The sequence below is a fragment of the Pseudomonas sp. HN2 genome (assembly GCF_020736465.1).
GTDB lineage: Bacteria > Pseudomonadota > Gammaproteobacteria > Pseudomonadales > Pseudomonadaceae > Aquipseudomonas > Aquipseudomonas moraviensis_A.
On sequence record NZ_CP085885.1, the window covers coordinates 5108965 to 5166155 of the forward strand.

General features: G+C 60.7%; 52 protein-coding genes and 4 tRNA genes (2 of these 56 only partly in view). 33 read left to right on the plus strand and 23 right to left on the minus strand.

Translation table 11 applies throughout. From position 1 onward, the window contains the following. Positions 1–297: the 3' portion of a DUF4124 domain-containing protein gene (locus tag LIS66_RS22605; RefSeq protein ID WP_042610450.1), read on the plus strand. The gene continues 120 nt to the left of window position 1, outside the view; 297 of the gene's 417 nt are visible here — the last part of the coding sequence; its start codon lies off the left edge, out of view; its stop codon occupies positions 295–297. A 130-nt stretch (positions 298–427) separates the two neighbouring features. On the opposite strand, the gene LIS66_RS22610 is transcribed toward LIS66_RS22605, so the two are convergent. From LIS66_RS22610 to mrcB, 3 genes are read right to left on the minus strand one after another with little or no spacing between them, the layout of a single operon-like run. Next, entirely contained in the window at positions 428–763 is a 336-nt protein-coding gene (locus LIS66_RS22610) for a YqcC family protein (RefSeq protein ID WP_042610451.1), read from the minus strand. After that, positions 763–1512 carry a hypothetical protein gene (locus tag LIS66_RS22615; RefSeq protein ID WP_227973075.1) on the minus strand — a complete coding sequence of 250 codons (750 nt, stop codon included), beginning with the start codon at positions 1510–1512 and terminating at the stop codon, positions 763–765. The genes LIS66_RS22610 and LIS66_RS22615 overlap by 1 nt, the downstream gene beginning before the upstream one ends. Positions 1513–1528: 16 nt before the next feature. Continuing rightward, the gene (gene mrcB, locus LIS66_RS22620) at positions 1529–3853 is read right to left on the minus strand and encodes a penicillin-binding protein 1B (protein WP_064364143.1); all 2325 of its coding nucleotides are present in this window, start codon (positions 3851–3853) and stop codon (positions 1529–1531) included. A 116-nt stretch (positions 3854–3969) separates the two neighbouring features. On the opposite strand from mrcB, the gene LIS66_RS22625 reads away from it, so the two are divergent. The 4 genes from LIS66_RS22625 to LIS66_RS22640 all read left to right on the plus strand — a co-directional run bounded on the left by LIS66_RS22625 (position 3970) and on the right by LIS66_RS22640 (position 7333). Then, positions 3970–5526, plus strand: coding sequence for an AAA family ATPase (locus LIS66_RS22625; RefSeq protein ID WP_042610454.1), 1557 nt, complete (start codon positions 3970–3972; stop codon positions 5524–5526). Positions 5527–5617: 91 nt separating this feature from the next. Beyond that, positions 5618–5962 carry a pentapeptide repeat-containing protein gene (locus tag LIS66_RS22630; protein WP_064364141.1) on the plus strand — a complete coding sequence of 115 codons (345 nt, stop codon included), beginning with the start codon at positions 5618–5620 and terminating at the stop codon, positions 5960–5962. Between the two features lie 288 nt (positions 5963–6250). Beyond that, entirely contained in the window at positions 6251–6523 is a 273-nt protein-coding gene (locus LIS66_RS22635) for a TfoX/Sxy family protein (protein WP_016773175.1), read from the plus strand. 15 nt (positions 6524–6538) lie between these two features. Beyond that, entirely contained in the window at positions 6539–7333 is a 795-nt protein-coding gene (locus LIS66_RS22640; protein ID WP_227973076.1) for a Crp/Fnr family transcriptional regulator, read from the plus strand. A 232-nt stretch (positions 7334–7565) separates the two neighbouring features. On the opposite strand, the gene LIS66_RS22645 is transcribed toward LIS66_RS22640, so the two are convergent. The 4 genes from LIS66_RS22645 to LIS66_RS22660 are packed head-to-tail and all read right to left on the minus strand — an operon-like array spanning position 7566 to position 11107. Continuing rightward, positions 7566–8414 carry a ChaN family lipoprotein gene (locus LIS66_RS22645; RefSeq protein ID WP_227973077.1) on the minus strand — a complete coding sequence of 283 codons (849 nt, stop codon included), beginning with the start codon at positions 8412–8414 and terminating at the stop codon, positions 7566–7568. A 19-nt stretch (positions 8415–8433) separates the two neighbouring features. Continuing rightward, on the minus strand, positions 8434–9201 hold the full coding sequence (locus tag LIS66_RS22650; RefSeq protein ID WP_042610458.1) for a heme ABC transporter ATP-binding protein: 768 nt from the start codon (positions 9199–9201) through the stop codon (positions 8434–8436). Next, positions 9201–10184: a FecCD family ABC transporter permease gene (locus tag LIS66_RS22655; protein ID WP_172667936.1), complete on the minus strand. Its 984-nt coding sequence runs from the start codon at positions 10182–10184 to the stop codon at positions 9201–9203. Before LIS66_RS22655 ends, LIS66_RS22650 begins: the two co-directional genes overlap by 1 nt. A gap of 50 nt (positions 10185–10234) precedes the next feature. Further along, positions 10235–11107: a heme/hemin ABC transporter substrate-binding protein gene (locus tag LIS66_RS22660; protein WP_227973078.1), complete on the minus strand. Its 873-nt coding sequence runs from the start codon at positions 11105–11107 to the stop codon at positions 10235–10237. Between the two features lie 164 nt (positions 11108–11271). Here LIS66_RS22660 and LIS66_RS22665 point away from each other — a divergent pair, with 164 nt between their 5' ends. Next, positions 11272–11589: a Rieske (2Fe-2S) protein gene (locus LIS66_RS22665; RefSeq protein ID WP_064364136.1), complete on the plus strand. Its 318-nt coding sequence runs from the start codon at positions 11272–11274 to the stop codon at positions 11587–11589. On the opposite strand, the gene sfsA is transcribed toward LIS66_RS22665, so the two are convergent. Both sfsA and LIS66_RS22675 read right to left on the minus strand, forming a co-directional pair. Continuing rightward, positions 11586–12299 carry a DNA/RNA nuclease SfsA gene (gene sfsA, locus LIS66_RS22670; protein WP_227973079.1) on the minus strand — a complete coding sequence of 238 codons (714 nt, stop codon included), beginning with the start codon at positions 12297–12299 and terminating at the stop codon, positions 11586–11588. The two genes, LIS66_RS22665 and sfsA, sit on opposite strands and share 4 nt — an antisense overlap. Further along, a complete protein-coding gene (locus tag LIS66_RS22675; RefSeq protein WP_042610463.1) occupies positions 12299–13468 on the minus strand; it encodes a pyridoxal phosphate-dependent aminotransferase in 1170 nt (389 codons plus the stop codon). The genes sfsA and LIS66_RS22675 overlap by 1 nt, the downstream gene beginning before the upstream one ends. 333 nt (positions 13469–13801) lie before the next feature. Between LIS66_RS22675 and dksA the strand changes: the two genes are divergently transcribed. From dksA to LIS66_RS22745, 14 genes are all read left to right on the plus strand, one after another. Further along, on the plus strand, positions 13802–14245 hold the full coding sequence (gene dksA / locus LIS66_RS22680) for an RNA polymerase-binding protein DksA (RefSeq protein ID WP_042610464.1): 444 nt from the start codon (positions 13802–13804) through the stop codon (positions 14243–14245). A 204-nt stretch (positions 14246–14449) separates the two neighbouring features. Then, entirely contained in the window at positions 14450–15346 is an 897-nt protein-coding gene (gene gluQRS / locus LIS66_RS22685) for a tRNA glutamyl-Q(34) synthetase GluQRS (RefSeq protein ID WP_064364134.1), read from the plus strand. A 77-nt stretch (positions 15347–15423) separates the two neighbouring features. Beyond that, a complete protein-coding gene (locus tag LIS66_RS22690) occupies positions 15424–15600 on the plus strand; it encodes a hypothetical protein (RefSeq protein ID WP_003176118.1) in 177 nt (58 codons plus the stop codon). Next, the gene (locus LIS66_RS22695) at positions 15584–18538 is read left to right on the plus strand and encodes a sensor histidine kinase (protein ID WP_161806084.1); all 2955 of its coding nucleotides are present in this window, start codon (positions 15584–15586) and stop codon (positions 18536–18538) included. The genes LIS66_RS22690 and LIS66_RS22695 overlap by 17 nt, the downstream gene beginning before the upstream one ends. A 22-nt stretch (positions 18539–18560) precedes the next feature. Continuing rightward, complete coding sequence (locus LIS66_RS22700; RefSeq protein WP_065615675.1) at positions 18561–19997, plus strand: sigma-54-dependent transcriptional regulator; 1437 nt, start codon at positions 18561–18563, stop codon at positions 19995–19997. Between the two features lie 734 nt (positions 19998–20731). Next, on the plus strand, positions 20732–22132 hold the full coding sequence (locus LIS66_RS22705; protein WP_227973080.1) for a polynucleotide adenylyltransferase PcnB: 1401 nt from the start codon (positions 20732–20734) through the stop codon (positions 22130–22132). A 3-nt stretch (positions 22133–22135) separates the two neighbouring features. Continuing rightward, on the plus strand, positions 22136–22621 hold the full coding sequence (gene folK, locus LIS66_RS22710) for a 2-amino-4-hydroxy-6-hydroxymethyldihydropteridine diphosphokinase (RefSeq protein ID WP_116658201.1): 486 nt from the start codon (positions 22136–22138) through the stop codon (positions 22619–22621). 398 nt (positions 22622–23019) lie between these two features. Continuing rightward, entirely contained in the window at positions 23020–23820 is an 801-nt protein-coding gene (gene panB, locus LIS66_RS22715) for a 3-methyl-2-oxobutanoate hydroxymethyltransferase (protein ID WP_042610469.1), read from the plus strand. Next, positions 23817–24677, plus strand: coding sequence for a pantoate--beta-alanine ligase (gene panC / locus LIS66_RS22720; protein WP_065615671.1), 861 nt, complete (start codon positions 23817–23819; stop codon positions 24675–24677). The genes panB and panC overlap by 4 nt, the downstream gene beginning before the upstream one ends. A gap of 369 nt (positions 24678–25046) precedes the next feature. Continuing rightward, positions 25047–26711: a glucose-6-phosphate isomerase gene (gene pgi / locus LIS66_RS22725; protein ID WP_042610471.1), complete on the plus strand. Its 1665-nt coding sequence runs from the start codon at positions 25047–25049 to the stop codon at positions 26709–26711. 200 nt (positions 26712–26911) lie between these two features. Next, positions 26912–28849, plus strand: a complete 1938-nt coding sequence (gene acs / locus LIS66_RS22730) for an acetate--CoA ligase (RefSeq protein ID WP_227973081.1) — start codon at positions 26912–26914, stop codon at positions 28847–28849. A gap of 135 nt (positions 28850–28984) precedes the next feature. Beyond that, positions 28985–30001: a class I SAM-dependent rRNA methyltransferase gene (locus tag LIS66_RS22735; RefSeq protein WP_227973082.1), complete on the plus strand. Its 1017-nt coding sequence runs from the start codon at positions 28985–28987 to the stop codon at positions 29999–30001. Positions 30002–30221: 220 nt separating this feature from the next. Continuing rightward, entirely contained in the window at positions 30222–33173 is a 2952-nt protein-coding gene (locus LIS66_RS22740; RefSeq protein WP_227973083.1) for a DUF748 domain-containing protein, read from the plus strand. Further along, entirely contained in the window at positions 33170–33469 is a 300-nt protein-coding gene (locus LIS66_RS22745; protein ID WP_227973084.1) for a DUF2845 domain-containing protein, read from the plus strand. The genes LIS66_RS22740 and LIS66_RS22745 overlap by 4 nt, the downstream gene beginning before the upstream one ends. Positions 33470–33736: 267 nt before the next feature. On the opposite strand, the gene LIS66_RS22750 is transcribed toward LIS66_RS22745, so the two are convergent. After that, positions 33737–34090 (minus strand): BON domain-containing protein, encoded by a 354-nt coding sequence (locus LIS66_RS22750; RefSeq protein ID WP_064364127.1) that lies wholly within the window; start codon positions 34088–34090, stop codon positions 33737–33739. 299 nt (positions 34091–34389) lie between these two features. Beyond that, positions 34390–34827: a pilin gene (locus LIS66_RS22755; protein WP_227973085.1), complete on the minus strand. Its 438-nt coding sequence runs from the start codon at positions 34825–34827 to the stop codon at positions 34390–34392. Between the two features lie 226 nt (positions 34828–35053). Here LIS66_RS22755 and pilB point away from each other — a divergent pair, with 226 nt between their 5' ends. From pilB to yacG, 5 genes are read left to right on the plus strand one after another with little or no spacing between them, the layout of a single operon-like run. Further along, on the plus strand, positions 35054–36754 hold the full coding sequence (gene pilB / locus LIS66_RS22760) for a type IV-A pilus assembly ATPase PilB (RefSeq protein ID WP_042610478.1): 1701 nt from the start codon (positions 35054–35056) through the stop codon (positions 36752–36754). A gap of 2 nt (positions 36755–36756) precedes the next feature. Next, the gene (locus LIS66_RS22765; RefSeq protein ID WP_065615667.1) at positions 36757–37974 is read left to right on the plus strand and encodes a type II secretion system F family protein; all 1218 of its coding nucleotides are present in this window, start codon (positions 36757–36759) and stop codon (positions 37972–37974) included. 1 nt (position 37975) lies between these two features. After that, positions 37976–38848, plus strand: a complete 873-nt coding sequence (locus LIS66_RS22770) for a prepilin peptidase (RefSeq protein ID WP_227973086.1) — start codon at positions 37976–37978, stop codon at positions 38846–38848. After that, positions 38845–39468, plus strand: coding sequence for a dephospho-CoA kinase (gene coaE, locus LIS66_RS22775; RefSeq protein WP_227973087.1), 624 nt, complete (start codon positions 38845–38847; stop codon positions 39466–39468). Before LIS66_RS22770 ends, coaE begins: the two co-directional genes overlap by 4 nt. Then, complete coding sequence (yacG, locus tag LIS66_RS22780) at positions 39465–39665, plus strand: DNA gyrase inhibitor YacG (protein ID WP_016773149.1); 201 nt, start codon at positions 39465–39467, stop codon at positions 39663–39665. Before coaE ends, yacG begins: the two co-directional genes overlap by 4 nt. A 49-nt stretch (positions 39666–39714) precedes the next feature. On the opposite strand, the gene LIS66_RS22785 is transcribed toward yacG, so the two are convergent. After that, positions 39715–40404, minus strand: a complete 690-nt coding sequence (locus tag LIS66_RS22785; protein WP_083353590.1) for an energy-coupling factor ABC transporter permease — start codon at positions 40402–40404, stop codon at positions 39715–39717. Positions 40405–40593: 189 nt separating this feature from the next. Here LIS66_RS22785 and LIS66_RS22790 point away from each other — a divergent pair, with 189 nt between their 5' ends. The 4 genes from LIS66_RS22790 to LIS66_RS22805 all read left to right on the plus strand — a co-directional run bounded on the left by LIS66_RS22790 (position 40594) and on the right by LIS66_RS22805 (position 43331). Next, entirely contained in the window at positions 40594–41220 is a 627-nt protein-coding gene (locus LIS66_RS22790; protein WP_007909887.1) for a DUF1780 domain-containing protein, read from the plus strand. Further along, entirely contained in the window at positions 41217–41744 is a 528-nt protein-coding gene (locus LIS66_RS22795; RefSeq protein WP_042610484.1) for an MOSC domain-containing protein, read from the plus strand. Before LIS66_RS22790 ends, LIS66_RS22795 begins: the two co-directional genes overlap by 4 nt. A 51-nt stretch (positions 41745–41795) precedes the next feature. Beyond that, complete coding sequence (locus LIS66_RS22800) at positions 41796–41969, plus strand: DUF3094 domain-containing protein (RefSeq protein WP_007909875.1); 174 nt, start codon at positions 41796–41798, stop codon at positions 41967–41969. A gap of 63 nt (positions 41970–42032) precedes the next feature. Beyond that, positions 42033–43331: an NAD(P)/FAD-dependent oxidoreductase gene (locus tag LIS66_RS22805; RefSeq protein WP_227973088.1), complete on the plus strand. Its 1299-nt coding sequence runs from the start codon at positions 42033–42035 to the stop codon at positions 43329–43331. Positions 43332–43577: 246 nt separating this feature from the next. Here the strand turns inward: LIS66_RS22805 and LIS66_RS22810 are convergent, their stop codons facing one another. The 8 genes from LIS66_RS22810 to rluD form a co-directional block, all read right to left on the minus strand. Then, positions 43578–45203 carry a methyl-accepting chemotaxis protein gene (locus tag LIS66_RS22810; protein ID WP_227973089.1) on the minus strand — a complete coding sequence of 542 codons (1626 nt, stop codon included), beginning with the start codon at positions 45201–45203 and terminating at the stop codon, positions 43578–43580. A gap of 162 nt (positions 45204–45365) precedes the next feature. Then, a tRNA-Pro gene (locus LIS66_RS22815) sits at positions 45366–45442 on the minus strand. A gap of 97 nt (positions 45443–45539) precedes the next feature. Then, positions 45540–45615, minus strand: a tRNA-Lys gene (locus LIS66_RS22820). Positions 45616–45620: 5 nt separating this feature from the next. Next, positions 45621–45697 (minus strand) — tRNA-Pro (locus LIS66_RS22825). 9 nt (positions 45698–45706) lie between these two features. After that, a tRNA-Asn gene (locus LIS66_RS22830) sits at positions 45707–45782 on the minus strand. A gap of 297 nt (positions 45783–46079) precedes the next feature. Next, entirely contained in the window at positions 46080–48644 is a 2565-nt protein-coding gene (clpB, locus tag LIS66_RS22835) for an ATP-dependent chaperone ClpB (RefSeq protein ID WP_016773142.1), read from the minus strand. Positions 48645–48775: 131 nt separating this feature from the next. Continuing rightward, a complete protein-coding gene (gene pgeF, locus LIS66_RS22840) occupies positions 48776–49498 on the minus strand; it encodes a peptidoglycan editing factor PgeF (protein WP_227973090.1) in 723 nt (240 codons plus the stop codon). Beyond that, positions 49495–50457 carry a 23S rRNA pseudouridine(1911/1915/1917) synthase RluD gene (rluD, locus tag LIS66_RS22845; RefSeq protein ID WP_042610487.1) on the minus strand — a complete coding sequence of 321 codons (963 nt, stop codon included), beginning with the start codon at positions 50455–50457 and terminating at the stop codon, positions 49495–49497. Before rluD ends, pgeF begins: the two co-directional genes overlap by 4 nt. A gap of 151 nt (positions 50458–50608) precedes the next feature. Between rluD and LIS66_RS22850 the strand changes: the two genes are divergently transcribed. The 4 genes from LIS66_RS22850 to LIS66_RS22865 all read left to right on the plus strand — a co-directional run bounded on the left by LIS66_RS22850 (position 50609) and on the right by LIS66_RS22865 (position 54907). Further along, positions 50609–51625 (plus strand): outer membrane protein assembly factor BamD, encoded by a 1017-nt coding sequence (locus LIS66_RS22850; protein ID WP_064364119.1) that lies wholly within the window; start codon positions 50609–50611, stop codon positions 51623–51625. Between the two features lie 126 nt (positions 51626–51751). Next, on the plus strand, positions 51752–51985 hold the full coding sequence (locus LIS66_RS22855; RefSeq protein ID WP_039761661.1) for a PP0621 family protein: 234 nt from the start codon (positions 51752–51754) through the stop codon (positions 51983–51985). Continuing rightward, positions 51975–53564 (plus strand): sensor histidine kinase, encoded by a 1590-nt coding sequence (locus LIS66_RS22860; RefSeq protein WP_042610490.1) that lies wholly within the window; start codon positions 51975–51977, stop codon positions 53562–53564. Before LIS66_RS22855 ends, LIS66_RS22860 begins: the two co-directional genes overlap by 11 nt. Beyond that, positions 53561–54907, plus strand: coding sequence for a sigma-54-dependent transcriptional regulator (locus LIS66_RS22865; RefSeq protein WP_227973091.1), 1347 nt, complete (start codon positions 53561–53563; stop codon positions 54905–54907). The genes LIS66_RS22860 and LIS66_RS22865 overlap by 4 nt, the downstream gene beginning before the upstream one ends. 93 nt (positions 54908–55000) lie before the next feature. On the opposite strand, the gene thiO is transcribed toward LIS66_RS22865, so the two are convergent. The 3 genes in view from thiO to LIS66_RS22880 are tightly spaced (at most 57 nt apart) and all read right to left on the minus strand, a layout consistent with a single transcriptional unit that may run on beyond the window. After that, the gene (thiO, locus tag LIS66_RS22870) at positions 55001–56101 is read right to left on the minus strand and encodes a glycine oxidase ThiO (RefSeq protein ID WP_227973092.1); all 1101 of its coding nucleotides are present in this window, start codon (positions 56099–56101) and stop codon (positions 55001–55003) included. 57 nt (positions 56102–56158) lie between these two features. Further along, entirely contained in the window at positions 56159–56560 is a 402-nt protein-coding gene (locus LIS66_RS22875; protein ID WP_227973093.1) for a type IV pilin protein, read from the minus strand. 15 nt (positions 56561–56575) lie between these two features. After that, on the minus strand, positions 56576–57191 hold the end of the coding sequence (locus LIS66_RS22880) for a pilus assembly protein (RefSeq protein WP_227973094.1). The gene runs 2474 nt beyond the window's last position; only the last 616 of its 3090 coding nucleotides appear in the window; its start codon lies off the right edge, out of view; its stop codon occupies positions 56576–56578.

The window sequence follows — 57191 nt, forward strand, 5'->3', positions numbered from 1 at the left end:
CAATCGTCGACGACCGTACAGACGCCCTCCTCGCCCACGCCGAAAGCTGCGCCGATGCCGGGGGGTGGCGTGCTCGGCGATCAGAAGGCGATTGATACCAAGGTGAAGAAACAGGTCGCCGAGCAGCAGGCGCAACTCAAGGCGTTCTGCGAGCAGGCACGCACGAATCTCGCGCAATTGCAGAACAATCCGCGCTTGCGTGAGGAAGTCGAGGGGGATGTGCGGCGGCTCGACGACGCGCAGCGTCAGGAGCGCATCGTCGAAGCGCAGAAGCAGATTGCCGAGAACTGTTCGTAGGCACTCTGCCGGATCTGTGTGAGAGCTGTGTAGGAGCTGACGAGTGGAACGAGGCTGCGATCTTTTGATCTTGCACTTCAACAGCAAAATCAAAAGATCGCAGCCTGCGGCAGCTCCTACATAACCGTATTCAGCGCGAAGCGGTGATCAGCAGGTCGAACTCTTTGAGCAGCACCTGCAACTGACGATCCTTGCCGCCAAGGTTGCGCTGGGCGAAGACCATTTCCGCCATTTCCTGAATGCCCGAGGCGTTCGGCAGCGGCAGGTCCTGTTCGAGGATCATCTTCATGCGCGGCAGGAAGATCCATTGCAGCCACTGCTCGAAGTCCAGTGTGTCGACCGAAAACGGCTCGACACTGCTCAGGGCTTCGACCGACGGCTCGACCTCATCCCACCAGCCCAAAGCGCGCAGTTCTCGCTCGATCAGCAACAGATGATCGGCGATTTTCGGGAAGCGCGCGTCCATCACAGGGAAACCTTGGCCTTCTGACGGGCCTGAGCAGCGCCGGCGGCATCGCCTTGTTTCTCACGAGACTGAGCGATGATTTCCCACAGGCTGGCTTGCAGATCCGGACGACCATTGGCCATGGTCAGCGCGCGACGGGCGAACTGCTCGGCTTGCGGCGCATCGCCCTGGGCCATGCGCACCTGCGCCAAACGGTACAGTACTTGCGGCTCTCGCGGGGCGACACGTTGCGCCCGCTCCAGGCTGGAAGAGGCACCGTTGAGGTCGCCGCCGGCCTGCTGTTGTTGCGCGGTAGTCAGCAAGGCAAGCACCGGGCCGTCCAGTTGCTCATCCGCCGACAGGCCGCCGCCACTGCTGGCCGAAGGAACGCCACTTGGCGTGGAAGGCATGCTGTAGCTGCCGGAATTGATCGGTGCCGACTCAACCGCCGACGGGTTATACGGCCCCGATGTGATACCGCCCGAGGCCGGGCCCGGGACGATCGGCGAAGAGCTGATCGGTGTCGACACCGCAGCACCGCCGCCCGGCACCATCACCACCACGCCGGTATCGCCCTGCGGAATCGCCTGAGTCTGGCCCTGCGCCGGGCGCTTGACCGTGGTCTGGCGGAAACCGCCATTGGCGCCGATGTGTTCACTGTTGGACACGGCTGTGCCCGAATCCACCACGGGAATCGAACCACGCTGTACGGTGGAGCAGCCGCTGAGCAAAGCCACGGCGGTCACCGCTGGAATCAACCACTTGTTCACTTGAAACCCTCTTTGCTTAATTCATCCAGCCCTTGACCCAGTCCATCACCGATTCCGGCGAGGCAGGTGTTTCGCTTGCACACGCGGCGCCGGGTGGCGGCTCGCTGCCGCGAATATACGGCATCTGCACCGCGCCGGGGCAGTTGGCATCGGAACCCTGGCCGGTGCGCGAATCGACCCAGGCCTGCACGACGTTGTCCGGCTGCGGCATGTCCAGCGGCAGCGGATCGGCCTTGCGCATGAAACTGGTCCAGACCTGCAGCGCACCGGTGGCACCGGTGAACGGCGTCTTGCCATTGTCATCGCGACCGAGCCAGACCACCGCCAGCAGATCCTGACTGAAACCGGCAAACCAGCTGTCGCGCGAATCGTTACTGGTACCGGTCTTGCCCGCCAGCGTCAGGGTCTTGGGCAGCACGTTATAAACCGAACTGCCGGTACCTTCACGCATCACCCTCTGCATGGCGTTCTGGATCAGGTAGATCGAGGCCGGATCGAAACGCTGTTCGATCTGGAACGGATAACGCTTGAGCGGCTCGCCCTCGGCGGTCAGCACGCTGCGAATACCGCGCATCGGCGTGTTGAAACCACCGTTGGCCAGCGTCTGATACATGGTCGCCACTTCGATCGGCGTCATGCCGCCGGCACCCAGCAGCATCGACGGGAACGCCGGGAATTCACGGGTGACGCCCAGGCGACCGAGGGTCTTGAGCACGTTCGGCACGCCGACTTCCAGGCCCAGACGCGAGGTCGAGAGGTTGTAGGAATGCGCCAGACCCTGATAGAGGAACACCGTGCCGTGGGAGCGGCGATCGTAGTTTTGCGGCTTCCACACCTGACCGTTGGCGCCTTTGACCGACAACGGATCGTCCGACAGCCAACTGGTCAGCGTGTACTGGCTCGGTTTCTCCAGCGCGGTGAGGTACACCGCCGGTTTGATCAGCGAGCCGATCGGACGCACCGCATCGAGTGCCCGGTTGAAACCGGCGTAACTGGCCTGACGGCTGCCGATCATTGCCTGGACTTCGCCGGTTTCCGGGTTGGTCACGACCATCGCCGCCTCGACGTCATCGGAGCCCTTGCGCCCGGCGAGACGTTTGAACGTGTCGTTGACCGAAGCTTCGGCTTTCATCTGCAGGATCGGATCGAAACTGGTGAAGATGCGCAGGCCTTCTTCGGTCAAGTCTTCGTCGCGATAGTCTTCGCGCAACTGACGTTTGACCAAGTCGATGAAGCCCGGGAACGAGCTGTCGGCGAGCTTGCCGCGGGTGGTTACACCCAGTGGCATTTTCTTCGCTGCTTCGACCTGTTCGGCAGTTGCCACGCCTTGCTGCGCCAGCACATCGAGGACCAGATTACGCCGCTCCAGCGCACGCTCCGGGTTACGCCGCGGGTTGTAGTAGGACGGCCCCTTGACCATGCCGACCAGCAAGGCCACCTGATGCAGTTTCAGCTCGGACAATGGCTGGCCGAAGAAGAACTGGCTGGCCAGACCGAAACCGTGCACCGCCCGCTGACCGTCCTGGCCGACAAAAACTTCGTTGAGGTAGGCCTCAAGGATTTCCTGCTTGTTGTAATGCAGTTCGAGCAGCAACGCCATCATCGCTTCGGTGAGCTTGCGGGTCAGGCTGCGTTCGCTGGTCAGGTAGAAGTTCTTCACCAACTGCTGCGTCAGCGTACTGCCGCCCTGGGTCATCTTGCCGCCGGAGGTGTTGATCCACACCGCGCGCGCGATCGATTTCGGCGACACGCCCCAATGGCTATAGAAATCGCGGTCTTCGACGGCGATCAGGGTTTCCAGCAGGTACGGCGGCACCTGATCGAGCTTGATCAGGATGCGGTCTTCAAGATTTTTCGGGTAAATGCCGCCGATCATCAGCGGTTCGAGGCGCACCACCGACAGCTTCGAACCGTTGGTCGCGGACAGCTCGGCGACGTAATCGCCGGAGAAACGCACGCGCACCGGCTGCGGTTTCTCCAGCCCCTCATAAAACTGGAAGCCACGGGTGTTCAGGTCGACCGTATTGCCGCTGACGGCGGCGGCACCGGGGCCATTGCTCACGGCTTCGCGGCGATAGCCGAGGGCATCGAGTTCGGTGAGGAAATCGTCCTTGCTGAGCTTCTGTCCGACGAACAGCTCGAGCGGGCGCGCATACACCTTGGCCGGGATGGTCCAGCGCTTGCCGGAGAATTTCTCCTGCACCACGGCATCGAGGTAAACGGCGAAGCCGGCCAGCACCACAAGGCCGACCAGACTGAGTTTAATGGCCCAGCTCAACCATGGGCTGAGGCCCTTGGCTGGTGGTTTTTTCTTGGTACGGGGGGATCGGGATCGAGTCATGGCGGCGGATTATACGCACTTTATCGATCCTCAACAGGCACGCGCGGAGGTTTGCGTCAGGCGGGCAAGCAGCCATAATGGCCGCCTCGAATTCCCCCGCCTCTGAAGGATCGCCCGTGAGCCAGTCCCTGATCGCTGCCCTGCAAAACCCGGCCCTCTACCCGCATCCCGTCGAAGGATTTCAGGTCATCGAAACCCACATCTCGTGGGTGATTCTCACCGGCCCCTTTGCCTATAAAGTGAAGAAACCGGTGAATTTCGGCTTTCTCGACTTCACCAGCCTCGACGCACGCGCGCATTTCTGCGCGGAAGAGCTGCGCCTCAACCAGCGTCTGACCGCTGATTTGTATCTGGACGTGTTGCCAGTCACCGGCAGCATCGAAGCCCCGCAACTCGGCGGCGACGGCCCGGCTATCGAATACGTGCTGAAAATGCGCCAGTTCCCGCAGAGCGGGTTGCTCAGCACGCTGCAAGCCAATGGCGAGCTGACCACTCAGCACATCGATGCCCTGGCTGAGCAGATTGCCCATTTCCATCTCAATGCCCCGAAAGTCCCGGCCGAACACGACGCCGGCACGCCGGACAGCGTGATGGCGCCGGTCGCGCAAAACTTCGAGCAGATCCTGCCATTCCTCAGCGACAAGAACGACCTGCTGCAACTTGAAGCACTGAAAGCCTGGGCCGAAAGCAGCTTCGAACGCCTCAAGCCGTTGTTCGCCCAGCGTAAGGCGCAAGGTTTCACCCGCGAATGCCACGGTGATATTCACTTGGGCAACGCCACAGTCATCGACGGCAATGTGGTGATCTTCGACTGCATCGAATTCAACGAGCCATTCCGTTTCACTGACGTCTGGGCCGACACCGGCTTCCTCGCGATGGACCTGGAAGACCGCGGCTTGAAATCGCTGGCGCGTCGCCTGATCAGCCAATACCTGGAACTGACCGGTGACTATCAGGGCCTGGAAGTGCTGAACTTCTATAAAGCCTACCGCGCTCTAGTGCGCGCCAAAGTGGCGCTGTTCAGCATGCCCGCGGATGCGACTGCCGTGCAGCGCGCCACCACCCTGCGCCAGTACCGCAACTACGCCAACCTGGCCGAAAGCTACAGCACCATTCCTTCGCGCTTCATGGCCATCACCCATGGTGTTTCCGCAGTCGGTAAAAGCCACGTGGCCATGCGCCTGGTGGAAGCGCTGGGCGCGATTCGCCTGCGTTCGGATGTCGAGCGCAAGCGCCTGTTCGGTGAGCAGACCGTTGCCAACGATGTGCAGGCAGGCATTTACAGCGCCGACGCCAGCGCCGCGACTTACGCGCGCCTGCATGAGATCGCCGAGGTCATCTTGCACGCCGGTTTCCCGGTAGTGATTGACGCGACCTATCTCAAACGTGAGCAGCGCGACAACGCAGCGAAGATTGCCGAAGCCACCGGTACGCCATTCCTGATCCTCGACTGCAACGCCCCGCAAGCCGTGATCGAAAGCTGGCTGGCGGTGCGTCAGGCCGATAAAAAGGATCCGTCCGACGCCACCCTCGCAGTCATCGAGGCGCAGCAGGCCAACCGCGAAGCGCTGACGCCGGAAGAAATCCTGCGCAGCAAACGCGTGCAGACCAATGAATCCGGGACGCTGGACACCGTGGTCGCGCAGATCCGTCAGCGCCTGCCAGGTCTGTAAAAAACTATTTCGGCCGTGAAGCCCTCGCTCGCTTCACGTCCGTCAAATAGTGGCACTATACTGGCGTCATAAAACCAACAGGTGATCTGACATGAGCCAGCCGAAACTGCTCGACACTCCGCTTTACGCCCTGCTGCACAAAGATGATGTCGCAGGCTTCAACAACGAACGTCCACAGGATGGCCTGATCGACATGGTCGGCGGCGACTTCCGTGGTCTGGACCTGCGTGAACTGAACGCCGATAACGTGGATTTCCGCGATGCGTACTTCCGCTCCGCCGATCTGCGCGGCATCGACTTTCGCAAGGCTTCGCTCGAAGGCGCCAGCCTGGCCCATGCGCAGATTTCCGGGGCGTACTTTCCGCCGGAGCTGAGTGCTGACGAGATCCTGATGTCGATGAATTTCGGCACGCGGTTGCGGTATCGCACTCGCTGATATTCATCGGCAGCCCCTGACACAACATCCTCTCCATGTAGGAGTGGGCCTGCTCGCGATAGCTGACTGACATTCAAAATGGATGTCGGCTGCTACACCGCCATCGCGAGCAGGCTCACTCCTACAGTTGTATGCATTACCCCCCTCCTCCTGCAATCGCAGGTCTTTCACCCGCCTTTCTTAGAAGCTTTTGCGTCGAATCCGACCAAACAACCACGCTTTTCCTACTGATGGCTACACTCCTGAGAAGCTTGCCCACGCACCATTCGGCCGTCGCAAGGAGGCTTGATGAATGATGAACTGCAACACCTGAAAAATCTTGGCAAGACATCGGCGCAATGGCTGCATGCCGTGGGCATCCACAGCGCCTCGGACTTGCGTCGCCTCGGTGCGGTGGATGCCTATCGCGCCGTGCGCACCCGCGGGTTTCGCGCGTCGAAGGTGTTGCTGTATGCGATCGAGGGCGCGTTGATGGACGTGCACTGGAACGACATTCCCGCCGAGCGCAAGGACGCCTTGAACAAGCAGCTCGAAGCCATTTCTGCGCGCCACAAAAACTGAGCAGGCGCTGACGCCATGTATTTGCTGGGGGAACCATCGGCGCCCGCCGACGCACTGATCAATCGTTTACAGAATCTTCCCGGGCAATGGCTGCAGGAGCTGTCGCCATGCGCGCCGGTTATTGAGCTGCAGGCAACAGATGACCTGTTTGCACAGGTGGCTGGCGACCAGTTGTTTCTGCTGAGCGAGGGCGTGGTACATGGCTGCATCGCCGGCCGTGCGCTGTTCTACTGGCAGGAAGGTGATCTGCTCGGTCTGCGACGTGGCGAGCAATGGAGCGACTGCCGCTTGCGCAGCGAGGGGACTGTGCGGCTGCTGCCTTATCGGCGCGCTGAAGTGCTGCAGCATTTGTATGCCGACCCTGATCGAGCGGAGCAGCTGCTGAGCTATCTGCTCGGGCAAATGGCGCTGCTCGCCCACGCGGTGGCCGAGCTGAAACCGCGCGAGTTTCGCAGCACCAACGGCTTCAAACGCGTTGAAGCCGGCGCCGTGCTGATTCACCAGGGCGATGCAGCGGATCATGTCTTCGTGATCATCGACGGGCACGCCGAGGCTTTCGTCGACGGACACAAGGTCGGCGAGGTGCCCAAGGACGAGATTTTCGGCGCCATGGCGTTGTTTACCGGCGAGCCGCGCAATGCCACGGTGGTGACGCGCGAACAAAGCACAGTGATGCTGATTCCCGGTGATCAATTTTTGAGCATGACCCGCAGCAATCCGAAGATCGCTCACAGCCTGATCGAAGGGATGGCTCGACGGATCGGCCAATTGAATCGACAGATCACTCAGTTGACGACGCATCGCACCTAGCGCGAAGCCCTTTGTTTATGGAGCCTCACGGCCGCTCGAAAAACTTAATTACAGATTTGCAAAAACAGCGGTTGACGCGGTAATGAGAATCGCTATGATTATCACAACTGATCGCGAGATCAGTCGATATTCTGAAAAGCCCTTGGTTCGGACTCTCAGATTATCTCCTCATCAGGCTAATCACGGTTATTTGACCCGGTTTTTACCGGGTCTTTTTTTGCCCGCAGAAAAGTCATTTGCCGAATTGCTGGCGCATCTGCTCGCAGTAATCGGGCTTCGGCGTCGCCGGCGTGTACCAGACGTAGTCGGCCATCGCTGCCGTGACTGCATCGCCCTGCTCGGCGAGCATCAATACGATTGGTGGCTTGCCAGCGCCGAGATCCAGCAAATGCAGCGGCACGCCAACATCCTTGCGCGCATGCCAGGCGCCGGCCAGCAGGATCGAAGGTGTCGGCGCCGCCAGCATCCCCTCGGCCATACGTCGATCACGCTGTTGCTGAATCGCCAACATCGCCGGCATCTGTGATTCGGGCAACAAGCCGCAGTGAGATTCACTGACTTGTCCAAGCAGGGTGTTTTTCACCGCCGGCGCATTACTGCGTCGGCCGTCGAGAGCAGGTGGATTTCGATAAAACGCACGGATGTCGCTGTCGTCGAGATTAGCCGCCAGCAGCGGATAGGACTGCGTCAGGGCGAAGCGCACGATAGGCCCGTAAAGATTCCAGTCCCAGCCATCCTGCCAGGCCAACGCAGCAGGAAGATCTGCCGCAACAGATTTCGACTGGCGCAGCGCATCGACTTTCGCTTGTTGATTCGGCGTGAGCATTTCCAGCAGCAGGCTGCCTTGCGCTCGTTGCTCGCCGAGCGACTGCAACAGCCACAACTGTGCGGCATGGTGATCGGCATTGTCGTGCTGCTCACCCATGATCAGGCGCTCAGGTTCAGCGAGGCGGGTCAGGAGTTGCTGCGCGGTGAGCATCTCGCCGCTGCGCAGATCGCGGATTTCACCGCTCACCGGCGGAGCCACCACGTGCTGACAGCCTGCCAGCAACACCAGCGCCCACAACCACAATCCACGCATGCGACACCTCGATGATTGATCAGCGGGCGATGATCAGCGGATGCCCACGCTCCGGGTGCGGTTGCACCAAAACCTCCAGGCCGAACACCGCTTTTAGCGTATCCGGGCGCAGCACCTGCTGCGGAGTGTCCAGCGCGACCGGACGCCCCTCTTCCAGCAACAACACCCGGTCACAATAGCGCGCCGCCAGATTCAGATCATGCAGGATCACCAGCACCGCCGCGCCACGCTTGGCAAACTCGCGCACCGCTTGCAGGGTGGTGTGCTGATGCAGCGGATCGAGCATCGAGGTCGGTTCGTCGAGCAACAAGGTTTGCCCGACCTGCCCTGGCCAGAGTTGCGCCAGCACCCGCGCCAGATGCACACGTTGACGCTCGCCACCGGACAATGCCAGATAACTGCGCCCGCTCAGGTGCCCGGCATCGGCAGCGGCCAGCGCCGCCGCGACAATTTCGTCATCACGCATGCGCCCGGTCTGGTAGGGCAAACGGCCCATGCCGACGACCTCTTCAACGGCGAAGGCAAAGTCCAGTGTCGAAACCTGAGGCAGCACCGCCAGTCGTTGTGCCCGCTGCGTGCCGCTCCAGTGACTCAACGCCTGCTCGTCGAGCGAAACGTTGCCGTCACTGGCGAGCAATTCTCCGCACAGGGCGCCGAGTAATGTGCTTTTGCCGGCGCCGTTCGGCCCCAGCACGCCAAGCACTTCACCGGGTTCGAGTTGCAGCGTAACGCCGCTGAGCACAGCCTTGCGGCCACGGCGAACATGCAGATTGTGCGCAGACAACATCAGGCACGCCCTCGCAGCAGCAGGTAAAGGAAGAACGGCGCGCCGATAAACGCGGTGACAATGCCAATCGGCAACTCCGCCGGCGCCAGCGCCAGCCGCGCCACCAGATCGGCAAGCAACAACAGGCTCGCACCCGCCAGGACCGAGGCTGGCAGCAGCACCTTATGATCGGGACCGGCCAGCAGGCGCACCAGATGCGGCACGACCAGCCCGACGAAGCCGATCATGCCTGCCGCCGCCACCGCCGCGCCGACACCCAGCGCGGTGCAGAACACCAGTTCCCGCTTGAGCCGTTCGACATCGATGCCCAGATGCCCGGCCTCGGATTCACCCAGCAACAAGGCATTCAATGCCTTGGCCCGACGCGGCAGCCATACCGCCACGCCGATGGTAATGATCAGCAAAGGCCATAGCCGCGCATAGCTGGCGCCGTTGAGGCTGCCCAGGTTCCAGAATGTCAGGGTGCGCAGCGTGGCGTCATCGGCCAGATAAGTGAACAGTCCCACCGCCGAACCGGCCAGCGCCGTAAGCGCGATACCCGCCAGTAACATTGTTGCAACGTGAGTCTGACCGTTGCGCCGGCCCAGCCGATAGACCAGCGCCGTCACCCCGAGTCCGCCAAGAAACGCACACACCGACAACAGATACGGTCCGAACCACTCCGGCAAGCCGCCGAAGAACGAGCCGCCGACAATCGCAATCGCCGCGCCGAGTGCCGCGCCACTGGACACCCCGACCAACCCCGGATCGGCCAGCGGGTTGCGAAACAAGCCCTGCATCGCTACCCCGGACAGCGCCAGCACGCCGCCGACCGCCAACCCGAGCAAGGTTCGCGGCAGGCGAATCTGGCCGAGAATCAGCTCGGCCTGCTCCAGCCCTTCCGGCGCCAACGGCACGCCAATCAGACGCAACGCGGCGCGCAAGGTATCCACTAGCGGCAGGCTCACCGGCCCCAGCGCCAGCGACAGCCAGATCGCCAGCAGACACAGCAATGTCAGGCCGATAAACAAGCCACGGGGTTTGACCAGTGTGGTCATTGGCCGTCCTTGGCCGGGTAGAAACCGTCAGTCAGGGTTTGCAAAGCGGCCGGCAGACGCGGCCCAAGCCCACCCACCAGCAGCGTCGGGTCCAGCTCCATCACGCGTCCGGCCTTGGCCGCACGGCTGGAATTGAGAATCGGGTTTTCCTTGAACAACGCTGCTTTAGCCGCGTCACCGCTCAGCGCACGGTCGGCGAACACCAGCACTTGCGGATCGAGGCTGGCGAGGGATTCCACGGAAAACGGTTTGTAGCCGGTATGCGTTGCAAGGTTGTGCCCGCCGGCCTGCTGCAGCAGCCAATCGGCGGCGGTGTCTTTGCCAGCGATCAACGGCTTGCCACCGGCGTGCCCGAGCAATAGCAGGACGCCTGGGGCTTTCTGTGTGGTCTGCACTCGGGCAACGCGGGCAGCCTGCGCCTGAAGTTGCTGTTTATAAGTCTGCAGCAACTGCGCCGCCTTCGCTTGCGCACCGAGCAACTGCCCGAGATGAGTGACATTCTTTTCCAGCGTCGGCAGATCCGGCTGCGCCGAGAACAACTCGACTTTCACCTTGGCCGCTTTGACTTGCGCCAGAACCGGTGGCGGCCCCATCTCTTCAGTGCCGATGAGAATGTCCGGGCGCAGGCTCAAGATGCCTTCCGCCGACAGGCTGCGCTGATAGCCAATGCTCGGCAGCGTTTGCAACGATTGCGGATGCTGACTGGTGGTGTCGACTCCCACCAGCTTCGACTCACCGCCCAACGCGCTGACCCATTCCGACAGTGCCCCGCCGGCGCTGACCCAACGTTGAGGGAGATCCGCCGCGGTCGTCTGATGGCTGAGAAAAAGGCCGACGCACAGCATGGCAACGCGGTTTTTCAGGCGCATATACAGCTTCCTTGAACAAGGTTTCCCGGGCATCGGCGCAGCGAGCCAAGTATCCTCGACAACAGCCAGACTCCCTTTGGGAGAAGGTCGCCATTTGATAATTGTTTGCATTTGAACGTCAAGCTCGGACATATCCAGACACGAGCGGACACTAGAGGATAGCCATGAAGTTTCTCTGCGCCGGCAGTGATCTGGCCGAAGCCGGCAGTCGCGGTTTCGAAATCGACGGCAAAAAGCTGTTCGCCGTGCGTCGCGGTGGACAGGCCTACGTCTATCTCAATCGCTGCCCGCATCGGGGCGTCGGCCTGGAATGGCAGCCCGACCGGTTTCTCGACCCCAGCAACAGCCTGATCCAGTGCGCCACCCACGGCGCACTGTTTCTGATCGAGGACGGCGAATGCGTTGCCGGCCCGTGCGCCGGGCAATCACTGACGGCGATTGAATGCCGGGAAGATACACAAGGCGTATGGGTCGATGTTTAACCGTTGAGCAAGACGTCGAGTCGACGGTCGATGACCATCTCTTCATGGTCGAGGCGCACGCCGTAGGCCAGCACCTCGACACCGCAGGCGACCGCCTCACGCAGCGCCTCGGCGTAAGCCCAATCGATCTCCTCGGCCGGGCGCACGGCATCGATGCCGGTGAGGTTTACACAGTACAACTGCACCGCCCGAATGCCGTCGCGCGCCAGATGCGCCAGCTCACGCAGATGCTTGGCGCCGCGCTGGGTCACCGCATCGGGAAACGCCGCCACAGCCGTACCGTCGAAGCCCAACGTGACGCTTTTCACTTCGACGTACGCCGGGCCGCTGGGGTATTCGAGGCGGAAGTCGATGCGGCTTTTTTCCTGCCCATAGGCGACTTCACGCTTCAACGCGGTAAAGCCATTCAATTCGCTGATCACGCCAGCCTGCAAGGCCTCTTCGACCAAACCGTTGGCGCGCCCGGTGTTCACGCAAAACAGCCGGCCCTGCGGGGTCTCACCGATTTCCCAGGTCCCGGGCAATTTGCGTTTGGGGTCGTTGGAGCGACTGAACCAGACCTGCCCGCCCTCCACCTGGCAGTTGAGCATCGAACCGGTATTCGGGCAGTGAATGGTCAGCAACTCGCCGTCAACGGTCTCGATATCGGCGAGAAAACGCTTGTAGCGACGAATCAGCCGCGCTTCTTCCAGAGCAGGATAAAAGCGCATCAGCCTTGCCAGCTCTTCAAACCGCGCGCGATGCGCTCCACGGCTTCCTGCAAGCGTGTGAGGTTTTGGGTGTAGGCGAAGCGCACATGATGGCCGGCCTGATAACGACCGAAATCCAGCCCGGGCGTGAAGGCCACATGCTCGGTTTCGAGGAAATGCCGGCAGAACGCGAAGGCATCGCCGCCGAAACGGCTGATATCGGCGTACAGATAGAACGCGCCCTCCGGCTCAACGGCAATGTTGAAGCCGAGCTCGCGCAGCGCTGGCAGGAGGAAGTCGCGACGGCGGGCGAATTCGCCGCGGCGCTCTTCGAGAATCGCGATCGTCGCCGGTTCGAAACACGCCAGCGCCGCGTACTGCGCCATGCTCGGCGCGCTGATGTAGAGGTTCTGCGCAAGCTTTTCCAGTTCACCGACCGCCGCCTCCGGCGCCACCAGCCAGCCCAGGCGCCATCCGGTCATGCCGAAATACTTGGAGAAACTGTTGAGGACAAAAGCGCTGTCGTCGACTTCCAGCACACTGGCGGCATCGGTGCCGTAGGTCAGGCCATGGTAGATCTCGTCCACCACCAGATGCCCGTGTCTGGCCTTGATCGCTGTGGATAACCCGGCCAGTTCATCGCGGGTCAGCAGCGTCCCGGTCGGATTGGCCGGCGAAGCGACCAAGGCGCCGACGCTGTCGTGGTCCCAGTGCCGCTCAACCAGATCCGGGGTCAGTTGATAACGCACCTCCGGCCCGACCGGCACCAGTTGCGCTGCGCCTTCGACCAGCCGCAGGAAATGCCGGTTGCACGGGTAGCCCGGGTCTGCCAGCAGCCAGTGTTTACCCGGATCGACCAACAAGGCACTGGCCAGCAGCAGCGCGCCAGAGCCGCCCGGCGTGATCAGAATGCGCCGCGGGTCGATGTTCAGGCCGTATCGCGACTGGTAAAAACCGGCGATCGCCTCGCGCAGCTCGGGAATGCCACGGGCGGCGGTGTAACGGGTCTTGCCCGCGGTCAACGCGGCTTGGCCGGCGCGAATGATCGGCTCGGCGGTGGTGAAGTCCGGCTCGCCGATTTCCAGATGGATCACGTCGTGCCCTTCAGCCTGCAATTCATTGGCCCGCGCCAGCAGCGCCATCACATGGAACGGTTCGATCGCACGACTGCGCGCACTGTAGGTGGCCATCGGATTGCCTTCGACAGGAAAAAAGAGACGATTCTACCTGTCTGCCGGAACGAGCGAGAACCCGTGAAGGTCACAGCCTCAAGAACGCTGGACTGTAACGATCTGAACGTACGCTCCAGGATTGACTAAAATCAGTGATTGAACAGGTCTCCATTCCCACAGACACGGCTTGCCAAACATCTGCAGGCGCCACCCGCCGGGGGCTCGACATCCGGGAGTAGCGCAGGCTGATTTGATCTGGTAAGTTCGCCCGCTTGCAGCCGCAGGGCCGGCAGGTGTCGGTGATGGAGCAATCCTGCGCAATGGATTACAAGAGTAGAGGCGGTCTATTTCATGTCCACCCAAGCAAAGCAACAGCAGCAAGCGACGATCAGCGGCTTCGAACCTTACGTTTCGAAGGCGGGTGAAGAGTACATGGGCGCTCCGATGCGCGCGCACTTCACCAAGATCCTGAACAAGTGGAAACTGGACTTGATGCAGGAAGTCGACCGTACGGTTGATCACATGAAAGACGAAGCGGCCAACTTCCCTGACCCGGCCGACCGTGCCAGCCAGGAAGAAGAGTTCGCCCTCGAACTGCGCGCCCGCGATCGTGAGCGCAAGCTGATCAAGAAAATCGACAAGACGCTGCAACTGATCGAAGACGAAGAGTACGGCTGGTGCGAGTCCTGCGGCATCGAGATCGGCGTCAAGCGCCTCGAAGCCCGTCCGACCGCCGATCTGTGCATCGACTGCAAGACCCTGGCGGAAATCAAGGAAAAGCAGGTCGGCAAGTAATCTCGACCTGAACGAAAAACGGAGCGTGCGAACGCTCCGTTTTTGTTTGTGCCTTTTGCTTCTGCCGTTGCTTTTTGTAGGAGTGAGCCTGCTCGCGATAGCGATGGGTCAGTCAATATGTTGGTTGAATGTCACACCGCTATCGCGAGCAGGCTCACTCCTACAGGTTGACCTGCGTATAGCCTGAAAAGTAGTTTCGTTTCCATGACCGCCAAAACGTCCCCCGCCTACATCGGCCGCTTCGCCCCCACCCCCAGTGGCCACCTGCACTTCGGCTCTCTTGTCGCTGCGCTGGCGTCCTACCTCGACGCCCGCTCGGTCGGTGGGCGCTGGCTGGTGCGCATGGAAGATCTCGATCCGCCGCGGGAAGAGCCCGGTGCGCAAGCGGCAATTCTCAAGGCGCTGGAAAGCTACGGCTTCGAATGGGACGGCGAAATGGTTCGCCAGAGCGATCGGCACGCGGCCTACGCCGAGGTGCTCGACAGCCTGTTCAATCACGGTCTGGCGTACGCCTGCACCTGCTCGCGCAAACAGCTGGAGCCCTACCACGGCATTTATCCTGGGTTCTGTCGCAACGCCGGGCATGCTCAGCACGACGCGGCGATCCGCCTGCGCGTGCCGGAGCTGGAATACCACTTTATTGACCGCGTACAGGGCGAATACCGTCAGCACCTGGGCCGCGACGTTGGCGACTTCGTCATCCGTCGTCGAGACGGTCTCTATGCCTATCAACTCGCGGTGGTGCTCGATGACGCCTGGCAGGGCATCACCGATATCGTGCGCGGCGCCGATCTGCTCGATTCGACGCCGCGCCAGTTGTACCTGCAAGAACTGCTCGGCCTGAAACAGCCGCGCTATCTGCACCTGCCATTGATCACTCAGCCGGACGGCAACAAACTCGGCAAGTCCTACCGTTCGCCACCGCTTGAAGCCGATCAAGCCACGCCGTTGCTGCTGCGAGCCTTGCGTGCGTTGGGGCAGAACCCCGGCACTGAGCTGGCCCACGCGTCGCCGCGCGAACTGCTTGTCTGGGGCAGCGCACACTGGGATGCCGACAGGATCCCGCGCACACTGACCCTGCCCGAAGCGCAACTGCAATGACGACACTTGCAGTCGCGCGCCCATCCGTTACCATCGCCGCACGTTTTCGGGCACGCGCATAACAAAGAGAGGCCGGGATGTACATCTATCGCTTGGTCCTGCTTCTGGTCGTCGGGATCTACCTGTTCTCCCCCGCCATCATGGATTGGTGGATCGACGCGACGGGCGCCTGGTATCGCCCTTATCTGCTCTGGCTGATCCTGATTGTCGTGACCTTCATCCTGCAGAGCCAAAAAGATGCCGATGAGCTTTAGCCTGACCCAGATGATCCTGATCAGCGCCGCGTACCTCGCGGCACTGTTCGGCGTGGCCTGGGTCAGCGAGCGGGGCATGATCCCGCGCGCGATCATTCGCCACCCGCTGACCTACACTCTGTCGCTGGGGGTTTACGCCAGTGCCTGGGCGTTCTATGGCACGGTGGGGCTGGCCTATCAGTACGGTTACGGCTTTCTGTCCAGCTATCTCGGCGTGTCCGGCGCGTTTCTGCTGGCGCCGGTGCTGCTTTATCCGATCCTGAAAATCACCCGCACCTACCAACTGTCATCGCTGGCCGACCTGTTCGCCTTCCGCTTTCGCAGCACCTGGGCCGGCGCGCTGACCACGATTTTCATGCTGATCGGCGTGCTGCCGCTGCTGGCCCTGCAGATTCAGGCAGTGGCCGACTCCATCGGCATTCTCACCGGCGAACGCGTGCAAAGCCGCGTGGCGCTGGCGTTCTGTGCGCTGATCATTCTGTTCACGATTTTCTTCGGTTCCCGGCATATCGCCACCCGCGAGAAACACGAAGGGCTGGTGTTCGCGATTGCCTTTGAGTCGATCATCAAACTCATCGCCCTCGGCGGCGTTGGCCTGTATGCGCTGTATGGCGTGTTCGACGGCCCACAACAGCTTGAACTGTGGCTGCTGCAGAACCAGACCGCCCTCGCTGCCCTGCACACGCCGTTGCAGGAAGGCCCGTGGCGCACGCTGCTGTTGGTGTTCTTCGCCTCGGCAATCGTGATGCCGCACATGTATCACATGACATTTACCGAGAACCTCAATCCGCGCTCGCTGGTCAGCGCCAGTTGGGGCCTGCCGCTGTTTCTGCTGCTGATGAGCCTCGCGGTGCCGCTGATTCTCTGGGCCGGCCTGAAACTGGGCGCCACCACCGACCCGGAATATTTCACCCTCGGCATCGGCATTGCCGCCAACAGCAAACCGCTGGCCTTGCTTGCCTATGTCGGTGGTCTGTCCGCCGCCAGCGGCCTGATCATCGTCACCACCCTGGCCCTGTCGGGCATGGCGCTGAATCATCTGGTGCTGCCGCTCTATCAACCGCCGGCCGAGGGCAATATCTACCGCTGGCTGAAATGGACCCGTCGGGCGCTGATCGTGGCGATCATCATGGCCGGTTTCGGTTTCTACCTGATGCTGGGCGTCGAGCAGGATCTGGCCAACCTCGGCATCGTCGCTTTTGTTGCGACCCTGCAATTTCTGCCTGGGGTGCTCTCGGTGCTGTACTGGCCGACCGCTAACCGCCGCGGCTTCATTGCCGGTCTGCTGGCGGGGATCACGGTCTGGGTGGTGACCATGTTGCTGCCGCTGGTCGGCAATCTGCAGGGTTTCTACATTCCGCTGTTGAACATGATCTACGTGCTCGACGACACCAGCTGGCACATGGCAGCCATCGCCTCGCTCGCCGCCAACGTGCTGATGTTCACTTTGATTTCCCTGTTCACCAACGCCAGCCCGGAAGAAGCTAGCGCGGCCGAAGCCTGTGCGGTGGACAACGTGCGCCGCCCGCAACGCCGCGAACTGCACGCCGCCTCGCCGCAGGAATTCGCCACGCAACTGGCCAAACCGCTGGGCGCCAAGGCGGCGCAGAAAGAAGTCGAGCAAGCGCTGCGCGATCTGTATCTGCCCTTCGACGAACGCCGCCCTTACGCTTTGCGCCGTTTGCGCGACCGCATCGAGGCCAACCTGTCCGGCCTGATGGGCCCGAGCGTCGCGCAGGATATGGTGGAAACCTTCCTGCCCTATAAGGCCGGCGGCGAAAACTACGTCACCGAAGACATTCACTTTATCGAAAGCCGCCTCGAGGATTACCACTCGCGCCTCACAGGTTTAGCCGCCGAACTCGACGCCCTGCGCCGCTACCACCGGCAGACCTTGCAGGAGCTGCCGATGGGCGTCTGCTCGCTGGCCAAGGATCAGGAGATCCTGATGTGGAACAAGGCCATGGAAGAGCTGACCGGCATCGCTGCGCAGCGGGTGGTCGGTTCGCGCCTGAGTACCATCGCCAACCCGTGGAAAGAATTGCTGCAAGGCTTCATCAATCTGCCCGACGAGCACTTGCACAAACAGCATCTGGCCCTCGATGGCCAGACCCGCTGGCTGAACCTGCACAAAGCGGCAATCGACGAGCCGTTGGCACCTGGCAACAGTGGCCTGGTGTTACTCGTCGAGGATTTGACCGAAACGCAGATGCTCGAAGACAAACTGGTGCACTCCGAACGTCTGGCCAGCATCGGTCGACTCGCGGCGGGTGTGGCTCACGAAATCGGCAACCCGATCACCGGCATTGCCTGTCTGGCGCAAAACCTGCGTGAAGAGCGCGAAGACGACGGCGAGCTGACGGAAATCAGCGGGCAGATTCTCGAGCAGACCAAACGCGTCTCGCGCATCGTCCAGTCGCTGATGAGCTTCGCCCATGCCGGCAGCCATCAGCACAGCGACGAACCGGTGTGTCTGGCGGAAGTCGCGCAGGATGCCATTGGCCTGCTGGCGCTGAACCGGCGCAATTTCGAAGTGCAGTTCTACAACCTGTGCGATCCCGACCATTGGGTCGAAGGCGACCCGCAACGGCTTGCCCAGGTACTGATCAATCTGCTCTCAAACGCCCGTGACGCCTCGCCGCCGCACAGTGCCGTACGGGTCAAGAGCGAAGCCGGCGAACACACGGTCGATCTGATCGTCGAAGACGAAGGCAGTGGTATTCCGTCGAGCATCATGGACCGATTGTTCGAACCTTTCTTCACCACCAAGGATCCGGGTGAAGGCACCGGTCTGGGCCTTGCACTGGTCTATTCCATCGTTGAAGAGCATTATGGACAAATCACCATCGACAGCCCGGCTGATGTACAAAGCCAGCGCGGCACCCGTATCCGGGTGACCTTACCGCGTCATGTCGAAGCGACGTCCGCTGTGAACTGAGACCGTCGAGAGTATCGAATCAATGCCGCACATTTTGATCGTCGAAGACGAAACCATTATCCGCTCCGCCTTGCGCCGCCTGCTGGAACGCAACCAGTACCAGGTCAGCGAAGCCGGATCAGTGCAGGAAGCACAAGAACGCTTCACCATTCCTACGTTCGATCTGATCGTCAGCGACCTGCGCCTGCCGGGCGCCCCGGGCACCGAGCTGATCAAGCTCGGCCAGGGCACGCCGGTGCTGATCATGACCAGTTACGCCAGTCTGCGCTCGGCGGTCGACTCGATGAAAATGGGCGCGGTCGATTACATCGCCAAACCGTTCGACCACGATGAAATGCTCCAGGCGGTTGCGCGGATCCTGCGTGATCGCCAGTCCGCGCCCGCCGTCGGCGAAGCCACGGCGAGCAAGCCTGCCAGTGGCAACGGCAAAGCCTCGGTGGATAACAGCAACGGCGAAATCGGCATCATCGGCTCGTGCCCCCCGATGCAGGACCTTTACAGCAAGATCCGCAAGGTCGCGCCAACCGATTCCAACGTCCTGATCCAGGGCGAGTCCGGCACCGGCAAGGAGCTGGTGGCCCGCGCCCTGCACAATCTGTCGAAACGCGCCAAGGCGCCGATGATCTCGGTGAACTGCGCGGCGATTCCGGAAAGCCTGATCGAGTCCGAACTGTTCGGGCACGAGAAAGGCGCGTTCACCGGTGCCAGCGCCGGTCGCGCCGGTCTGGTCGAGGCGGCGGACGGCGGTACCTTGTTCCTCGATGAGATCGGCGAACTGCCACTGGAAGCCCAGGCTCGCCTGCTGCGGGTCTTGCAGGAAGGCGAAATTCGCCGGGTCGGTTCGGTGCAGTCGCAGAAAGTCGATGTGCGCCTGATCGCTGCAACCCACCGCGATCTCAAGAGCCTGGCGAAAATCGGCCAGTTCCGTGAAGACCTTTATTACCGTCTGCACGTGATTGCCCTGAAGCTGCCGCCGCTACGTGAGCGTGGCGCTGACGTCAACGAAATCGCCAATGCCTTCCTCGCTCGCCAGAGCGCACGGATCAATCGCACCGACCTGAAATTTGCCGCCGATGCCGAACAGGCGATCCGGCACTATTCCTGGCCGGGCAACGTGCGCGAGCTGGAGAACGCCGTCGAGCGCGCGGTGATTCTCAGCGAAAGCCCGGAGATCTCCGCCGACCTGCTTGGCATCGACATCGAGCTGAGCGATCTGGAAGACGACGAGTTCATCGGTCTGCCGCCGCAAACCGGCGGTAACGCCAGCAACAGCAGCCATGAGCCGACCGAGGATCTGTCGCTGGAAGACTATTTCCAGCACTTCGTCCTTGAGCATCAGGACCACATGACCGAGACCGAACTGGCGCGCAAACTGGGCGTCAGCCGCAAATGCCTTTGGGAACGCCGCCAGCGTCTGGGCATTCCACGGCGCAAGACCGGGGTCGCCAGCGAGAGCTGAGCGTTACCCACCGCGTGTGCGGGTAACGCATGACAATGTGAAAAAACTGTTACCGCAGTCGATTCACGTAACAGAAGCCGGGGTTATCGGTAACGAAACCCCGGCTTTTTTTCGCCCCTGCAAAACGGTTATATCGACCTAACCCCTTGTTTTGCGGGGGTTGGCAAAAGTTGGCACGCACCCTGCTATATGTTTGGTACAAGAACAATAACAAGCAATGCACAAGACAATAAAAATAAGACGAATCGACTCACGCACAATAAAAACAAGACGGCGAGAGGCGCAGCTAACTGATTCTTTTGGAGAGGCGTTGTATTTGGGGCTTGCCCCACGACCAGGCCGAGAACAACAAAAACTGTCCTAAGACAGAGCCTGTACTGGTTGGATCGAGAGATCACTGCAATTCAGCGACCAAAGCAATCCGTTTGCTCTTGGCTCCCGATTGGGAGGGTCACGAAGGAAACACTTCGTGGCGAGGGCACTCAACAAAAACAAGAAGCCCGAATCAATAATAAAAAGAGCACGCAACTACTTCTTGGGGAGCTTCGGCTCCCCTTGTAGTTTCTCACCCTTGGTGAAATCCCCCCATTTTCCTCGCTCGGCCCTTGCAGCTTGCGGCTTTCAGCCCGAATCTGCTGTCTCCTACACCATCCCCCGACTAAATGCTAGAATCTGCGCCCATCATGCGGTCATTCTTTTGGTATGGCCGAACATTCCTTCAAACAGTGCATCCCATGCTGAAGAAGCTGTTCCAGTCATTCCGAACTCCCGTGCGTCGTACGCAACACATCCGCAGCACCCCTGAAGTGCTCAACAGCGGCCAACATTCGCTGCAGAAAACGCAGTTCAGCCGCTATGCGGTGAACATCGTCGAACGCCTGCAAGGTGCCGGTTACCAGGCTTATCTGGTCGGCGGTTGCGTGCGTGACATGCTGCTGGGCATCACGCCCAAGGATTTCGACGTCGCCACCAGCGCCACCCCCGAGCAGGTCCGTGCCGAATTCCGCAATGCGCGGATCATCGGTCGCCGGTTCAAACTGGTGCACATCCACTTCGGTCGCGAAATCATTGAAGTCGCGACCTTCCGCGCCAATCACCCGGTCAACGAAGACGACGAAGACAGCAATCAGTCTTCGCGCAACGAGAGCGGGCGGATTCTGCGCGACAACGTCTACGGCACTCTGGAAGAAGACGCGCAACGCCGCGACTTCACCATCAACGCCCTGTATTACGATCCGGTCAGCGAGCGCATCCTCGACTACGCCAACGGTGTACACGACATCCGCAATCACCTGATCCGTCTGATCGGCGATCCCAAGCAACGCTATCAGGAAGATCCGGTGCGCATGCTGCGGGCCGTGCGTTTCGCCGCCAAGCTCAATTTCGGCATCGAGAAGCACACCGTGCAGCCGATCCGCGAACTGGCACCGATGCTGCGCGAGATTCCATCGGCGCGGCTGTTCGAAGAAGTGCTCAAGCTGTTCCTCTCCGGCCACGGCGCGATCACCTTTGAAATGCTGGTCGATCTGCAACTGTTCGCCCCGCTGTTCCCGGCCAGCGCCGAGGCGCTGGAATACAACCCGGAATACACACACACGCTGATCAGCGAAGCGCTAAGGAACACCGACCTGCGCATCAAGCAGAACAAACCGGTGACCCCGGCGTTCCTTTTTGCCGCCCTGTTGTGGCCGGCATTGCCGGCGCGCGTGTTGCGTCTGCAGGAACGTGGCATGCCGCCGATTCCGGCGATGCAGGAAGCCGCCCACGAACTGATCGCCGAACAGTGCCAGCGCATCGCCATTCCGAAACGCTTCACCATGCCGATCCGCGAAATCTGGGACATGCAGGAACGTCTGCCACGGCGCAGCGGCAAACGTGCCGATCTGTTGCTGGACAACCCGCGCTTCCGCGCCGGTTACGATTTCCTCCTGCTGCGTGAAAGCGCCGGCGAGGAGACCGACGGCCTCGGCGAATGGTGGACCGATTATCAGGACGCCAACGACAGCGAGCGCCGCGACATGATCCGAGACCTCAGCGGCAAGGGTGACGATGCCAGTGGCGCACCGCGCAAGCGTCGCCGCAGCGGCGGTTCCAAGCGCAAGCGCGCCGGAGCTTCGAGCGCGACGGGCGAGTAAGCCATGGAACGCATCTACATTGGCCTGGGCAGCAACCTCGCTGACCCGGCCGACCAATTGCGCAGCGCCATTGCGGCGCTGGGGCAATTGCCGCAGACCAGCCTTGCCGGCGTTTCAGCCTTTTATCAAAGCGATTCACTGTTGCCGGGCCAGCCGCGTTACACCAACGCCGTCGCCGCCCTCGACAGCTCGCTCGCACCGATCGAGCTGCTCGACGCCTTGCAAGCCATCGAAAACGCTCAGGGCCGCGAACGCCTGGAGCGCTGGGGGCCACGCACGCTGGATCTGGACATTCTGCTGTTTGGCGATCGTTTGATCGATGAGCCACGGCTGAAAGTCCCGCATTACCAGATTCAGGAGCGCGCCTTTGTGCTCTATCCCCTCGCTGAACTGGCGCCGCAGGGTCTGCGTCTCGCCGATGGTCGCACGCTGACAGACCTGGTGGCCGCCTGCCCGTTCGTCGGTCTCGAACGCCTCCAGACAGATTGATTGCAATCCCCTGTGGGAGCGAGCCTGCTCGCGAAAGCGGTGCGTCATGCAACACTGTGTTGACTGATCTGCCGCCTTCGCGAGCAGGCTCGCTCCCACATTGGTTTATTTCACATCCAGGATTTTGTCAGACAAGAATTCCCCAATTCAGGCCCGCCGCGCCGCTGAATCGCATCAGTAACGCCGGTAACACCGCCCGCGTAACAATGCGGTAACACACGCAATTGACTTCCGCTTGGCTCATCACGACTATAGGCGTCCCGCTGCCGCCAACCCGGCATGAACGGGCGCAATCCAGGCCTTTTAAAGCACGACATAAGACCGTGCGCCTGAGTAGATGAAGAATCACGCGCGTGACTCGCAGCAGTTTCCAGAGCGCCTGAACGAGGATTTCTTACATGCCAGCCATCACCCTGACCACGCTCCAGAGCCTCAAGCAGAAAGGTGAAAAGATCACCATGCTGACCTGCTATGACGCGACCTTCGCCCACGCCTGCAACGAGGCCGGTGTCGAAGTGCTGCTGGTCGGCGACTCTCTCGGCATGGTCCTGCAAGGTCATGACAGCACCCTGCCAGTGACCACGGCGGAAATGGCCTACCATGTCGCCAGCGTCAAGCGTGGCAACGGCGATGCCCTGATCCTTGCCGACCTGCCGTTCATGGCCAACGCCACCCTTGAGCAGACCATGATCAACAGCGCCATGCTGATGCAGGCCGGCGCGCACATGATCAAGGTCGAAGGTCAGCTGTGGCTGGCGGAGTCGATCCGTCTGCTCGCCGAGCGCGGTGTGCCGGTGTGCGCGCACATGGGCCTGACCCCGCAGGCGGTGAACATCCTCGGCGGCTATAAAGTGCAGGGGCGCAACGAGAACCAGGCGCGGCAGATGCGGGCCGATGCGATCGCGCTGGAGCAGGCCGGTGCGTCCATGCTGCTGCTCGAGTGCGTGCCGAGCGAGCTGGCGGCGGAAATCAGCCAGGCCGTGGGCATTCCGGTGATCGGCATCGGCGCCGGCAACGCCACCGACGGTCAGGTGCTGGTATTGCACGACATGCTTGGCCTGTCGATCACCGGCCGCGTACCCAAATTCGTCAAGAACTTCATGCAAGGTCAGGACAGTATCCAGGCTGCGCTGAAGGCTTACGTCAGCGAAGTCAAAGCCACCACGTTCCCCGGCATCGAACACGGATTCTCTGCATGAACACCGTCAAAACCGTACGCGAACTGCGCGCCGCCGTCGCCCGCGCGCGCAGTGAAGGCAAGCGCATCGGCTTCGTGCCGACCATGGGCAACCTGCACAGCGGCCACGTCGCGCTGATCACTAAAGCCACTCAGCGAGTGGACTTCGTGGTCGCGAGTGTTTTCGTCAATCCGCTGCAATTCGGCGCCGGCGAAGACCTCGACAAATACCCGCGCACCCTCGCCGCCGATCAGCAAAAGCTCCTCGAAGCCGGTTGCGATCTGCTGTTCGCGCCAACGGTTGAAGAGATGTACCCCGACGGCATGGCCGGCCAAACCCGGGTCAGCGTGCCGCAACTCTCCGAAGGCCTGTGTGGTGCCAGCCGTCCGGGGCACTTCGAAGGCGTGGCGACGGTGGTCAGCAAGCTGTTCAACATGGTCCAGCCGGATCTGGCGATTTTCGGCCAGAAGGATTACCAGCAACTGGCGGTGATCCGCGCGCTGGTGCACGACCTGAACATGCCGATCCAGATCATCGGCGAGCCGACCGTGCGTGCAGCGGACGGTCTGGCGCTGTCGTCGCGCAACGGTTTTCTCAGTGAAGAGCAGCGTGCCGTGGCGCCGGTGGTGTACCGCGTGCTGAGCAACATTGCCGAAGCGATCAAGCAAGGTCAGCGTGATTACCCGGCGCTGCTCGCTGCGCAGTTGCAGGTGCTGGAAGCGGCCGGTCTGCGCCCGGATTATCTGGAAATCCGCCATGGCCTGACCTTGCGTCCGGCGACGGCGCAGGATCGCGATCTGGTGATTCTGGCGGCGGCGTTCCTTGGTACGACACGGTTGATCGACAACCTGCACCTGAATCTCGATAGCCCGACCTGAAGACAACGCATTTCCCCTGTAGGAGTGAGCCTGCTCGCGATAGCGGTAAATCAGTCAACAACGCTTTGACTGACAGACCGCTATCGCGAGCAGGCTCACTCCTACAGGTTTTTTTGGCGCTGGAAAGATTGCTTCAGGCCCTTCCCCCTCGGCCGGGCACCTCCGTTTGTCGGCCAGATTCCCGTTCGGATGTTAAAAAAGTACAGGGATCTGGTCAGACAAAGTCAAGACAGAACGCGGCGCGAGGTTTACTGTATTCGCCCTGTGTCCGGATATCGTGTCGACGCAGTTGATCCCATGCGCTAAAAGGGCATGGCTGATCTGTACCGTGTTCAAAAGGCCGTTCAAGTAAAAAGGAAAACCGCAGCGATGGCGTACTACCGCACTCCTCACGACGTTACCGCTCTGCCCGCCTGGCAAGCGTTGAAAGATCACCGCCAAGCCATGCAGGATTTCAGCATGCGCGAAGCCTTCAACGCCGATCCGCAGCGTTTCAATCAATTCACCCTCAGCAGCTGCGGCCTGTTTCTCGACTATTCGAAGAATTTGATCAACGCCGAGACCCGCAACCTGCTGGTGGGTCTGGCCAATGAAGTCGATCTGAAGGGCGCGATCCAAGCGCTGTTCGACGGCGAAATCGTCAACGCCTCCGAAGGCCGCCCGGCGCTGCACACCGCCCTGCGCCGCCCGGTCGGCGACAAGTTGTCGGTCAACGGTGTCAACGTGATGCCGGAAGTGCACAAGGTGCTGAACCAGATCACTGATCTGGTCGGGCGAATCCACGACGGCCTGTGGCGCGGTTACACCGAAAAGCCGATCACCGACGTGGTCAACATCGGCATCGGTGGTTCGTTCCTCGGCCCTGAACTGGTGTCCGAAGCGCTGCTGTCCTACGCGCAGAAGGGTGTGCGTTGCCATTATCTGGCGAACATCGACGGCAGTGAATTTCACGAGCTGACGCAGAAACTGCGCGCCGAGACCACGCTGTTCATCGTGTCGTCAAAGTCCTTCAACACCCTCGAAACCCTGAAGAATGCTCAGGCTGCACGCGCCTGGTACCTGGCGCAGGGCGGCTCCGAAGCCGAGCTGTATCGCCACTTCATCGCCGTATCGAGCAACAACGCCGCGGCCGTGGCCTTCGGTATCCGCGAAGAAAACATCTTCCCGATGTGGGACTGGGTCGGCGGTCGTTACTCGCTGTGGTCGGCCATCGGTTTGCCGATCGCCCTGGCCATCGGCATGTCCAACTTCAAGGAACTGCTGTCCGGTGCCTACACCATGGACCAGCATTTCCAGACCGCGCCGTTCGAACAGAACATGCCGGTGCTGCTGGCTCTGCTCGGCGTGTGGTACGGCAATTTCTGGGGCGCGCAAAGCCACGCGATCCTGCCGTACGACCACTACCTGCGCAATATCACCAAGCACCTGCAACAGTTGGACATGGAGTCCAACGGCAAGAGCGTGCGCCAGGACGGCACCTCGGTGTCGACCGATACCGGCCCGGTGATCTGGGGCGGCGTCGGCTGCAACGGTCAGCATGCTTACCACCAGTTGCTGCATCAGGGCACCCAGTTGATCCCGGCCGACTTCATTGTGCCGATCGTCAGCTTCAACCCGGTTTCCGACCATCACCAGTGGCTGTACGCCAACTGCCTGTCGCAGAGCCAGGCGCTGATGCTCGGCAAGACGTTGCCGGAAGCCGAAGCCGAACTGCGCGACAAAGGCATGAGCGAAGACGAAGTGCACAAACTGGCGCCACACAAGGTGATCCCGGGCAACCGTCCGAGCAACACCCTGGTGGTCGAACGCATCAGCCCGCGCCGCCTCGGCGCACTGGTTGCCATGTATGAGCACAAAGTGTTCGTGCAAAGCGTGGTCTGGGGCATCAATGCCTTCGACCAGTGGGGTGTGGAGTTGGGCAAGGAATTGGGCAAAGGCGTCTATAACCGTCTGGTCGGCAGCGACGAGACCGTGGCTGACGATGCCTCGACTCAGGGCCTGATCAACTACTTCCGCGGGCGTCATCGCGGCTAAAAACGGCCGTCGGTCTAACGCTGTTCCCCTGTGGGAGCGAGCCAGCTCGCGAAAGCGGTTTTTCATTCAACACCTTTGTTGATTGATACTCCGCCTTCGCGAGCAGGCTCGCTCCCACAGTTGTTTTGGCGCATGACTTGAACCTGCGCAGCGCTCGGCGCATCTTTATTCCTGTCGCACCACAAGAATAAGGAACCGTCATGTTCGATATCAGCACGTTCCCCGAAGCCGATGCCGTGCGCCAGGCTGCTCAGTTGAGCCAGGAAGACTACCGGCGGCTGTACCGCGAGTCGATTGAACACCCCAGCGCATTCTGGGCCGAGCAGGCCACGCGTTTTCTCGACTGGAGCACGCCGTGGCAGACCGTTCAGCGCTATGACCTGAAAACCGGTGAAGCGGCCTGGTTTGCCGGCGGCAAGCTCAACGTCAGCTACAACTGCATCGACCGTCACCTCGCACAACGTGGCGAACAGACCGCCCTGCTCTGGGAAGGCGACGACCCTGCCGAATCGGCGCAGATCACTTACAAGAAACTCCATCACCACGTCTGCCGCCTGGCCAATGTGCTGAAAAGCCGTGGCGTGAAGAAAGGCGACCGGGTGTGCATCTACATGCCGATGATCCCCGAAGCCGCCTACGCCATGCTTGCCTGTGCGCGGATCGGCGCGATTCATTCGGTGGTATTCGGCGGATTCTCGCCGGATTCCCTGCGCGACCGTATCCTCGACGCCGACTGCCGCACCGTCATCACTGCTGATGAAGGCGTACGCGGCGGGCGCTTCGTGCCACTGAAAAACAACGTCGACAAAGCCCTGCAAAGTTGCCCGAACGTCAGCACCGTTGTGGTCGTCCAGCGCACTCAGGGCGAGGTCGATTGGCTCGAGGGCCGCGACCTCTGGTATCACCAGGCCATACGCGAAGTCGACGACGATTGCCCACCGGAACCGATGGACGCCGAAGACCCGTTATTCATCCTCTACACCTCCGGCAGCACCGGCAAACCCAAAGGCGTGCTGCACACCACCGGCGGCTACCTGCTGCAAGCGGCAATGACCTTCAAGTACGTACTCGATTACCGCGACGGCGAAGTGTTCTGGTGCACCGCCGACGTCGGCTGGGTCACCGGCCACAGTTATATCGTCTACGGGCCGCTGGCCAACGGTGCGACCACACTCATGTTCGAAGGCGTGCCGAGCTACCCGAGCAGTTCGCGTTTCTGGCAGGTCATCGACAAACACAAGGTCAACATCTTCTACACCGCACCGACCGCCCTGCGCGCGCTGATGCGCGAGGGCGCCGGGCCGTTGAAGGAAACTTCGCGCGCAAGCCTGAGATTGCTCGGCAGCGTCGGTGAGCCGATCAACCCGGAAGCGTGGGACTGGTATTTCAACGTTGTCGGTGAACAGCGCTGCCCGATCGTCGACACCTGGTGGCAGACCGAAACCGGCGGCATCATGCTCAGCCCGCTGGTCAGCGCCCAACGGATCAAACCCGGCTGCGCGACGCAACCGATGTTCGGCGTGCAGCCGGTATTGCTTGATGAACACGGCAAGGAAATCCACGGCGCTGGCAGCGGCGTGCTGGCGATCAAATCGAGCTGGCCGGCGCAGATTCGCAGCGTCTACGGCGATCCACAGCGGATGATCGACACCTACTTCAAGCCCTACCCCGGCTATTACTTCACCGGCGACGGCGCCCGCCGCGATGAGGATGGCGATTACTGGATCACCGGGCGCATCGACGACGTGATCAACGTCTCCGGCCACCGTATCGGTACCGCCGAGGTGGAAAGCGCACTGGTGCTGCACGACAGCATCGCCGAAGCCGCCGTGGTCGGTTATCCACACGACGTCAAAGGCCAGGGCATCTATGCCTTTGTCACACCAATGAACGGCACCGAGGCCAACGAAGAGCTGAAGAAAGACTTGCTGGCGCATGTCAGCAAGGAGATCGGCAGCTTCGCCAAACCGGACCTGATCCAATGGGCACCGGCGCTGCCGAAAACCCGCTCGGGCAAGATCATGCGGCGGATCCTGCGCAAGATTGCCTGCAACGAGCTCGACAGTCTGGGCGACACCTCGACGCTGGCTGACCCAAGTGTGGTGCAGGACCTCGTTGACAAGCGGCTCAATACTTGAGAGCTGCAAGTTTCTAGCTACAAGCTGCAAGCTAAAGCGGTCCGCGCAGCTTTTCGCTTTTAGCTTGCAGCTAGAAACTTGCCGCTTGAAGCTCCCCGACTGCTAAGCTTCGCGTTTTTTCAGCAAGGCGCCCGCATGTCTTCCTTGAATCAGGCGCTGCGCGCCGCCCTCGATCAACGCCAGGACCTGCTCGCTGCGCTGCACAGCCAGGGCACCGATTGCTATCGGCTGTTCCATGGCAGCCAGGAAGGCGCTGGCGGCCTGACCATCGACCGCTACGGCCCGCAACTGCTGGTGCAGAGTTTTCATCAGACGCTGGAGCGTGACGACCTGCTGCAACTGCACGCCATGGTCAACCAGACGCTGGGCTTCGACACCCTGCTGGTCTACAACGACCGCTCCCGTGGCAATTCGCGGATTGATCGCGAGGACAGTGTCTATAAAGCCGATGACGCCGCACTGGCCGATCTGGTCGGCCATGAATGGGGCCTGAACTACCGCGTGCGCGGGCGTCATGCCGGGCAGGATCCGCTGTTGTTCCTCGACCTGCGCAATACGCGCGGCTGGGTCAAGGATCACGCGCAAGGAAAAAGCGTGCTCAACCTGTTCGCCTATACCTGTGGCGTTGGCCTCAGTGCTGCGGCCGGCGGTGCGCTCAAGGTGTGCAACCTCGATTTCGCCGAGGGCAATCTGGCGGTCGGTCGCGAGAACGGTTTGCTCAACCCGCAACTGCCGGAGATGCAATTCATTCAGTCCGATTACTTCCCGGCGATCCGTCAGCTTGCTGGCCTGCCGATCAGCCAGCGGCGCGGGCAGAAGTTGCCGAGCTATCAGCGCCTCGAACAGCGCCAATACGATCTGGTGCTGCTCGACCCGCCGGCGTGGGCGAAAAGCGCGTTCGGCACGGTCGACCTGCTGCGCGATTATCAAAGCCTGCTCAAACCCGCGCTGCTCACTACCGCCGATGACGGCGTGCTGATCTGCTGCAACAACCTGGCGAAAGTCAGCATGGACGACTGGCGCGAACAAGTGCTGCGCTGCGCCGAAAAAGCCGGCCGCCCAGTGCGTGAATGGAGCGTGATGACCCCGGGCGCCGACTTCCCCTCGCGTGATCAGCAGCCACCGCTGAAGACGCTGATCTTGCAGCTGTGATTGCTTTTTGACGACGCCGCGCCCGTTGTAGGAGTGAGCCTGCTCGCGATAGCGGTCTGTCAGTGACCAGAATTGCTGACTGACACTCCGCTATCGCGAGCAGGCTCACTCCTACAATGGGGATCTGTTCCTACAGAAATTTCTGAACAATCCTGTCCCACATCAAGCACTTCGGAACCAGAATCGCGTGCCATACTCCAAGGCACTCCGATTCAGACAGATGAAGCCGCACATGCCCAAAGGATTGATTCGCGCGATTGGCGCACTGCTGACAGCCCTGGCCCTCTACAGCCTGCTGGGGTTTCTGATCCTGCCGGGCATTGCCTTGCGTGTGGCCAACCAGCAACTGGCGAACTACGCGACGCTGCCAGCGCATTTGCAGCGTATCGAACTCAACCCGTTCAGCCTTGAGGTCACCCTGTGGGGCTTGGTCATCGGCGAGCCGGGCAAGGAACAGGTCGGCTTTGATCGTCTCTACGCCAACCTGCAAATCGACAGCCTGTGGACCAAAGCGCTGCACCTGTCGGACATCGAACTGGACAAACCCAAGAGCGAAATCCTCTTCGCCAAGGACGGCAAGCTCAACCTGCTGGGCCTGTTCAACGTGCCGCCGAGCGAGCCGACCCCCGCCGATCCCGACGCCAAGCCATTTCCGCTGCGCATCGACAACATCAAACTGGCCGGCGGCGTCGTGCATTTCGAGGACGCACGCCCCAGCGAGCCGATCGAATTCCTCTACGACGACCTCAGTTTCGAGCTGAAAAACCTCAGCACCCTGCCCGAAGACAGCGCCGACATGACCCTTATCGCGATCGGCCCCGCTGGCGGGCGGATCGACTGGACGGGCAACTTCAGCCTGATCCCGTTCACCTCCGAAGGCACCCTGAAAGTCACCGATGGCCAGATGAAATCCTTCTGGCCCTACGTCCGCGACGCCGTGCCGCTGGTACTGGAAAACGGCGTAGTCAGCCTCAGCACCGACTACAAACTCAACCTGTCGAAACAAACCGAACTGCTGCTGAACAACGTCGCGGTGAGCATCGCGCCGTTCGCCATCAAGGCCCCGGATGGACGCCCACTGGCCAGGCTCGAACGTCTCGACGTCAGCGAAACCTCGCTGGACCTGGCCAAGCAGCAAGTGGTGGTCGGCAAGATCCGCAGCAACAAGCTGGAAACCTGGGCGGCGCTGGAAGCCGATGGCCAACTGGACTGGCAGAAACTGTTCGCCAGCCAACCGTCGAAACCGGCTGCCAAAGCCGCTGCCGAACCGGCTGATGCACCAGCGGCCGCCGACTCGCCGAAGGCTGAATCGACTGCACCGAGCAAGCCATGGCAGGTGCTGGTCAAGGATGTGCAACTGCGCAACTACACGGTCCATCTCGCCGACCGTTCAGCACAGCCGGCGGTGGCGCTGGACATCACCCCACTGAACGTCGACCTGCAGGATTTCGACAGCCTCAACGGCTCGCCTTTCAAGCTCAGGCTCGACAGCGGCCTGGGCAAGCAAGGCAGGATCAGCGCCGACGGTACGGTCAATCTGGCCCCGGTGAATGCGCAGCTCAACGTGAAAACCCAGGATGTCGACCTGCGGGTCGCGCAATCCTATATCAACCCGTTCATTCGTCTGGAACTGCGCAGCGGCATGCTTGGCAGTGATCTCAGGGTCGACCTGAAAAGCACCGAACCGCTGGCCCTCAGCGTCACCGGCCGCGCACAGATCGATCAGTTGCACACCCTCGATACGCTCAAGACCCGCGACTTCCTGAAATGGCAGCAAGTGGTGGTCGACGGCATCAACTATCAGCACGGCGACAGCCTGTCGATCGACAAGGTCAACCTGTTACAGCCGTACGTGCGTTTCATGATCAACGACGACCGCACCACCAACGTCGACGATTTGCTGATTCCGCAACCGGCGGACAGCGGTGCAAAACCGGCCGGAAGCAAACCGGCCGGCAAGGACAAGCCGCTGGGCATTCATATTGGCGCGATTGCGATCAACGACGGCTCGGCCAACTTCGCCGATTTCAGCCTGACCCCGAATTTCGCTACCGCCGTGCAGCAGCTCAACGGCCAGATCGGCACCATCGACAGTCGTCAGGCAAAACCGGCCAGCGTCGACATCAAAGGCAAGGTCGACCGTTATGCGCCGGTGACGATCAAGGGTGCGGTCAATCCGTTCGACCCGATGGCCAGCCTCGACATCGCCACCAGTTTCAAACGCGTCGAACTGACGACCCTGACGCCCTACTCCGGCAAGTTCGCCGGGTACCGTATCCGCAAGGGCCGGCTGAATCTTGACCTGCATTACCTGATCACCAAGGGTCAGTTGAAGGCCGAGAACAAGGTCGTGGTCGAGCAACTGCAACTGGGCGAGAAAGTCGACAGCCCCGATGCGGTGAGTCTGCCGCTGAAACTGGCGATCGCCCTGCTCAAGGACGTCGACGGCAAGATCTCCATCGAATTGCCGGTGACCGGCGACCTGAACAATCCGCAGTTCAGCGTGATGCCGATCGTCTGGCAGACCCTGCGCAACCTCATCGTCAAAGCCGCCGCCGCGCCGTTCAAGATGATCGGTGGGCTGGTCAGTGGTGGCGGCTCCGAAGACCTCGGCACCGTATCCTTCGCGCCGGGCTCCAGCGACTTGAGCAAAGACGCCGAAGCGGCGCTGGTGAAACTGTCGCAAGCGCTCAAGGAGCGTCCGGCGCTACGCCTGGAAATTGAAGGCACTGCCGCGAAAAGCAGCGACGGGCCGTTGCTCGCCGAGCAGCGTCTGGAACGCGAATACCAGTACAACTACTACAAGATGCTCCAGCGCCGTGGCGATAAAGTCCCGGCCCAGGCCTCGCTGCTGCAAGTGCCGGAAGGCGAGAAAGGCGCGCTGCTCGAAGGTATCTACCGCACCCGCCTGAAAACCCAGCCGCCAGCAGAATGGAAGGATCTGGGCAAGGAAGAACGCACGGCAAAAATGCGCCAGGGCGTGATCGCGTTCTGGAGTGGTAGCGACGTGCTGCTGCGACAGTTGGGCCAGGATCGCGCCAGCACCATCAAGGATTATCTGGTCGACAAGGGCAAGCTCGAGGATGACCGGGTGTACTTCATCGACGCCAACCTCGGCGAAGCCGAAAGCGATGGCCGCGTGGTAACGCAAATGCATCTGGATGCCGAATGATCATGCGTAACTGGCTGGCGATGATCGCTCTGATATGTGTTGCTGGCCACGCGTCGGCTTCGGACACTTTGCGCTGCGGCAGCCAGTTGATCAGCCTCGGCGACCGCACGAGCGAGGTGCTGCAAAAATGTGGCGAGCCGGCCGGCCGGGACGTGCTCGGCTACAAGCGCAGTGCCAATCGGCGCGAAGAGTTTCAGGTCGAGGAATGGACCTACGGCCCGAACAACGGCATGTACCAGTACCTGCGTTTCGAAGGCAATCGCCTGCGGCAGATCAACAGCAAACGCGGTAACTGATCAATACATCATCCCTGTAGGAGTGAGCCTGCTCGCGATCGCAGTTTGTCAGTCGAGACATCAGTCAACTGACAGACCGCTATCGCGAGCAGGCTCACTCCTACATTTGCTTTGTGTGACCCATGAATAGAACAGGCCCCGACACAAGTGCCGGGGCCTGTAATGGTCACATCCGTGTGACCGTTCGCATGAACTCTAAAGTTGCGGCAGACGTATTGCTCGGCCCGTCTGTCGCGTCTTCTCCCGGTTCAGGCGAGAAGTCTTGCCTTAGTCGGCTTTCAGGCCGTCAGCAGAAACTGCTTTAACGCCTTTGATTTTCTTGGTGATGTTCACCGCGGTGGTTTTCTGAGCTTCGGTAACAGCTACGTCAGAAGACAGGGAAACTACACCCTTGTTGGTTTCGACTTTGATGTCGGTGCCTGGAATACCTTTTTCGGTAACCAGATCGCTTTTCACTTTGGTGGTGATCCAAGTGTCGGAAGTAGCTTCTTTAGCCTTGGTAACTTCACCGGCAGCCAGAACCATTGGCGCTTGGGTAGCCTGAGCGGACTGGGCGAAAGCGCCACCAGCCATGGTCAGGGTCAGAGCGGTAGCAGCGGCAGTGATAGCGAACTTCTTCATACGAGTAACTCCTGTTTTTACTGGAAGTCTGCTGTAACGCTTGTCAGCAGGGTTACCGGAGATATTGCGAACGCTGTGCCAACTTTTTCGACCGTATAAAATCGTTTAAAAACAGAGAGTTATGAAAAACGCTGATTTTCATTTTCATGCAAAATGCATGACTCACCTCAATTTCGCATGCAAGTTGCGGTTTTTTGGAAAGTTCATAAGCTGCTGAAATTATTGGAGCTTTTGTGAAGTGCTCGCGAAAAGAAAATGCCCCGCGGTGCGGGGCATTCGGGCTTCAGGCGCGAACCGGATTACGCACCGCTGGCCGTGCAGCCACGAGGCGAGTAATCGGCGTTGACAGTTGTCGCGCAGGTCCATGCGCCTGAAGTATTGCCCGTGGCGGATCCTGATCGAGAAAGCGTGACGGTTTTACCCAGAACCGGACCCGGCGCGTTAAGCAAGGTACAAGTGATTGATCCTGCGCCTGTAGACGCGGTGCCTGTAACCGCCAACGTACAGTTGGAAGTGGCAGTAGTACCGTTGGCGACGTTCGTCAGATCCGGGGTGCCGCCCTGATTGATCGTGTCCTCGAACGGTACTTTGAGCGCAGTAATCTCCGCCAGCCCCGCCGTCACCTTCGACCGCGCCTGATATTTCGAATACTGCGGCAGGGCGATTGTCGCCAGAATGCCGATGATCGCCACAACGATCAGCAGCTCGATCAATGTAAAGCCTTGTTGTTTTTTCATAGACACGCTCCATGCATGAGTCGAAATCTCATGATCTGAACAAGGCTCAGCACAGCCCATGCCAACGCCCTTTTGGCCCTGTCTGCTGGGCGCGCGCATTCCCCGACGCCGTTTCCTACAACCGGCAACCGCACTATCTGACACTTTTTGTCACCTGCACCGGCCGTGTTTGGCGCTGTCACTTGACTAGGCTATAAGTCATGAACGGCAAGCGTGCGGAATCCCCATGAATGACATCGCTCTGAGCGGTCTGGCCAAGCAATTGGTCCAGGCCGAATTGCTCACGGAAACAAGCGCCCGGCAATCCTGGGCGCAGGCCCAGCGCAATCGTGTGTCGCTGGTCAATTACCTGGTGCACAACAAACTGGTCAACAGCCGGCAGATCGCCGAGATTGCCTCGGAACATTTCGGCATGGCCCTGCTCGATCTCAATTGCCTCGACAAAGAGACCCAGCCCAAGGGCCTGGTTAGCGAAAAACTGGTTCGCCAGCACTGCGCCCTGCCCCTGTGGCGACGTGGCAACAAATTGTTCGTGGGTCTATCCGACCCGAGCAATCAGCAGGCAATCAGCGACATCCAGTTCAGCACCGGCCTGAGCACCGAAGCGATTCTGGTCGAGGACGACAAGCTCAGCGACGCCATCGACAAGTTCTTCGACAGCCATGCTTCGGGCCTGGAAGAAATGGCCGATGTCGATCTCGACGGCCTCGACGTCGAGTCCATCGATGACAACAAGCAGGACGTTATCGGCGGCCTCGATGCGGACGATGCTCCAGTCGTGCGCTTCGTGCACAAGATGCTGCTCGATGCGATCAAGAGCGGCTCTTCCGACCTGCATTTCGAGCCCTACGAGAAAAACTACCGGGTACGCATGCGCACCGACGGCATGCTGCGCGAGGTGGCCAAGCCGCCGATCCAGTTGGCCGGGCGCATCGCCGCACGTTTGAAGGTCATGGCCAGCCTCGATATTTCGGAACGGCGCAAACCCCAGGACGGGCGGATCAAGATGCGCCTGTCGAAAAGCAAATCCATCGATTTCCGCGTCAACACCCTGCCGACCCTGTGGGGCGAAAAAGTGGTGATCCGGATTCTCGACCCGTCCAGTGCGCAAATGGGCATCGACGCCTTGGGTTACGAGGCCGAACAAAAAGCCTTGTACCTCGCTGCGCTGAAACAGCCGCAAGGGATGATTCTGGTCACCGGGCCCACCGGTTCCGGTAAAACCGTGTCGCTGTACACCGGGCTGAACATCCTCAACACCGTCGACATCAACATCTCCACCGCCGAAGACCCGGTGGAGATCAACATGGAAGGCATCAACCAGGTCAACGTCAATCCCCGCCAGGGGCTGGATTTCGCTCAGGCCCTGCGTTCGTTTCTGCGTCAGGACCCGGATGTGATCATGGTCGGCGAGATCCGCGACCTGGAAACCGCCGAGATCGCGATCAAGGCTGCGCAGACCGGTCACCTGGTGCTGTCGACCCTGCACACCAACAGCGCAGCGGAAACCCTCACGCGCCTGCACAACATGGGCATTCCCGGTTTCAACATCGCCACCTCGGTGAGCCTGATCATCGCCCAGCGTCTGGCGCGCAAATTGTGCGCGCACTGCAAGCGGCCGCTGGAGATCCCGCACGAAACCTTGCTCAAGGAAGGCTTCCCCGAGGAACGCATCGGTCATTTCACGATCTACGAGCCGGTCGGTTGCGATCACTGCAATGGCGGTTACAAAGGACGCGTGGGGATTTATGAAGTGGTAAAAAACACACCGGACCTGCAACGGCTGATCATGGCCGAAGGCAATTCGCTGGAGATCGACATCCAGATGCGCCGCGACGGTTTCGCCGACCTGCGCACCTCCGGGCTGCACAAGGCCATGCAAGGCATCACCAGCCTTGAGGAAATCAACCGGGTCACCAAGGATTGAACATGGCGGTCAAGGCAGCAAAAGTCAGCGTTTACGCCTGGGAAGGCACGGATCGCAAAGGCAGCAAAGTCAGCGGCGAGTTGAGTGGGCAGAATCCCGCACTGATCAAGGCGCAGCTGCGCAAACAGGGGATCAACCCGGGCAAGGTGCGCAAGAAATCCGCCTCCCTGCTGAGCTTCGGCAAACGCATCAAGCCGCAGGACATCGCCTTGTTCACCCGGCAGATGGCGACCATGATGAAGGCCGGCGTGCCGCTGTTGCAGTCCTTCGACATCATCGGCGAGGGCTTCGAAAACCCGGCCATGCGCAAACTCGTCGACGAGGTCAAACAGGAGGTCGCCGCCGGTAACAGCTTCGCCACGTCATTGCGCAAAAAACCGCAATACTTCGACGAGTTGTACTGCAATCTGGTCGACGCTGGCGAGCAGTCCGGTGCCCTCGATACCTTGCTCGAACGCGTCGCGACCTATAAGGAAAAAAGCGAAGCGCTCAAGGCCAAGATCAAGAAGGCGATGACTTACCCTACTGCCGTGGTGCTGGTGGCGGCAGTGGTGACCGGTATTCTGCTGGTCAAAGTGGTGCCGCAGTTCCAGTCGGTGTTTTCCGGGTTCGGCGCCGAATTGCCGGGCTTCACTCTGATGATCATCAGCCTGTCGGAGTTCATGCAGCAGTGGTGGTGGGCGATTCTCTTTGCCTTGGTCGCGGCGTTTTTCGGCACTCGCCACGCGCTGAAGACTTCGCAGGCCCTGCGCGACCGTCGCGATGCCTGGCTACTGAAGCTGCCGCTGGTGGGCACCTTGATGTACAAGTCCGCCGTTGCACGTTTTGCCCGCACCTTGTCGACTACATTCGCAGCCGGTGTGCCGTTGGTGGAAGCGCTCGATTCGGTCGCCGGCGCCACCGGCAACGTGGTGTTCAAGCGTGCGGTGCTGCGGGTCCGGCAGGACGTGTCGACCGGCATGCAGCTGAATTTCTCGATGCGCAGCACCGGTGTATTCCCCAACATGGCGGTACAAATGACCGCCATCGGCGAGGAGTCCGGGGCACTGGATGACATGCTCGACAAGGTTGCCAGTTTCTATGAGGCCGAAGTCGATAACATGGTCGACAACCTCACCAGCCTGATGGAGCCGTTTATCATGGTGGTGCTGGGGGTCATCGTCGGTGGACTGGTGGTGGCCATGTACCTGCCGATCTTCCAACTCGGCTCAGCGATCTGACATGCCTATCGACGAACTGTTTGCCGTGTACCCGCTGGCCTTTGTGCTCACCGCGCTGCTGCTTGGTCTGGTGGTCGGCAGCTTCCTCAATGTTGTGGTCTGGCGTCTGCCGAAAATGCTCGAGCGCGACTGGCGCCAGCAGGCCCATGATGTGCTCGGCCTGCCCATTGAAACACCTGCGCCGACTTACAACCTGATGCTGCCACATTCCGCGTGCCCGCATTGCGGACACCGGATCCGCCCTTGGGAAAATATTCCGCTGCTCAGTTATCTGTTGCTGCGCGGGCGCTGCTCGGCCTGCTCGGCACCGATCAGCAGACGTTACCCGCTGACCGAACTGACCTGCGGCCTGCTCTCGGCGTTCATCGCCTGGCACCTTGGCTTCGGCTGGCCGGCGGGTTTGCTGATCTTGCTGACGTGGGGCTTGCTGGCGATGAGTCTGATCGACTGCGAGCATCAACTGCTGCCCGATGTGCTGGTGCTACCGATGTTGTGGCTGGGGCTGATCGTCAATAGCTTCAGCGTATTCGTGCCGTTGTCCGATGCGCTGTGGGGCGCGGTCGCGGGTTATCTGGCGCTGTGGTCGGTGTTCTGGCTGTTCAAGTTACTCACCGGCAAGGACGGCATCGGCCATGGCGATTTCAAGCTGCTGGCCTTGCTCGGTGCATGGGGTGGCTGGCAGGTTCTGCCGCTGACCATTCTGTTGTCATCGCTGGTGGGGGCGATTTTGGGCGTCGTCATGCTGCGTCTGCGCGCCCAGGAAACCTCGACGCCGATCCCGTTCGGGCCCTTTCTGGCAATTGCCGGCTGGATTGCCTTGCTCTGGGGTGGTCAAATAACCGACTTCTATTGGCAGTCTGTCGGTTTGAAATGAATACCCCTGTGGAAAAACCCTGGATTCTCGGCCTGACCGGCGGCATCGGCAGCGGCAAAAGCGCGGCGGCCCAGCACTTCATCGACCTCGGTGTGCATGTGGTGGATGCCGATCACGCCGCGCGCTGGGTGGTCGAGCCGGGACGTCCGGCGCTGGCGAAGATCGCCGAACATTTCGGCCCCAGCGTGTTGCAGGCCGACGGTACACTCGACCGTGCCGCTCTGCGCAAACTGATCTTCGAAGACCCTGAACAACGGCGTTGGCTCGAAGCGCTGCTGCACCCGTTGATCGGCGAAGAGATCGCTCATCATCTGGCGCAGGCAAAATCGCCTTACGCGATTCTGGTTTCACCGTTGCTGATCGAGTCCGGGCAATACGCGATAACCCAACGTATCCTGGTCATCGATGCGCCACAGCAACTGCAGATCGAACGCACCCTGCAGCGAGACCAGACCAGCGAACAACAAGTGCAAGCGATCCTCAAGGCGCAATCGAGCCGTGAAGACCGCGTGAGCCGTGCCGACGACGTGATCGTCAACGACCGCGACCTCGCCTGGCTGCACAGCGAGGTCGAGCGTCTGCATCACTTTTATCTGACTTTATCCGGAGGCCAAGCATGAGCCAGATCCCAACCGTTGAATGCCCAACCTGCGGCGCCCCCGTCGAATTCACCCCGGCGAACAAATTCCGTCCGTTCTGCTCTGATCGCTGCAAACTGATCGACCTCGGCGCCTGGGCCTCGGAAGAGCACAAGATTCCGGTCGCCCCTGACGCCGAAGACGAGTTGTTTTCCGGCGATTTCGATCCGCGTCACTGATCGCTGATCGGGGTCGCATAAGCCCGCAAGCATGGCGGTTCGATGTGGATCAAGACTTCGGATCGTCATCCTTCCATGGCGCCGAGAGGTAGCGGGTGCGGTTGAAGGTCTCCAGCCACTCCGGGCAGAACACCACCAACGCACTGACCACCATGCCGTTGATGAAAGCTTCGGGAAACAGCAGCAGCCACAGGTAACCGACGAAATCTTCCAGCCACTCCGGCATGGCGAACAGGCCGTCGTACCACAGCAGCGTCAGGCTCAGGATCAGGCACACCAGCCCGGACAACGCGGCGGCAAAGAAGCCGGAACAGAAGATGTAAACGAACGGATTTCGTGGCTGCGCGCGCTCGACAAGGATCGCCACGCATTCGGTGACCAATACCGGTAACAGGATCAGCAACGCGCCATTGACCCCAACCGCAGCCAGATCCTGACGGCCCAACAGCACCAGACCGGTCTGCGCGATCAGCCCGCCGACGATCGCCAGCGGCCAATCGAGCAGCAGCGTGACCGCCGTCATGCCGATGAAGTGATAAGACACGCCGGTATCGAAATCCCTGCGCACCAGCCACAGCAGGAACAGCGCGAACACCGTGCCGAACAGCAAGTGCTGACGACGACTGTCGCTGAACAGCTCGACCCACGGCGCGCGCATGATCGCCCAGAGCAGCACCGGCAGATAAATCAGCCAGCCGAGCGTCAGGCTTGCCGTTGAAAGCAGTTCGGCACCGATCATGATTCCCTCACCTGCTACTCGACACGCTTTTTGTAGGAGCTGCCGAAGGCTGCGATCTTTTGATCTTTTTTATAAAAGCAAAAGATCGCAGCCTTCGGCAGCTCCTACAAGGGCGCAATCGCACGGCGTTTATATCTGGGCCAATGCAAAGCTATCTGCCTGTCGCATTTGGACGCTAAGCTTGGGCTTATGGATGATTCAGATTATTTACGCCTGCTGACCATCGCGGCCGAGCAAGCCAACGCGTTCCTGTCCAATGCCCGCAAATGGGAGCGTGAGCGTTGGGTCTGCCAGCGCCTGCTGCAAGGTTTGAACATTCCCTATCGCGCCGACGAGTTCGCCCCGGCCGGGGAGCCGCCTGACGTGTTGTTCCGCGATGCCAATTTCGAAGTTTTTTTCGTCCTCGACGAAGGCCGTCGCCTCAACGATGAATGGCGCGATGAATTGCAGCGCCGGCGCAGCGCGTTTTCCCTGAGCCAACTGGTGCGCCGCGAAGCCAAACCGAAACGCATCCCGGCCAATGAATTCCTCCTGCGTCTGGCGCCGACCCTGCGCAAGAAGGCGCACAACTACAAGGAACGCGGCATGGATCTGGGTGAACTGGACATCATCGCCTTCGCCAGCCTCAAACGCGAAGTGCTGGACCTCAACAGTCATTTCCCGCCACCGACCGAATACCTGCGCCAGGGCTGGCGCTCGCTGTCACTGGTCGGCCCGACGTTCGCCCGCGTGCTGTTCGCCCACCCCGACGCACCGGACTTTCTGCGCAGCAACCTTGGCCGCAGCATCGTCTTCGACGTGGGCATCAGTCTGTGACGCCGCTGCAGCAGTTGATCGCCGAAGTACCGCAAACAGGTCGAGTGCGCTGGATCGGCGTGCGTCCGGCGTCGCGTGGGCCGATGCTTGAGCTCGACGCGGTCGAGGCGCGACTGGAAGCCGGACTCACCGGCGACCACGCCAGACCGGGCGTGCGCAACGCGCGTCAGGTGACGCTGATTCAATGGGAACACCTGGCGGTGATCAACGCCTTGATGGGCCGTCCCGACGATCAACCTATCGGGCCTGAAGATCTGCGGCGCAATCTCGTTATAAGCGGAATCAATTTGTTTAGCCTGAAGGGGCGGCGCTTTCGCATCGGGCAGGCGATACTCGAAACCACTGGCTGGTGTCAGCCCTGCGCACGTTTGCAGAACAATCTCGGTCCGGGCACTTTTCAAGCCGTGCGCGGGCATGGCGGGATCACCGCCCGAGTGTTACAAAGCGGCATCATTCGCCTCGACGACAGTGTGAGCGTCGAACCGGTCCCGGACAGCGGCTACGCTGCGTTCCACCCCGGCTGAAAACCGCTGTAGCCTGTGCTCATTCAGTAACGTCTACCTGACGAGGCAAATATGACCAGCCGCCTGAACCCCGAAGACCAAAAGCATGTCGAAGAGTACCTGCAACTGTCCCAACACCGTGTCGAGCGCCGGCCTTTCCGGCCGTGGATGCTCCTGGTGCTGGTACTGGCGGTGACCATTGGTCTGGGCCTGTTGAGCCGATTTATCAGTTACCTGACGTTATGAGCTGCCTTGCGCTCCCTCGGGTAACCGCACCGATTTCCTTTAAAAACCTTGCGAGTTATCCCTATGTCCCATCGTATTGTCATTGTCGGCGGCGGCGCCGGCGGTCTGGAGTTGGCTACCCGTCTGGGTAAGACTCTGGGCAAACGCGGCACGGCCAGCGTCATGCTGGTCGACGCGAACCTGACCCACATCTGGAAACCGCTGCTGCACGAAGTCGCTGCCGGTTCCCTGAACTCTTCCGAAGACGAACTCAACTATGTCGCCCAGGCGAAATGGAACCACTTCGAGTTCCAGCTCGGGCGCATGAGCGGGCTTGATCGCGCGCAGAAGAAAATCCAGCTGGCCGCCACCTACGACGAAAACGGCGTCGAGCTGGTGCCGGCGCGTGAAGTGGCTTACGACTCGCTGGTAATCAGCGTCGGCAGCACCACCAACGATTTCGGCACCCAGGGTGCGGCGCAGCACTGCCTGTTCCTCGATACGCGCAAACAGGCCGAGCGCTTCCATCAGCAATTGCTCAATCACTATCTGCGCGCCCACGCCGGGCAGACCGATGTGGTCGAGCAGATCAGCGTGGCCATCGTCGGCGCCGGCGCCACAGGCGTCGAACTGGCGGCCGAGCTGCACAACGCCGCCCATGAACTGGCGGCGTATGGTCTGGACCGGATCAAACCGGAAAACATGCACATCACGCTGATCGAAGCCGGCCCGCGAGTGCTGCCTGCCCTGCCAGAGCGCATCAGCGGGCCGGTGCACAAGACCCTGGAGAAGCTCGGGGTCAATGTGATGACCAACGCCGCGGTCAGCGAAGTCACCGCCGACAGCCTGATCACCGCCGATGGCAACGAGATCAAGGCCGGCCTGAAAGTCTGGGCCGCCGGTATTCGCGCACCGGGTTTCCTCAAGGACATCGACGGTCTGGAAACCAACCGCATCAATCAGCTGCAAGTACTGCCAACCCTGCAAACTACCCGCGACGAAAACATCTTTGCCTTCGGTGACTGCGCGGCCTGCCCGCAGCCGGGCACCGATCGCAACGTCCCGCCGCGTGCACAAGCTGCGCACCAGCAGGCGTCGTTGCTGGCCAAGTCGCTGAAACTGCGTATCGAAGGCAAGAGCCTGCCGCAGTACAAGTACACCGACTACGGCTCGCTGATTTCGCTGTCGCGTTTTTCTGCTGTGGGTAACCTGATGGGCAACCTGACCGGCAGCGTCATGCTTGAAGGCTGGCTGGCGCGGATGTTCTACGTGTCGCTGTACCGCATGCACCAGATGGCGCTGTATGGTCCGTTCCGCACGGCGATGCTGATGCTGGGCAGCAAGATTGGCCGTGGTACCGAGCCGCGTCTGAAATTGCACTAAAGCGCAAACCTGTGGGAGCGAGCTTGCTCGCGAAAGCGGTGGGTCAGTCAACACTGTCGTTGAATGATCCGGCCCCTTCGCGAGCAGGCTCGCTCCCACATTGTCTTGTGTTGTGCGCAATTCAGCAGACGACCACGATATATGTAGGAGTGAGCCTGCTCGCGATGGCGATCTATCCTTCACTCATGCAATGCCTGAACCACCGCTATCGCGAGCAGGCTCACTCCTACAATTGATCTCTGTTCATCAGAGCTGGAAGCGTCGCACCATGCCTTGCAGGGCATTGGCCAGTTGCGACAGCTCATGGCTCGACGCGCTGGTCTGATCGGCTCCTGCGGCCGAACGCACCGACAAATCACGAATATTCACCAGATTGCGATCCACCTCCCGCGCCACCTGCGCCTGTTCTTCAGCGGCGCTGGCGATGACTAGGTTGCGCTCGTGAATCTCGTGCACCGAAGCCGTAATCGTCACCAGCGCCTCACCCGCCCGCTCAGCCAGGACCAGCGTGCTCGCCGCACGGGAAGCGCTGGCCTGCATTGAATCCAGCGCCAGGCTCGAGCCGCTGCGCATGCCTTGCACCATTTGCTCGATTTCCTGCGTCGATTGCTGGGTCCGATACGCCAGTGCGCGCACCTCATCGGCCACTACCGCAAAACCTCGACCGCTTTCACCCGCGCGTGCCGCTTCAATGGCCGCGTTGAGCGCCAGCAGATTGGTCTGCTCGGCGATAGCCCGAATCACGTCCAGAACCTTACCGATGTCTTGCGACTGATTGGCCAGCGACTGCACCAATTCGCCGGTGTTCTGCACATCACTGGCCAAGGCGCTGATAGCGCTGGCGGTTTCGCTGACGCGCTCCTGGCCCAACTGCGCCGACTGACTGGATTGACGCGTGGCATCGGACGTCGATACCGCGTTGCGCGCGACCTCCTCCACCGCAGCGGTCATCTGATTGACCGCCGTGGCGGCTTGTTCGATTTCGTTGTTCTGCTGCTGCAGCCCTTGGGTGCTGTCGACGGTGACGGCGCTCAGTTCGTCAGCGGCGGTGGCCAACTGCGTGGCTGAGCCGCTGATGCCTTGCAGGGTCTCGCGCAGGTTTTGCTGCATCGTCGCCAGGGCCTTGAGCAAGCGGCTGACTTCGTCGTTGCCATGGGTTTCGATGGGGCGGGTCAGATCGCCCTGCGCCACGCTTTCCGCGGCGCTTACGGCGCTGCTCAGCGGGCGCACGATACTGCGTGTGAGCAGCATCGCCAGTGCCACCGTGGCCAGCGCTGCCAAGGCAATGAACAGCGTGACGATGGTCCGCGAGGTTTCGTAATGCGCGGCGGACTTCTCGCTTTCAGCTGCGACCTGCCGAGCGAACAGATCGGCCAGATCGTTGAGTTGCTTGCCGGAGCCGTCGACCACGGTCTTCATATCAACCAGCAGCAATTTGGTCAGCTCTTCACGCTTGCCTTGCTCGGCGAGGGTGAATGACTGGGCAATGCCGGTGCGATAGGCGGCGAAGGTTTTCTTGAACTGGTCATACAGCTGCTGACCCTCGGCAGTGTCGACCAGTTTGTCGTAGGCGGCGATCTTCTCGCTCAGCTCCTTGTCGCGGGTGTCCATCTGGCCGCGATAGGTGGCGATGTTGGCCGGATCCTGATCGAGCGCCATGCGCAGGGAAATGGTGCGGATGCGCAGCATCAGTTCGCGGATCTCGTCGCCGCCACGAATACTTGGCAACCAGCGGTTCTCCACCGCTACCTCACTGTCGCGAATGCTCGACATCTGCCCCAGCGCAAACACACCGAGCAAGGCCACCAACACCGCGATCAGGGCAAATCCCAGGGCAGCCCGGGGAGCAATATTCAACTGACGAAGCAACATGACGAACGCCCTTATTCTTGTAATGGCCAGATTCAAGGGGCGAAGCGTTGGCAGTCCCCTCTTGTTAGCGGGCTATCGGCAGGTTGTATGACGACTTGAAGGGATTCGCCTTTCGGCAGGCAAAAAAAATCCCCGTATCTTTCGACACGAGGATTTTCAATATGGTCGGGGTAAGGGGATTCGAACTCCTGACATCCTGCTCCCAAAGCAGGCGCGCTACCGGACTGCGCTATACCCCGGTAAAAAAAAGGCGACCTTTCAAAGATCGCCTTCTTCGATCAGCGCTTTTGGCCTCTGATCTTAAGATTCGATCCCAGCGCTAACTGGTTTCAAAAATGGTGGGTCGTGTGGGATTCGAACCTACGACCAATTGGTTAAAAGCCAACTGCTCTACCAACTGAGCTAACGACCCAAATATGGTCGGGGTAAGGGGATTCGAACTCCTGACATCCTGCTCCCAAAGCAGGCGCGCTACCGGACTGCGCTATACCCCGATTTGAAATTGGCTCCGTGACCAGGACTCGAACCTGGGACCCAATGATTAACAGTCATTTGCTCTACCGACTGAGCTATCACGGAACTACATATTTCAAGTTACAACGGTGAAGCCTTGTTGCTTCTCGCCACCCGTTCGCATCGCTGCGTTCGTGTGTCTGAGGCGCGCTATTCTACAACCTAGAACACCTCTGTCAACCCCCTAAATTGCTTTCAAGTTAATGATTTGCAACTTATTTCAGATTCCAACCCGGTGGGTTGAAACGCTGCCGGTGACTGACTGCGGGGCGCACTTTACAAGCCTTTTCCTTTGAGTTCAACAGCCTGGCGAAAAAAAGGCCTCGCAATGCGAGGCCTTCCCGGTTTCATTGCTGCTGAGGCTTAGCCGAAAACGATTTCGTCGTTCTCGACCTTGCCAGTGGCGGTGTCGCCTGGCATGAAATGTCCCGACAGGATCAACTGCGCCAGCGGGTTTTCGATCCAGCGCTGGATCGCCCGTTTCAAAGGACGCGCGCCATACACCGGGTCGTAACCGACGGCGATCAGCTTGTCCATCGCCTCCGGACTCAGCTCCAGCTTCAGCTCGCGCTCGGCCAGGCGACTGCGCAGACGGCCCAGCTGGATCTCGGTAATCCCGGCGATCTGGTCGCGTGCCAGCGGCTCGAAGATCACCACTTCGTCGACGCGGTTGATGAACTCCGGCCGGAAGTGCGACGTCAGCGCGTCCATCACCGCGGCACGCTGCGCTTCACGATCACCGACCAGCTCCTGGATCTGCATCGAGCCGAGGTTGGACGTCATCACGATCACCGTGTTGCGGAAGTCCACCGTACGCCCGTGACTGTCGGTCAGACGGCCATCCTCGAGCACTTGCAGGAGGATATTGAACACATCCGGGTGCGCCTTCTCGACTTCATCCATGAGGATCACCGAATACGGCTTGCGACGCACCGCTTCGGTCAGATAGCCGCCCTCTTCATAGCCGACGTAGCCCGGTGGCGCACCAATCAGACGAGCCACCGAATGTTTTTCCATGAACTCGGACATGTCGATCCGCACCATTGCCTCTTCCGTGTCGAAGAGGAATTCGGCCAGCGCCTTGCACAGCTCGGTTTTACCGACACCGGTCGGGCCGAGGAACATGAACGAGCCGCTCGGACGATTCGGGTCGGACAACCCGGCACGGGAACGCCGCACGGCGTTGGCCACGGCCACGACCGCCTCTTCCTGACCGATTACCCGTTTATGCAACAGGCTTTCCATCTTCATCAGCTTGTCGCGCTCGCCTTCGAGCATTTTCGACACCGGGATGCCGGTCCACTTCGACACGACTTCGGCGATCTCTTCCTCGGTCACCTTGCTGCGCAGCAACTGATTTTCGCTCTTGCCGTGCTGGTCGACCATCTGCAGGCTGCGCTCCAGATCCGGGATCACCCCGTACTGCAACTCGGCCATGCGGTTCAAGTCACCTTTGCGGCGCGCCGCTTCCAGTTCCTGACGCGACTGTTCGATCTTCTGTTGAATCTGCGCAGAGCCCTGCACCTCGGCTTTTTCCGAATTCCAGATTTCTTCCAGATCGGAATACTCACGCTCGTGACGCTCGATTTCTTCCTGGAGTTTTTCCAGACGTTTCTTCGCCGCGTCGTCGCTTTCTTTCTTCAGTGCCTGGGATTCCACTTTCAGCTGAATCAGGCGTCGCTCGAGACGATCGAGTACTTCCGGTTTGGAGTCGATCTCCATGCGGATGCGGCTGGCGGCCTCGTCGATCAGGTCGATGGCCTTGTCCGGCAGCTGCCGGTCAGTGATGTAGCGATGGCTGAGCTTGGCCGCGGCGATGATCGCGCCGTCAGTGATCGCCACCTTGTGGTGAACCTCGTAACGTTCCTTGAGGCCACGCAGAATGGCGATGGTGTCTTCTTCGCTTGGCTCGTCCACCAGGACTTTCTGGAAACGCCGCTCGAGCGCCGCGTCCTTCTCTATATATTGGCGGTACTCGTTGAGCGTGGTCGCGCCGACGCAGTGCAACTCGCCACGGGCCAGCGCGGGTTTGAGCATGTTACCGGCGTCCATCGAGCCTTCGCCTTTACCGGCGCCGACCATAGTGTGCAGTTCGTCGATGAACAGAATGATCTGCCCTTCCTGCTTCGACAGTTCGTTGAGCAGGCCTTTGAGGCGCTCTTCGAACTCACCGCGATACTTGGCACCGGCGATCAGTGCGCCCATGTCCAGCGACAGCAGGCGTTTGCCCTTGAGGCCGTCCGGCACTTCGCCATTGATGATGCGCTGGGCCAGACCTTCAGCGATCGCGGTTTTACCCACGCCAGGTTCACCGATGAGGACCGGGTTGTTCTTGGTACGGCGTTGCAGAACCTGAATGGTCCGACGGATTTCGTCGTCACGGCCGATCACCGGATCGAGCTTGCCGTCCTCGGCGCGCTTGGTCAGGTCGACGGTGTACTTGTCCAGTGCCTGCCGCGACTCTTCGTGGTTGGCGTCATTCACCGCTTCGCCGCCACGCAAGTTATTGATCGCGTTTTCCAGGGCTTTCTTGCTCACGCCCTGGCCGAGCAGCAACTTGCCGAGCTTGCTGTTTTCGTCCATTGCGGCGAGCAGCACCAGTTCGCTGGAGATGAACTGGTCGCCTTTCTGCTGGGCCAGACGGTCAGCCTGATTGAGCAGGCGCGCCAGATCCTGCGACATATTCACGTCGCCGGTCGGGTTCTGGATTTTCGGTAATTGGTCGAGCTCTTTGGTCAGCTCTTTACGCAAGCTGTTGACGTCGAAGCCTACTTGCATCAACAGCGGCTTGATCGAACCGCCCTGCTGTTCAAGCATGGCCTGCATCAAGTGCGCCGGCTCGATGGCCGGATGATCGTGGCCAACCGCCAACGACTGGGCGTCGGACAGGGCCAACTGCAATTTGCTGGTTAAACGGTCTATACGCATGGGTCACCTTCCTTTTGAGCAGGCCGGACCTAAGAAACCATCCTGAATAAAGAAACCTGCCAGATACCACTGTAGATGCGGTCGATTCTGGGAGATTCAAGCGTCGGAGAGTTGATACAGGTCAGGCAAGTCTAGCGGGTGAGCCAGATCAATGAAGCGAACCGACCAGTGCGCGACGCACGGCGGTAAGAAAAGAAGCGCGGATCGGTCACGGTGCAGAAACCGCCACCATAAACAGCGGTGACTCCGCATTCAGCCAGACGCAGGCGCGCCAATTCATAGATGTCAGCCATGAACTTGCCGGGATTGTTGCTCGGTACGAACGCTTCTGCTGCTTCAGGCAGCTGATTGATGAAGACTTCCCGTACTTCCGGACCGACTTCAAAGGCTTTGGGGCCAATGGCCGGGCCGAGCCAGACCAGTACCTCGTCAGCAGGAACATCGAGGCTGTCGAGAGTTGCCTCAAGCACGCCCGCCGCCAGACCACGCCAACCCGCATGAGCGGCCGCGACACGCGTGCCGGCACGATCGCAGAACAATGCCGGCAAACAGTCTGCCGTCATCGCCGCGCAGGCAATACCCGGCGTTGCGGTCCAACTGGCATCTGCAGTCGCAACGATGCCCGGATCAGCATGTACCACGGTAATGCCGTGCACTTGCTGCAACCAGGCAGGTTGTATGGAGAAGTGATCGGTCAAGCGGCGACGATTTTCGGCCACCGCTTCCGGGCGATCATCGACGTGATCGCCCAGATTGAGGCTGTCGAACGGCGCCTCACTGACACCGCCCTCGCGGGTGGTGACACAGGCCCTGACGCTGGCCGGCGCAGGCCAGTCCGGCGTCAGCCAGTTCATCCGACGAAGGCCTCGCGATCCTGCTTGAGCAGAGTCAGCAGCCAGACGAAATCTTCCGGCAGCGGCGATTCCCAGCTCATCCGCTCACCGCTCGTCGGGTGATCGAGTTCAAGGAAGCGCGCGTGCAGGGCCTGACGCGGGAAGTGCTTGAGCGACTCGACCATGGTCGGGTTGGCCGCTGGCGGAATGCGGAAACGCCCGCCGTACGCCGGGTCGCCGACCAACGGGAAGTTGATGTGCGCCATATGCACGCGGATCTGGTGGGTCCGACCGGTTTCCAGTTTCACCCGCACGTGGGTGTGGGAACGGAAACGCTCGAGCACGCGGTAGTGGCTGACGGCAGGCTTGCCGCCTTCCATCACCGCCATGCGCTGGCGCTGCTGGCCGTGGCGTCCGATCGGTGCGTTGATCTTGCCACCGGCGGTGACCACGCCAATGACGATGCACTCATAGATGCGGCTGACGCTGCGGCTCTGCAATTGCGCGACCAGCTTGGTCTGCGCCTGAATGGTCTTGGCCACCACCATCAGACCGGTGGTGTCCTTGTCCAGTCGATGCACGATACCGGCACGCGGGACATTGATGATGTCCGGCACATGGTGCAACAAAGCGTTGAGCAAGGTGCCATCGGCGTGACCGGCAGCCGGGTGCACCACCAGGCCTGCAGGCTTGTTGATCACCAGGATGTCGTCGTCTTCATAGACGATATCGAGCTCGATGTCCTGGGCGATCCACTCGCCCTGGGCTTCCTGCTCGGCAGTCAGCTCAAGGATGGCACCGCCATGCACAATGTCGCGCGGGCGGATCACCGCCCCGTCCACAGTCAGGCGACCTTCTTTGATCCAGGCGGAAAGGCGCGAGCGTGAGTGCTCAGCGAAGAGTTGGGCGGCGACTTGATCGAGGCGTTGGCCGCCCAATTCGGACGGCACCTCTGCGCGAAGTTCAATTTTATCGGACATGCTCGGACTGGGCGTCGGCACAGCCTTTGGTTTCGGCTGCGCGCTTGTGGTTAAATACGGCGTCTTTTGCCCCGAGGCTTTTCAACGGGGCGCTCATCATAACAGGACGGCCCCGCCCAAGACAGCGGCCGTCATAGGGACGCAAGCCGCCATGCAAGTGAAACACCTGCTGCTGATCGCCATCCTCGCATTGACCGCTGCTTGCTCATCGAAGGAAGTCGTAGACGAAAACCTCAGCGAAGCCGAGCTGTATCAGCAGGCTCAGACTGATCTGGACAACAACAGCTACACCAGCGCCACAGCCAAGCTGAAGGCTCTGGAGTCGCGTTATCCGTTCGGTCGCTACGCCGATCAGGCTCAGCTGGAGTTGATCTACGCCAACTACAAGAACGCCGAGCCGGAAGCTGCAAAGTCCGCCGCCGAGCGTTTCATTCGTTTGCATCCGCAGCATCCGAACGTGGATTACGCGTACTACCTCAAGGGTCTGACCTCGTTCGACCAGGACGTCGGCCTGCTGGCGCGCTTCCTGCCGCTGGACATGACCAAGCGTGACCCGGGCGCCGCCCGCGACTCGTACAACGAGTTCGCGCAGCTGACCAGCCGCTACCCGAACAGCCGCTACGCGCCGGACGCCAAGCAGCGCATGATCTACCTGCGCAACCTGCTGGCCGCCTACGAAATCCACGTGGCCGACTACTACCTGACCCGTCAGGCTTACGTAGCCGCTGCCAACCGTGGCAAGTACGTGGTGGAAAACTTCCAGGAAACCCCATCGGTCGGCGACGGCCTGGCGGTAATGACCGAAGCCTACCAGCGTCTGCACCTCGACGATCTGGCGGCCACCAGTCTGGAAACCCTGAAACTCAACTACCCGGATCACCCGAACCTGCAGGACGGCCAGTTCGTGCCACGCGTAGCCGAAGCCGACAACCGTTCGTTCCTGAGCAAGGCGACGTTGGGCCTGATCGAATCCCGTCCACCGCTGCCGCCGGGCGAGACCCGCGCCAACCAGGACGTGCAGAAGCAGTTCCAGGACGCGAAAGACGCGATCCCGAACGAGCTCAAGCCTAAAGACGAAAATGGCGACGTGATCGAAGAGCCAGAGCCTGAATCCAGCGACACCGACCGCTCGTGGTTCAGCTACATGACCTTCGGCGTGTTCGACTGATCACACCGGTTGTACGAAAAAGGGAGATCTGCGGATCTCCCTTTTTTATTGCCGCGCTTTAATAGGCTGTGCGCTGCTCGGGTCCTTGGCTAAACTGCCGGATCATCAGTCGAAAAGCCGCTCATCATGCTTCGTTTATTGTTCTGGATTGCCCTGATCTTCGCCGCCATCTGGCTCTGGCGCAAATTCAAGGCCCCCGCCTCGTCCACCCGATCGCCACGCGAACAGGACGCCCCGCCGATGGTGCGTTGCGCCCATTGCGGCGTGCACCTGCCGCGCGACCGCGCCCTGGGTAACCAGCAACAATGGTATTGCAGCCAGGCTCATCTTGAGCAAGGCCCGGGCGCCAGTGGTCGCTGAGGCCGCCAACGCCGACCAGAAACAGGCTCAGCGTCTGCTGCGCCTTTATCACCTGTACCGCTTGAGTGTCGGCATCACCCTGGTGCTGCTGATCTCCAGCAACATGGACAACCGCCTGCTGACGTCGGCCAACGACGATCTGCTGCGCGGTGGCAGCTGGCTGTATCTGATCATCAATATGCTGCTGGTGGTGTTCCTCGAAAACACCCGGCGCCCGGCGCAACTGTTCACTTTAGCGTTGGTCGATGTGCTGCTGTTGTGCGGCCTGTTCTACGCCGCTGGTGGCGTCGCCAGTGCGCTGGGCAATCTGTTGGTCGTCTCGGTGGCGATCAGCAATACCCTGCTGCGCCGGCGCATCGGCCTGCTGATTGCCGCCATCGCGGCGATCGGCATTGTCGGCCTGAGCTTTCTGCTGAGCTTCAGCCATCCCCTCAGCGCCAACGCCTACCTGCAAGCCGGCACCCTCGGAGCGCTGTGCTTTGCCGCCTCGTTGCTGGTGCAAGGGCTGATCCGCCGCCTCGAAGTCAGTGAAACCCTCGCCGAACAGCGCGCCAGTGAAGTGGTTGGCCTGGAAGCGCTCAACGCGTTGATCCTGCAACGCATGCGCACTGGCATTCTGGTGCTCGATGAGCAACGCCGGGTGCAACTGGCCAATCACAGCGCGCAAAGCCTGCTCGGCCATAGCCACCTGCAAGGTCATTTGATCGATGAGTATTCGCCCGCGCTGGTCGATCGCCTGCAACTGTGGCGCAACAACCCGACCTTGCGCCCGCAGAGCCTGAAAATCCCCGGCAACGGCCTCGAGCTGCAACCAAGCTTCATCGCCCTCGAGCAGAGCCCGAACCAGCAGACCCTGGTGTTTCTCGAAGATCTGGCGCAAATCACCCAACAGGCGCAGCAACTCAAACTCGCTGCGCTCGGGCGTTTGACCGCGGGCATCTCCCACGAAATTCGCAATCCGTTGGGCGCAATCAGTCATGCCGCGCAGCTGTTGGCCGAGTCCGAGGAACTCGATAGCGCGGATCGGCGTCTGACGCAGATTATTCAAGATCACTCCCAGCGCATGAACCGAGTCATCGAAAACGTCCTGCAATTGTCCCGCCGTCAGCAAAGCGCACCGCAACGGCTGGACCTCAAGCCGTGGCTGGAAGACTTCGTCGGCGAAACCCGCGAGCAAGCCACCGAGCGCCAGCACATTCATCTACGGATCAATTCGGGCGACTTCACCACGCTGATGGACCCCAACCAGCTGCGGCAGATTCTCGACAATCTGATCCGCAACGCCTGGCGGCACAGTGCCCAGTTGCACGAGCAGGCCGAGGTCTGGCTGGCGCTGTTCGTCGACCCCGACAGCCAGTTGGCAGTACTCGAAGTGCAGGACAACGGCCCCGGCGTGTCGGCCGACGAGCAGGCGCATCTGTTCGAACCGTTCTTCACCACCAGCAGCCAGGGCACCGGTCTTGGCCTTTATCTGTCCCGTGAGCTGTGCGAAAGCAACCAGGCACGCCTAGACTTCAAATCACGCCAAGGCGGCGGCTGCTTTCGCATCACCTTTGCTCACGGACGGAAACAAAGTTGAATACAAGCCCACGGCAAAAAATTCTTATCGTCGACGACGAACCGGATATCCGCGAGCTCCTGGAAATCACCCTGGGACGGATGAAACTCGAGACCTTCAGCGCACGCAACCTGGGCGAGGCTCAGGCGCTGTTACAGCGCGAGCACTTTGACCTGTGCCTGACCGACATGCGCCTGCCCGACGGCACCGGGCTGGAGCTGGTGCAACACATCCAGCAGCGCGCTCCGCATCTGCCGGTAGCGATGATCACCGCGTACGGAAGCCTGGAAACGGCTATCAATGCGCTGAAGGCCGGCGCGTTCGATTTCCTCACCAAACCAGTGGAGCTGCCGCGACTGCGCGAGCTGGTCAGCTCGGCGCTGCGCATTCCGACAGCCGGTGGCCTGAGTACGGCAATCGAGCGACGCTTGCTGGGCGACTCGCCGCCGATGGCCAATCTGCGCAAGCAGATCGACAAGCTCGCGCGCAGCCAGGCGCCGGTGTACATCAGCGGTGAATCCGGCAGCGGCAAAGAACTGGTCGCACGCCTGATTCACGAACAAGGCCCGCGCGCGAGCCAGCCCTTTGTGCCGGTGAACTGCGGGGCGATTCCGTCGGAGCTGATGGAAAGCGAATTCTTCGGCCACCGCAAAGGCAGTTTCACCGGTGCCGTCGAAGACAAGCCGGGGCTGTTCCAGGCGGCCCATGGCGGCACTCTGTTTCTCGATGAAGTTGCCGATCTGCCACTGCCGATGCAGGTGAAACTGCTGCGGGCGATTCAGGAAAAAGCCGTGCGCAGCGTCGGCGGCCAGCAGGAAACGGTGGTCGACGTGCGCATCCTGTGTGCCACACACAAAGACCTTGAAGCCGAAGTCGCGGCCGAGCGCTTCCGTCAGGATCTGTATTACCGGCTCAACGTCATCGAACTGCGCGTGCCTTCCCTGCGTGAACGTCGCGACGACATCGAGGCGCTCGCCATGCATGTGCTCAAGCGCTTGGCCCAGGACACCGGACAACCCGAAGCGCGCCTGCATCCGCAAGCGCTGGAGGCGCTGAAGAACTATCGCTTTCCCGGCAACGTGCGCGAACTGGAGAATGTCCTCGAACGCGCGCACACTTTGTGTGAACAGCGCACGATCGAAGCGCAGGATCTGCGTTTAAGCGAAGGCAATTGCGCCGCGGATGGGGCGACGGCTGATCTGACGCAGATCGACAATCTCGAGGATTATCTGGAGAGCGTCGAGCGCAAACTCATTCTGCAGGCGCTGGAGGAAACCCGCTGGAACCGCACGGCGGCGGCGCAGCGGTTGAGTCTGTCGTTTCGGTCGATGCGTTATCGGCTGAAGAAGTTGGGTCTGGATTGAAGGGCCCTTTCGCGAGCAGGCTCGCTCCCACACTTGGAATGGGTATCCCTGTGGGAGCGAGCCTGCTCGCGAAGGCGGTCTACCAGCCTCTGACTAAATACGGCCCTCAGGCGCATACGGCGCCGGGTCAATGATCGGCGCCCGCCCCAGCATCACATCGGCAAACAACTGACACGAGGCCGGCGCCAGCACCAGCCCATTGCGGTAATGCCCGCAGTTCAGCCACAAACCCTCGAACCCCGGCACCCGGCCAATGTACGGCACGCCTTCCGGCGAACCCGGCCGCAGCCCGGCCCAATGCCCGACCACTTCGGCATCCGCCAGCGCCGGCAACAACTCGATCGCCGAGGCCTTGAGGCTTTCCAGCGCCACATCGGTCGGGGTCTTGTCGTAGCCTTCGTGCTCCAGCGTACTGCCGATCAGAATATGACCATCGCGACGCGGAATCGCGTAACGCCCCTTGGCCAGCACCATGCTCGGCAGAAAATCAGCCGCGCACTTGTAGAGAATCATTTGGCCTTTGACGGGTTCTACCGGCAGCGTCAGGTTCAGCGTCTTGAGCAGATCACCGCTCCACGCCCCCGCCGTCAGCACAATCCCGTCGCCGCTGATCACCCCAGTGGAAGTTTGCACACCAACCACGCGCTCGCCTTCGCGGACGAAACCACTGACTTCGCACTGCTCATGAATCGTCACGTTCGGCAGCGCCAGCAATGCCGCTTTCAGCGACTTGACCAGCCGTGGGTTGCGCACGTTGGCGACATCGGCCATGTAGATCGCCCGGCTGAAACCGCTGCCGAGGACCGGCACCGCGTCATGCGCCGCCGAGATATCCACAGCCCGCAGTGGCCGTTGTTCGCGCTCGGCCCAGGCCAGCGCTGCGGCTTCATCGTCCAGATCCAGCCAGTACAGGCCGGTGGTGTGGACTTCAGGATCGACCCCGGTGTCGGCAAACAAGCGCTCGCCGAGCTGTGGATAAAAATCCTGCGACCAATGCGCCAGCGCAGTAACCGCCGGGCTGTAGCGCCACGGATACAGCGGCGAAACAATGCCGCCGCCGGCCCAGGACGACTCCTGGCCGACATTCGAGCGGTCCAGCAGCACCACGCTGCGCACTTCGGAGGCGAGATTGTAGGCAGTGAGCAGGCCAATTACCCCGCCACCGACAATCACCACTTGCTGTTGCCTGGTCATGTTTGATCCAACCGTAAAAAAGACAGTGGGCGCAAAAGGCGCCCGAAAGAGAGTGCGTCAGCGGCCCCAGCAATCCTTGGTGGTCACTCCGGTGGTCGCGTTGTTCATGCTTCGCACGCCGGTATTGGTCAGGGTGAAATCACCGCATTTGTCGGTGGCCATGGCCGATCCGGTTTTACGAATCGCGGTCAGCACAAAGGTCTGGTCGGTCAGCGTTGGAGTGATGGTGTAGAAATCATTGCCCGTGCTCAGCCCGGTGACGCCGGTGTAGACATTGTTGCGGGTGTAGAAGCGTTCGAGGGTCTGCGCCTGCTCCGAGAGCAGCGAGACCACTTCGGCGCGACGGCCCTTCTTCACGTATTCGTTGTAGCTGGGAATGCTGATGGTGAGGATGATCCCGATAATCGCGATAACGATCATGATCTCGATCAGGGTAAAACCTCGGCTGGTTCTGCGCATGCCTCAAATTCTCGCTTACTGGATTTGTCGCCACATGATACGACGGCTGCCGCCGCCACCTTTTTCCACAACGGTGGTGATGACACCACTGGTGTCGCTCACGAGCTTGGTCTTGGCATCTCGGGAAATGACGTTAAGGGTCGGAATGCCACCGGTGAATACCACGCCACTGGATATCGTGTCATTGCTGTCGACCAAACGGTCACCCGTGGTGTCGATCACGGCGTAGTTGAGCATCTTACCGTTGAACGCATCCAGTTCGACCAGTCTGCCCGTACCAAAGCTAGAACACGGGTCAGTGGTATCGACGCTGGCGGTGGTAAAAACGACTCGTCCCAACACAATGCTGGCCTGGTTGATCACGCGCTCGCCGGTCAGCACGTTGTTGTACACCAGCGGCAAATACCAGCCTTTCTCTCCCGGATACGTCGTTTCATTCTGGCTGGTGGTCAGGAACTGCCCGGAACTGCCGGAGAACGAACCGGTAATCGCCTGCGCCTGCAAACTGCTGACGGTGATTTGTCCGGCCCCGCCTTCTGCATCCCAGATTGAATAGAACGCCTGCAGATCCTTGTTGGTCTTGTCGGCGGTTTCGTTGAACTTGCCGGTGCCAAAGAACACCTGTTTGCCG

What these genes read in the sequence shown, in the direction of transcription:
- LIS66_RS22705 (WP_227973080.1), top strand. Translation starts at nt 20,732, where the DNA reads ATGCTGAAGAAGCTGTTCCAGTCATTCCGAACTCCCGTGCGTCGTACG.
- pilB (WP_042610478.1), top strand. Translation starts at nt 35,054, where the DNA reads ATGAATGACATCGCTCTGAGCGGTCTGGCCAAGCAATTGGTCCAGGCC.
- LIS66_RS22875 (WP_227973093.1), bottom strand. Translation starts at nt 56,560, where the DNA reads ATGCGCAGAACCAGCCGAGGTTTTACCCTGATCGAGATCATGATCGTT.
- sfsA (WP_227973079.1), bottom strand. Translation starts at nt 12,299, where the DNA reads ATGCGCTTTTATCCTGCTCTGGAAGAAGCGCGGCTGATTCGTCGCTAC.
- LIS66_RS22735 (WP_227973082.1), top strand. Translation starts at nt 28,985, where the DNA reads ATGTCTTCCTTGAATCAGGCGCTGCGCGCCGCCCTCGATCAACGCCAG.
- LIS66_RS22650 (WP_042610458.1), bottom strand. Translation starts at nt 9,201, where the DNA reads ATGTTGTCTGCGCACAATCTGCATGTTCGCCGTGGCCGCAAGGCTGTG.
- LIS66_RS22810 (WP_227973089.1), bottom strand. Translation starts at nt 45,203, where the DNA reads ATGTTGCTTCGTCAGTTGAATATTGCTCCCCGGGCTGCCCTGGGATTT.
- coaE (WP_227973087.1), top strand. Translation starts at nt 38,845, where the DNA reads ATGAATACCCCTGTGGAAAAACCCTGGATTCTCGGCCTGACCGGCGGC.
- pgi (WP_042610471.1), top strand. Translation starts at nt 25,047, where the DNA reads ATGGCGTACTACCGCACTCCTCACGACGTTACCGCTCTGCCCGCCTGG.
- yacG (WP_016773149.1), top strand. Translation starts at nt 39,465, where the DNA reads ATGAGCCAGATCCCAACCGTTGAATGCCCAACCTGCGGCGCCCCCGTC.
- LIS66_RS22850 (WP_064364119.1), top strand. Translation starts at nt 50,609, where the DNA reads ATGCAAGTGAAACACCTGCTGCTGATCGCCATCCTCGCATTGACCGCT.
- folK (WP_116658201.1), top strand. Translation starts at nt 22,136, where the DNA reads ATGGAACGCATCTACATTGGCCTGGGCAGCAACCTCGCTGACCCGGCC.
- LIS66_RS22660 (WP_227973078.1), bottom strand. Translation starts at nt 11,107, where the DNA reads ATGCGCCTGAAAAACCGCGTTGCCATGCTGTGCGTCGGCCTTTTTCTC.
- LIS66_RS22800 (WP_007909875.1), top strand. Translation starts at nt 41,796, where the DNA reads ATGACCAGCCGCCTGAACCCCGAAGACCAAAAGCATGTCGAAGAGTAC.
- LIS66_RS22740 (WP_227973083.1), top strand. Translation starts at nt 30,222, where the DNA reads ATGAAGCCGCACATGCCCAAAGGATTGATTCGCGCGATTGGCGCACTG.
- LIS66_RS22700 (WP_065615675.1), top strand. Translation starts at nt 18,561, where the DNA reads ATGCCGCACATTTTGATCGTCGAAGACGAAACCATTATCCGCTCCGCC.
- LIS66_RS22790 (WP_007909887.1), top strand. Translation starts at nt 40,594, where the DNA reads ATGGATGATTCAGATTATTTACGCCTGCTGACCATCGCGGCCGAGCAA.
- LIS66_RS22745 (WP_227973084.1), top strand. Translation starts at nt 33,170, where the DNA reads ATGATCATGCGTAACTGGCTGGCGATGATCGCTCTGATATGTGTTGCT.
- LIS66_RS22765 (WP_065615667.1), top strand. Translation starts at nt 36,757, where the DNA reads ATGGCGGTCAAGGCAGCAAAAGTCAGCGTTTACGCCTGGGAAGGCACG.
- LIS66_RS22635 (WP_016773175.1), top strand. Translation starts at nt 6,251, where the DNA reads ATGAATGATGAACTGCAACACCTGAAAAATCTTGGCAAGACATCGGCG.
- LIS66_RS22690 (WP_003176118.1), top strand. Translation starts at nt 15,424, where the DNA reads ATGTACATCTATCGCTTGGTCCTGCTTCTGGTCGTCGGGATCTACCTG.
- LIS66_RS22630 (WP_064364141.1), top strand. Translation starts at nt 5,618, where the DNA reads ATGAGCCAGCCGAAACTGCTCGACACTCCGCTTTACGCCCTGCTGCAC.
- gluQRS (WP_064364134.1), top strand. Translation starts at nt 14,450, where the DNA reads ATGACCGCCAAAACGTCCCCCGCCTACATCGGCCGCTTCGCCCCCACC.
- LIS66_RS22665 (WP_064364136.1), top strand. Translation starts at nt 11,272, where the DNA reads ATGAAGTTTCTCTGCGCCGGCAGTGATCTGGCCGAAGCCGGCAGTCGC.
- LIS66_RS22855 (WP_039761661.1), top strand. Translation starts at nt 51,752, where the DNA reads ATGCTTCGTTTATTGTTCTGGATTGCCCTGATCTTCGCCGCCATCTGG.
- LIS66_RS22805 (WP_227973088.1), top strand. Translation starts at nt 42,033, where the DNA reads ATGTCCCATCGTATTGTCATTGTCGGCGGCGGCGCCGGCGGTCTGGAG.
- LIS66_RS22755 (WP_227973085.1), bottom strand. Translation starts at nt 34,827, where the DNA reads ATGAAAAAACAACAAGGCTTTACATTGATCGAGCTGCTGATCGTTGTG.
- LIS66_RS22750 (WP_064364127.1), bottom strand. Translation starts at nt 34,090, where the DNA reads ATGAAGAAGTTCGCTATCACTGCCGCTGCTACCGCTCTGACCCTGACC.
- panB (WP_042610469.1), top strand. Translation starts at nt 23,020, where the DNA reads ATGCCAGCCATCACCCTGACCACGCTCCAGAGCCTCAAGCAGAAAGGT.
- LIS66_RS22645 (WP_227973077.1), bottom strand. Translation starts at nt 8,414, where the DNA reads ATGCGTGGATTGTGGTTGTGGGCGCTGGTGTTGCTGGCAGGCTGTCAG.
- LIS66_RS22695 (WP_161806084.1), top strand. Translation starts at nt 15,584, where the DNA reads ATGCCGATGAGCTTTAGCCTGACCCAGATGATCCTGATCAGCGCCGCG.
- clpB (WP_016773142.1), bottom strand. Translation starts at nt 48,644, where the DNA reads ATGCGTATAGACCGTTTAACCAGCAAATTGCAGTTGGCCCTGTCCGAC.
- dksA (WP_042610464.1), top strand. Translation starts at nt 13,802, where the DNA reads ATGTCCACCCAAGCAAAGCAACAGCAGCAAGCGACGATCAGCGGCTTC.
- mrcB (WP_064364143.1), bottom strand. Translation starts at nt 3,853, where the DNA reads ATGACTCGATCCCGATCCCCCCGTACCAAGAAAAAACCACCAGCCAAG.
- thiO (WP_227973092.1), bottom strand. Translation starts at nt 56,101, where the DNA reads ATGACCAGGCAACAGCAAGTGGTGATTGTCGGTGGCGGGGTAATTGGC.
- panC (WP_065615671.1), top strand. Translation starts at nt 23,817, where the DNA reads ATGAACACCGTCAAAACCGTACGCGAACTGCGCGCCGCCGTCGCCCGC.
- rluD (WP_042610487.1), bottom strand. Translation starts at nt 50,457, where the DNA reads ATGTCCGATAAAATTGAACTTCGCGCAGAGGTGCCGTCCGAATTGGGC.
- LIS66_RS22640 (WP_227973076.1), top strand. Translation starts at nt 6,539, where the DNA reads ATGTATTTGCTGGGGGAACCATCGGCGCCCGCCGACGCACTGATCAAT.
- LIS66_RS22675 (WP_042610463.1), bottom strand. Translation starts at nt 13,468, where the DNA reads ATGGCCACCTACAGTGCGCGCAGTCGTGCGATCGAACCGTTCCATGTG.
- acs (WP_227973081.1), top strand. Translation starts at nt 26,912, where the DNA reads ATGTTCGATATCAGCACGTTCCCCGAAGCCGATGCCGTGCGCCAGGCT.
- LIS66_RS22785 (WP_083353590.1), bottom strand. Translation starts at nt 40,404, where the DNA reads ATGATCGGTGCCGAACTGCTTTCAACGGCAAGCCTGACGCTCGGCTGG.
- LIS66_RS22770 (WP_227973086.1), top strand. Translation starts at nt 37,976, where the DNA reads ATGCCTATCGACGAACTGTTTGCCGTGTACCCGCTGGCCTTTGTGCTC.
- LIS66_RS22610 (WP_042610451.1), bottom strand. Translation starts at nt 763, where the DNA reads ATGGACGCGCGCTTCCCGAAAATCGCCGATCATCTGTTGCTGATCGAG.
- pgeF (WP_227973090.1), bottom strand. Translation starts at nt 49,498, where the DNA reads ATGAACTGGCTGACGCCGGACTGGCCTGCGCCGGCCAGCGTCAGGGCC.